Here is a 57671-nt window from a genome sequence, read left to right as displayed (position 1 = left end):
AGTGGAAGCGATTTTACTCATGACTTCCACCCACTTTAGCAACGAACTGATCAAATAATTCATTATGAACATCTGCATCAATTTCTTTTTCAATCATTTTTTCAGCTGAAGATACCGCTAATTCAACGATATCTGAACGAATTTTCGAATATACTGCTTTACGTTCCTGTTCAATATCAGCAGCTGCCTTAGATAATTTTTGTTGAGCTTCTTTACGAGCATTTGACACAATTTCATCATGCATGTGTTGTGCCTGTTTTTTAGAGTTTTCAACAATTTCACGCGCTTCTTCACGTGCAACTTGCACCTGAGCCTCAGCTGATTTCTTTAAGGCAATCGCATCTGATTTTAGCATTTCTGCACGGTTGATCTCTTGAGAAACTAATTCTTGACGTTTACGTAAGAATTCCTTCATAGGAGCCCATGCAAAATATTTAATCACCAGGAATAAAAGTAACGTTGATACTATTTGCAACGTAAAATTGACTAAGTCTGGCATGATATAGATTTGCAAGTCGGTTGCCCCCTTTCTTATCTATGTATAGTATACAATTCTATCAAATAGGTTTTAGGTGAATTATAACATATTAACAAGTGGATTAATGAATAATAAGATGATCGCTACAACGAATCCGTAAATTGCTGATGTTTCGGCAATCGCTTGACCTAAAATCATCATTTGCATTACATCACCTTTAGCTTCTGGTTGACGTCCAACTGCTGCAGCCGCTTGTCCCGCTGCATTACCTTGTCCAATACCTGTCCCGATCCCTGAACATACTGCTAATCCAGCACCTACTGCTGACATACCTAATACAAACGCCTCATTTGAAATTGAAGATGCAACTGTTTCTAAAAACATAATTAAATTCCTCCTAATTTAACTTTTTTGTTTTTTTATTATTAACTATTCCATTGCTCCTTGTGACCAAATCATAGTTAACATGATGAAGATTAATGTTTGAATCACACCCGAGAATACATCAAAGTATCCATGTAACGCAGGTGCAATTAATGGCGAGAACCATCCAAGTGCCTGATAAATAAGCGACATAATGATACCACCACTCAAGATATTTCCGAATAAACGGAATGATAATGAAATTGGTTTTGCGAGCTCACCAGTAATGTTCAAAGGTAATAAAAATGGAAAATCTCCAAGGTATGTATCGTATAGATATCCTCCAATTCCCTTTGCCTTAATTCCTGACCCTATCATAACAACAATCGTGATAACGGCTAACGCCAATGTCACATTGTAATCAGATGTAGGTGCACTAAGCCCCAACAATCCTAATAGGTTGGCACAAACAAGATAGGCTGCCAATGTTCCTATAAATGGAGCAAAATTTAGATGTTTTAACCCCATCGTTTGTTCCACTAGACCCTCAATACCTGTTACTAATAATTCTAGTAACAATACGATACCTTTAGAAGGCTTAGTCGGATCGGCCTTTTTCACTGCATTTCCGCAAATGATAAAGAATACCGATAAAACTAATACTAAAACAACCGAATTGAATACGGTCGGATTTACAATGGACTTCATTTCTGTTCCCGGATTGAATATTTTAAACAACCCCGTCCCATCACTTTCTCCAATTGCAATCTTCATTAGTAGTGGATTCATTCTTACCCTCCTTTCGCGAGAAATATTTTTTAAGAAGGTGATTCCATCTTCTAATCTGGCCGATATGAACTATCGGGGGTTAATATAATCCATAATGTAGGACTACACTAACTATATATTCAACAATGATTACTTTCCGTTTTTTCCATAACCAAACGTAAAGAAACCATCAGTTTGAATCGCAAATCTTACCATAGAAACTCCAATAATTCCTGCAATAAATGCTTCAGTACCTAGTAATAGGACAATACTTACGAGAGTTCCAGCGTAAATAATTAAACGAACTAGCAAGTTCATTTGCATTGTTTTTCTTACACCACTTTCCTGTTGGTCTAAGGCATTTTTAGCGCCAACAACAATTAGTCTAAAATTAATTAAGTTAGCTATTACGCCCACCCAATAACCAATTAATACATTAATCATCGGCATATTGAATATCATTGAAACAACAGCGATTAAAAATGTAAACAAAAATGCTAATTGAATTACGCGTTTAGGTATAACTCGGATTGGATCATTTTGTAACTGACTCAAGTTTTATCCCTCTTATCCATTTTAATTATTAACAAGTAGACACTTTTAATTCCACTAAATACGCCAACAAATACTAATACGAGTAAGAATAATGGAGATGTCCCCAACCATTTATCTAGATATTTTCCAATAAATAGTCCTACAAAAATATTAGCAATCATTGTAATACCTACTTGAGATAGAAGTGACATCCACTTCATAGCTCTAACAACCTTAGATGGCTGACTCATTATTTAGTCCCAAAAATACGGTCGCCAGCATCTCCAAGACCTGGAACAATATATCCCTTATCATTTAGTTTCTCATCTAAAGAAGCCAAATAAATCGTTACATCTGGATGTGCTTCATTTACCGCTTTAACTCCTTCTGGAGCCCCAACTAAACATACTAATTTAATATTTTTAGCCCCTCGTTGCTTAATAGAGTTAATAGCAGCAATTGCTGAACCTCCTGTAGCTAACATTGGGTCGACAATAAAGATATCACGTTGATCTAACTCATCCGGAAACTTAGCAAAATACTCTACCGGTTGCAACGTTTCTTCATCACGAAAAATCCCGATGTGTCCAATACGCGCTGAAGGAATCATTTTTAAAATTCCGTCCACCATTCCTAAACCAGCTCGTAGAATAGGAACAACAACCATTTTCTTACCAGCAATGACATTGGCCTTTGTTGTAGCTACAGGTGTTTCAATTTCAACTTGCTCCAATGGCAAATCACGCGTAATTTCATACACCATTAACCCACCAATCTCGTTAATCATTTGACGAAATTGAGTTGTCGGTGTATCTTTCTGGCGAATTTGAGTTAATTTGTGTTGAATTAATGGGTGATCTAAAATATTAACTTTAATCACACGGTTCACCTCTCATTTTTCATATTTCAATAATAAGTAATTCTACAACTTTTTTAATCCGTTTTCAACAGATTATTCCAAGAGATACCTCAAGCAATTCAAGGAAATAACGTTTATATTTCTTCATCATAAATAAACTAGGATAGTCTACCCTAAAGTATTAAAAAAGAAATATAAAAAAGAAATCCTTAGTACAGGATTTCTTAGACGTTTTCGTAATCAGAGATTTTTTTAAGACGTGCTGTATGATGTGCACCCATAAAATCAGTTGTTAACCAAACCGATACAATCTCTCTCGCTAATCCTGGACCAATCACGCGGCCTCCCATGGCTAGTACATTTGAATCATTGTGTTCTCTTGTCGCCTTAGCCGAAAATAAATCATGGACTAATGCACAACGAATCCCTTTGACCTTATTAGCTGCAATACTAATTCCAATACCGGTCCCACAGATTAAAATTCCGCGATCAAACTGTCCGGCTGCTACGGCTTCCGATACTTTAAAGGCATAATCTGGATAATCCACAGCACATTCATCATAGCAACCAAAATCTTCAAATTCAACATTCATTCCCTTTAATAATTCTAAGATGTCTTGCTTTAAATTAAATCCACCGTGATCACATGCAATAGCTACCTTCATAAGTAATGCTCCTTTTATTCTGTAAAATAATTCTATATTCTCAATTATATCATATTTTTAAAAATAAGGTTAAGTTTTATTAAAAATTTATCCCGCCACCGAATTAACAAAAAAAATAAGAAGGGACTTTTTTTGTTCCTTCTTATACATCTTTTTATCGTATTATTCAAATTTTATAGTCATCAATTTCACATCATCAGACTCCGGAATTCCAGGTATCTTTAAGGGAGCCGTTCTTTTCATCTCACCAAATCCTAACAATGAAAATAATTGAGTAGCGTAAGGATGAGAAGCAATAGCTACCAATTGATTTACATTTTTATCTTTAGCTGAATGATATAATTCAAAAAACATATTAACTAACAGATCTGGAATAACTTGTTGATTATAAATGAAATAGCGAATAATTCCAATGTTGTTAAAATCCTCGAATGAAACCATTCCCCAAACCTTATTATCATCTTTAATTAAAATGGACTGTTCAAGAATATGTGAATTAACCTCTTCTAAATCTGTTACTTCTTTAATAAAATCTATTACTTGATTGTAGTCTGTTTGTTCATAACGTTTTATTATTGTGTTAGTTACCATAAAAAAATCCCCCTTTACTAAACATCCTATGCTTAATAAAGAGGGAATATGCTTATATAGGTGTATTTATATGATTTAAAGGTAGGACGGTTTTAATTATGAATCACTAAAAATTAATACTCGTCCTCGTATAAATACCAATTTTCCTTTTTTGTATCTTCCGCCGAAACATAACTTTCAGTTTCTTTATCACCAAAGAAATTATCAAAAACCTCAGAAATATACGATTTGAATTTTTTTTCTTGGAACGCTTCTTGCGTCGTTTCCATTGCATTATATTGATTATTCCAATTACTTTGATCTTCTGATTCATTCGATACTGCATTTGGACCTAAACATAAATCCGGATTCATAAAGCACCACCAGTTATTACCTCGACCTTCTCCGATAGTAATAACTAAACTTTCATAGTATCCTTGTTCATAAGTTTCACCGTTATATTGCTTTTCAGGAAATAAATGCGCACCATAACTAACTTCAAACCCATTCTCATAGTTAATCGTATCTAATACATGAGAAACTGTCGCTTCTATTTGTCCAATATTACTTGTAATAAATTCACGTGTTGATTCTACTGTTTCAAATGACGCCTTATTTGATGCTAAATACTCGTCCATTGCATAACGAACCATTTTTTTAGCCTGTTGATCCTCATATCTATTTGAATTAGGAATAATACGGATACGAATAGCTGTATCATTTACGACTACCTGTGCATTATTTCCTTGAGGTTCAGCCTTACCAATCTGATATACTGTTACCATCATAATTAATGTTAATACCACAATAATTGTTGTTTTTTGATTCATATTAAACACCGTCCCTTTCACTGATAACTCATTATGGACGATATTTTAAAAATTATACGTGTAATTTCATATTTTTTTATTTTTTATTTAAAAATTTATAAATATCTTCTGCCGGAATAGCTCCCTCTCTCAATATTTTATATTCGGAGGTGGTGCAATCTAAAATGGTCGAAGGGACCCCCGCCTCTGTCTCACCTATATCAAAAACATAAGGAACCTGATTCATAATAGGATTACTTTTTTCAACCTTTGTAGGACTAGGTTCACCTGATACGTTAGCACTGGTTGTCGCCAAAGGACCTAATTGGTTTAATAACTGTATTGATACCGGATGGTTGGGAATTCTAACGCCTATCGTCTGTTTCCCGCGAGTAATTTCTTTACATAATGGCTTACAACAATTTAAAACTAGCGTCAACGCCCCCGGTAAAAACCTATCAACTAATCCTTCAATATCACTTGATAGAGGACCTACAATTTCCTCCAATTGTTTTTTATTCGCGCATAAGACAATTAACGATTTATCCGTTGGACGTTGTTTTATTTCAAAAATTTCTTGAATGGCTTGGGGAGAATAGATACTGGCCCCTATTCCATAGACTGTATCGGTTGGAAAAACAATAATATCTTCTTGCGTCACACGAGCTAACGCATCACTAAGTTCATGATAATGATAAATCATACTAGAAAGGACTCCTTATATTATAATTTGTTCTACCTTAGAATTTTTAAAAAAAGACCCCCTAATAAATAGGAGCCTTTCTTATAATCTTCTTAATTTAGTTATTAATAATAATCGTCATTCGATCTTTCCCATTCAAATCCTTTAAAGTTTCAAATTTAGAATGTGGAAAGTGCTCTTTAATTAATTGAGCCATAGCTTCTTTATGATTATATGCATGTTCAAAAGCAATAATATTTTTCTCATTAACCACCTTATGGGCATCCCTTAAAATTTGACGATAAAACTTTAAACCGTCTTCTCCGCCGAATAATGCTAAATGTGGTTCATTATCTTTTACAAAAGGATCAACCTCTTCAGTTAATGGAATATATGGCGGATTAGAAACCAAAATATCAAATTTTAATCCACGTTCAATCAATGGCTGTAACATATCTCCTTGGTAAAAAGTAACATTCGCCCCTAATTGGTTGGCATTTTGTTTAGCAACCTCTAAAGCGGCTTCCGACAACTCAGTCACGGTCACTTCCATATTAGGCTCTTCAACAGCTAGTGTTACCCCAATCGCACCACTTCCTGTTCCTACATCTACCACTTTAACCTTTGATCCATTAAAAACATCATCATACGTAGATAGTACATTTGCAACTAATTCCTCTGTTTCAAAACGTGGAATTAAAACGTCGTCATTTACAATAAATTTATGACCAAAGAAAGTCTCATATCCCATAATATGTTGAACTGGGATATTATCATCTACATATAGATGCACATCATGTTCAAATTTTTCAACTTGTTCCTGTGGAACAACCATATTCATATCTGCTAAAATTTCATAACTTTCCTTTTGCGTAGCATCCATTAATAGCAATTTAACTGCTGAGTCTTCTTTTCCATTTTCAAGGGCGAATTTTTCTCCCCAGTTTAAAAGTTCACGCATTGTTTTCATATTATCACCGTCTTCTTAAAATCAACCTCATTTTACTCTAAAATAATATAACATGCAAATAAAAATTATCTTTATTACTAAAATTCTCTACCAATCCAGGAATTTTATTATGGTACTAATCTGTTTTAAACTATTAAACTCCTGTCACACCTTATCAATTTCTACATATATTAATGTTAGATGGAGCAAGATAACAAGCTAACTCTTTATATAAAATGATACTAAAATCAAATTTCATATAAATATTTAATTTTTTTTAAAAAAGGTGTTTAAGAATCTCAATAGCTGTTCATAATATTATTGTCCGTAAGACGAGAAACTTACGGGCATACTCTTCCCCCCATATAAAACTTTATTTCATTACTCATTTCTCTCCCCAATTTTTAAAGTTTTATTTTTCATACTCTCTCCTTATAATTCTCTCCCAAAGTATTTTAATACTTTATTTTCTCCCCAGTATGGCAAAGACTTTTTCGGAGCCTACTCTCATCCCCCCCTTGAGAGACTCGGGAGAAAGATAATCATATAATTCCCCCATTATATGATTATCCTCCTTTTAACTATAAAAGTCCCCCCTTTTATAGTTAGATTAAATTTAAAAAGCGCCCCTCCCCCGGGCGCTTTTTTTTCTGCACGTTTAAACTGAGTATTAGTTCCATCCCACACTTATCTCCCCACGCACAACAATAAACTATCCCTTCTAAATTTAAAAGCGAGGTCGACATCAATGATGTAAACCTCGCCTTTATTATCATTCAAAAAAGTTAAGTTAGCCACGGTTTATTCCCATGGTTTTAATTAATCTTGTGCAGCTAATTTACGCTTTTGTTCTTCGGTAATTAATGCTTCAATAACAGGCTCTAACTTTCCTTCCATTACTCGATCAAGCTGTTGGATTGTAAATCCAATGCGGTGATCTGTGACACGATTTTGTGGATAGTTATATGTTCTAATTTTTTCCGAACGTTCACCTGTACCAATTTTAGAACGACGTTCTTCACCCTCGGCCTCAAGGCGCTCCTGTAAAATAGAATCATAAATACGTGCTTTTAAAACTTTTAAGGCATTTGCCTTATTTTCATGTTGAGATTTTCCATCCTGACATGAAACAACAATTCCAGTAGGCACGTGAGTTAATCGTACAGCCGATTTTGTCGTATTTACAGATTGCCCACCAGGTCCTGATGAACAGAATGTATCTACACGAATATCATTCATACTTACCTCGATATCCACATCCTCAGCTTCTGGCATAACTAAAACAGTTGCTGTTGAGGTATGAATTCTTCCTTGAGATTCTGTTGCAGGAACACGTTGAACACGATGAGCACCTGATTCATATTTCATATGAGAGTAGACACTTTCACCCGAAATCATAAATTCAACTTGCGACATTCCTCCAGATTCTGAATAATCAACATTCATCACCTGGATTTTCCAACCTTTTAACTCTGAATATTTTGTATACATACGATATAAGTCTGCCGCGAAGATATTAGCCTCATCTCCTCCAGCAGCTCCTCGAATTTCTACAATTACGTTCTTTTCATCATTTGGATCTTTAGGAATTAATAAAATTTCTAAACGTTCCTCTAATGCAGGAATTTTTGGTTTTAATTCTTCTAATTCTAACTCAGCCATTTCACTAATTTCAGGGTCTGAATCTTTAACCATTTCTTTTAAATCTTCAATTGAAGCTGCAATTTCTTTATATTCAGTATATACATTAACTGTCTCTTCAAGTCCACGTTGTTCTTTTGATAACTCAGTTAACTTCTTAATATCAGTAACGATTGCAGGATCAGCCATCATCTCGTTAATTTTTTCATAACGCTCTAAGATTGCCTCTAAACGTTCAAACATAGTCAAATCCTCCTCTAATTATTCATTCCTAATTATAATATAAGTACCACCTGTCGTCAAAATGTGTTTTATATAAAGATACGATATATGGGTATTAAAACTCTAAACATTAGGAATATTTGGTGAATCTGGAACATTAACTAGATTTTCAAAACGACTTATTTCTTTTCTAAAGGCTAGTTTCACAGTTCCCACAGCACCACTACGGTGTTTAGCAAAGATAACCTCTACGATATTATCATTCAACTCAGGATCTTTCTTATAATAATCCTCACGATATAGGAAAGTAACAATATCTGCATCCTGCTCGATACTTCCAGATTCCCTTAAGTCTGACATCATTGGTCTTTTATCTTCCCTATTTTCGACCTGACGTGATAATTGGGATAAAGCAATGACAGGAATCTTGAGTTCACGAGCCATTTCCTTTAACATACGTGAAATTTCTGAGACTTCCTGTTGTCGATTACCTCCGCTTGACTTACTTCCTGATAAAAGCTGTAAATAATCAATCATAACTAGGCCAAGTCCTCTTTGTTGATGTAATTGACGGCATTTAGCACGTAACTCACCCACACGTATACCTGGTGTATCATCAATATAAATTCCTAAATTACTTAATACATCCGTTGCGATTTTCAAAGATCGCCAATCGGCCCCCTCTAAATTACCCGTTTTTAAACGGTGAGCCTCAATTCTACCCTCAGCACTTACTAAACGGGAAACTAATTGATCGGCTCCCATCTCCAGACTAAAAATAGCAACATTAATATGATTTAATTTTGCGACGTTTTGAGCAATATTCAAGGCAAACGCCGTTTTTCCCATCGCTGGACGAGCAGCAACAATAATTAAGTCATTATTTTGTAACCCGGACGTCATATGATCTAAAGCTGTAAACCCCGTTGTTAACCCAGTAACTTCCCCAGTAGATTGGGATAAACGTTCTACATTCTTAATAAAGTCAATAATAACATTATCGATTTGCTTGAAATCTGATCCTTGATTTAAACGTGCAAGTCCGGAAAATTGTTGTTCGGCTGTATCAATTAAATCCTGAGTTGAAGTTTCAGGGTCATATCCCTGTTCAATTAATCCCTGAGCACGATTAATAATTAATCTCGAAATTGATTTTTCTAAAACCATTTCAACATAATGCTCAGTGTGGGCAGTAGTCGCGACACTTTCATAAATCGTTAAAAGGTATTCCACACCACCTATTTCTGAAATCCTCTTATGATCTTGCAAATATGCAGCTACTGTCGTCACGTCTACACCTATATTTTGCTCAAGTAATGTGAGCATCGCCTCGTAAATAATACGATGGCGATGATGATAAAAATCATCTGGTTGTAATTTTAGCTTTACATCCTCACACACTTTTTCATCCAATAACATAGCGCCAAGTATTGCTTGCTCTGCATCAGTACTATGGGGCATTTGACGATTTGACGATTCTATCACAACATAACCAACTTTCTATCTAGATAATACAATTATATTTGATTTCTTTACTTCTCCTTAATTTGAACAGAAATTGTAGCAACAACCTCTGGATGTAAATGAATAGGAACACGTGCCATCCCAAGACCGCGAATTGGTTCTTCTAGCTCCATCTTACGTTTATCTAATTTAATCCCAAATTGTTTTTGAAATTCTTCTGCAATCGCCTTTGTGCTAACTGATCCAAAGACACGACCATGATCTCCAGCTTTCACTTTCACAATAACAGTCTTTTGTTCTAATTCCACTTTTAACTTTTTAGCTTCTTCTAATCGTAGCTCAGCTTGTTTCTCTTCCTCCGCCTGTTGAAGCTTTAACTTATTCATATTAGCTGGAGTTGCGTCCATGGCTTTATTTTGTTTAATTAAAAAGTTCGCAAATCCATTCGGGAAATCTTTTACTTCTCCTTTTTTACCTTTACCTTTTACATCTTCTAACATAATTACTTTCATTGAGATTCACCGCTTTCTTCTATTTCTTTTACAATAACTTCTTTTAATAATAAAACTGCATCTTGTGTACTACTACTTCGAATTTGGGTTGCTGCATTATTTAAATGCCCACCACCACCTAATTGCTCCATTAAAACTTGAACATTGACATCTCCTAACGATCGTGCACTTATACCGATATGTTGCTCGTCAATACGTGAAATAACAAATGAAGCTTTAATATTTTGAACATTTAATAATTCATCTGCTGTCTGCGCTATTTGAACCTTTTCAAGTACCAATTCATCATCCGCCGACGCAATAATAAATTCATCCTTAAATATTTCTGCTCTTTCGATTAAATGAGCCTTACTATAATAATTTTCTAACGGGGTTCTTAACAACTGCTGCACTAACTTCTCTTCCGCACCTTTTTGTTTTAATATAGCGGCGGTTTCATATGTTCGTCGCCCGGTATGATAAGAAAATCTTCGCGTATCCACAATAATTCCCGCTAGCATAATGGATGCTTCTAATGGAGTCATTTTAATTTTTTGTGAATAGTAATCAAACATATCCACAACTAATTCAACGGTTGAAGAAGCATATGGTTCTGCAAATGATAATACCGAATCAATAACATTTACACCTCGTCGATGATGATCAAATACCGCGATTTTCTTTGCTTTTGGCAGTAAAGCTGGCTCTATAACCATTTTAGGATCCTGCGTATCTGCTACAACGAGTAATGTATTTTTCGTCATTAATTCAATTGCCATCTCACTTGAAATAAAATACTTCTTAAGATTTTCATCTTTAAATATTTCATCCACAAAGTTTTTAGCTGTCTTATCTAACTCCTCTAATTTTAAAACGATATAAGCTTCTTTTTTTGATGCAATTCCCATGCGTAACAATCCAATACTTGCCCCGATTGCGTCAACATCTGGATACCTGTGCCCCATAATAATTACACGGTCACTATCTCGAACCAAACGTTCATACGCCTGTGCGTTAACCCGAGCACGGACACGGTTTCTTTTTTCTACTGGATTCGTCTTTCCACCATAGAATAAGAACTTATCATCGGTCGCAATCTTAATCGCTACTTGGTCTCCACCCCGACTTAAAGCTAAATCTAGCATATAATTAGCTTGTTGACCTAATTCCGAAAAACTATCGTAACCCGTTGCCAATCCAATACTAATCGTCAACATTACATCCTTCTCTTTAGCAGCTTCACGTACTTTATCAATAATTGTAAATTTCGTTTCACGCAATTGCTGCAAAACAACCGATGGCATCATTAATATAAATCGATCTGTTGCCGTTGCTCGAATATATATTTTATGTTTATCGGCCCACTGCATAATGATAGAAACTATCTTTCCGTGAAACTCACTCTTTTCTTGCTCATTCAAATTATGAAAAACCTCATCATAATTATCCATAACCAACATTCCTATAACAGGATGTTCATTTTGATATTTTTGCGAAAGCGTCGTATACTCAGTATCATTCGTAAAGTACATTAACCTCTCATTTTTCATATGTAACACGCGATATGTTTCCTGATTGATAGTTACACTAAATTTTTCGTCGTCACTAAGAGCACGATTATATAACTGTTCACTCAGATGCGTTAATCCCTTATCGTGCAAATCCTGATTGAAAATCTGTTTTAAATAGGTATTAAACCATACAACTTCATAGGCATCATCATATAGAAGAATTCCAACTGGTAATTGATTAAATGCAGTTTCTCCGGCATGTTTCACTCGATATGAAATAGACTCAATCCTTTTCAGCACATTTTCCTTATAGTGAAAATATGCGTTCAATCGATAAATTATATCCCCTACAAAGTATAGGAAAATAATAAGCGAAATGACATCTGATCGATAGTAGGCATATCCCCCACTCAATATTAAAAACACAGTAGAAATCGCCATGTATCCCAGATGATCTTGATACTCATCTAGCCACTTCCTCAATTTCTTCACCATATCACCTCATTTCAATAACTAATTCTCTAAAACCAATTTATCACGATAGTTGAAAAAGGCATCCATTATTCCTAACATCTCAATAAATATGGAAAACCCTAATAGTAGCATTAGAATAACTGTGAGAATACCTAGTCCAATTTTAGAGCGAGACTTAAAATATAATAGAATAACAATAATTCCTTGCAAAACGTATAACATATTAATTATGGCCATAACATTAATCAAAATATAATCTACTGTTGGGATAGATAAAACAGTTTTTATAAGTTGACCAATGACTAAAACTATAATTAATGTAGGTCCTACCTGAATATTATGTATATTCTGTTTCTTAAATTTCAAAGGGGAAATACCCAGTTTTTTTAAAATCAAAATGGCAACCGTATCACTCAAAAAAACGGACATCGTCCCCATTAAAATTACAATCGTCGGAAATAGTGTCGCCATCAAATCTATAGAACGTTGTAACTCCCCTATAATAGCCGTATAGTCACTAGGTAACGTATTAGCTATAGATTGAATCATAACCTCTATTTCTCCTGTCATCTGCGTGACGGATTCTTTAACATTTAAGCCACTAACAAAATAAATCGTAATTGGGAATGAAAGAACCGAAATAATTACCGCATTCAAGATACGTTGCCAATACGGCCAACTTTTAACCATACCAATACCAATAATGGTCCCCATTACCCCGTAATTTAATGTCGTTATTACACCATAAATTGAACCAAATAAAAAAGTCCCACAAAAACATCCAATACATAATAACAATATATCCCGAATACGGCCTACAGTTACGGAGTAGATAATAATAGGGATAGGTAATAGAATTGACATGATCGTTGGAAAAACTCCCATATTGTATAAAACAAATAAAAGCATATACATAGAGAGCATAACCGCGGCATTAGTGAGTGACCTTATCTTCATCTAAAAACTCCCTTCATAAATGCCAATTACCTCCTCTATTATACCACAATTTAGGATAATTACTATTCTCTTCTCAAATCATTAAATTTTGTAAAAATTGTCTAAACCATTATATTTTACTTATTCAAAAAATACGCGCTTGAATAATATATTATTGAAATGAGGGTTCTTAAAAGACTTCATTTCAACAAATTCAATAACATCCATTTCACCATTATATACATTACTAAAAAAATATTTCATATAAAAATTTAATCAAACGATATAAAAAATTTATTAATTAAATAATATATCCTCCTACTCTAATCTATAGTTTATTTACTACAACTTCTAAATTATACATCATCAATTTAACAATCCTCCATTCAAACCTACTAGATAACATTTAACACCCAATCGTTTGATTAAATAAATAGAATATTTAATGACTAACATACTCTAATTATTATAGCCTACTATCAATGACAATAAACATTTAAAAATTATAATAAACTACACATAAAGCTACCTATCCAACATACCCTAACCACTACATTCTCTCTATCCACAACACAAATCCTACACCCATTCATCCCAATCCCTTTCACTACACTCTGACCACTCTCTAACCATCATTCCCTCTCTATCCACAACACAAATCCTACACCCATTCATCCCAATCTCTTTACTACCATCTGACCACTCTCTAACTATCATTCCCTCTATCCACATCATAAAACTTACATCCATTCATCCCAATCCCTTTACCAAACTCTAACCACTCTCTAACTATCATTCCCTCTATCCACACCATAAATCCTACATTCATTTACTCTAAGACATTTACTATAATCTAACCACTCTCTAACTATCAATCCCCCTATTCACACCATAAATCCTACATTCATTTACTCTAAGACATTTACCAAATTCTAACCACTCTCTAACTATCATTCTCTCTATCCACACCATAAATCCTACATTCATTTACTCTAAGACATTTACTATAATCTAACCACTCTCTAACTATCAATCCCCCTATTCACACCATAAATCCTACATTCATTTACTCTAAGACATTTACTATAATCTGACCACTCTCTAACTATCATTCCCCCTATTCACACCATAAATCCTACATTCATTTACTCTAAGACATTTACTATAATCTGACCACTCTCTAACTATCATTCCCTCTATCCACATCATAAATCCTACATTCATTTACTCTAAGACATTTACTATAATCTAACCACTCTCTAACTATCAATCCCCCTATTCACACCATAAATCCTACATTCATTTACTCTAAGACATTTACTATAATCTGACCACTCTCTAACTATCAATCCCCCTATTCACACCATAAATCCTACATTCATTTACTCTAAGACATTTACTATAATCTAACCACTCTCTAACTATCATTCTCTCTATCCACACCATAAAACTTACATCCATTCATCCAATCCCTTTACCAAATTCTAACCACTCTCTAACTATCATTCTCTCTATCCACACCATAAATCCTACATTCATTTACTCTAAGACATTTACTATAATCTAACCACTCTCTAACTATCATTCCCTCTATCCACATCATAAAACTTACATCCATTCATCCCAATCCCTTTACCAAACTCTAACCACTCTCTAACTATCATTCTCTCTATCCACATCATAAAACTTACATCCATTCATCCCAATCCCTTTACCAAACTCTAACCACTCTCTAACTATCATTCCCCCTATACACACCATAAAATTTACATCCATATGATAGAAAAGCACAAAAGATTTATAGAAAAAACTCTGTATAAGCCTATCACAATTTTAAGTGTGTGAATTAAATATTCTAATAAACTAACCTTTAAAAATATCATCAACACCATTTAAATAAAAAAGATGATTTCAGTAAAATTCTAAAATCATCTTTTTTATTTATATTAACCATAAATGTTCCTTCTGGGTATCTAACACCATCTCACGAAATTCATCATAAATTAAATCTTCAAATCAACTCATCATCACATGCACACAAGTCAGCAATTAATGCCTATAGCAAGGATATAAAACAAGAAAGATATGTGTATTTAACTGAAGATAAACTATTTTTTATTTTTATGGAGAATAGCTTATTTTTTTATCTTTTTAGGTATATAATAAATATCGTAATTTATTATATATATCCTATTATAGGGGGGAACTAGCTATGGAAAATAAAAATTCATATAATCCATTCCGACTATTGAGTGATGTACATTTAACAGAAGATATGAGTTGCTGTACGGACACTTACTTACTAGATCGATCTACAATGAAATGTGAAGAACAAAGTAAGCAGATGTCTGTTAGTCAGTCAGAAGAAAACGAAAAATAAAACTATACCGTCACCTATTAAATTATAAAAAGCCACTTCCTAACGGAAGCGGCTTTTTACTTCAATCTCTTTTAATAATTGGGCCCTAATGTAAATATCTCAAAATGAGACTTGCTAGAAGAAATATATATTTCTTTTACATTATCTAGCAATTAATAAAGATTAGCTGGTTAGTATGTGATAAAAAAGGGCGCGATGCCGCGCCAATTTGTAAACAATGTGTTATTACTATTCAGCAGAGAATGGTAATAATGCCATGTGACGAGCACGTTTAATAGCAACTGTTAATTCACGTTGGTATTTAGCGCTTGTTCCTGTTACACGACGAGGTAAGATTTTTCCACGATCAGATACAAAACGTTTTAATAAATCTACATCTTTATAGTCGATTTTCGTAATTTTGTTTGTAGTGAAATAGCAAACTTTACGACGACGACGTCCTCCACGACGGAATTGAGCCATGATAGTTCCTCCTAACATCTTTTAAAGTAATAGTTAATAATTTATTTTAAAATGGTAAATCATCATCTGAAATATTAATTGTTGAGCTAAAATCCGGCTCACTATTAAAATTTGATCCTGGATTAGCAAAACCTTGATCTACACTTTGAGTGGCTCCAAATGGATTTCCTCCACCATAATTATTAGGTGTTGGTGCTTGTTGTGGGAATGATGGTGTTCCACCATATCCACCTCCAAATGGATTTCCTCCACTAAAATCGTGAGATGGTTGAGTTCCAAAGTTTCCACGATCAGCAGTTGCCGAACGAGGTTCTAAGAATTGAACGCTATCACACACAACATCTGTTGTGTACCGCATAGATCCATCCTGAGCTTGATAGCTACCTGTTTCTATACGTCCTTCAACACCAATTAAAGAACCTTTACGTAAAAACTTCGCCATATTCTCAGCTTGGCTTCGCCATGCTACACAATTAATGAAGTCTGCTTGACGTTCTCCATTTTGACTAGTGAAAGTACGATTAACCGCAATACTAAATCGCAAATTAGCGATTCCATTAGTCGTATACTTTAGTTCTGGATCACGTGTTAATCGCCCTACTAAAACAACGCGATTAATCATTTATATCACCCTCACTTAGTACTTTATAATCTTAAGCTTCTTCTTTGATTGCGATGTAACGAATAACATCTTCGCTAATTCCAGCTAAACGATCAAATTCGTTTTTCGCTTCGATTGAAGAATTAACTGTCATTACAACGTAGTAACCTTTTGTGAAATCTTCGATAGCATATGCTAAATCACGCATACCCCACTCTTTTGTTTCAACGATTTCCGCACCCATATTAGTGAACATGTTTTGGAAGTTTGTGATTACTGCTTTGCGCCCTTCCTCTTCTAAGTTTGGACGAACGATATACATAATTTCGTATTTTCTCATTATATTGCACCTCCTCTTGGTCTAGACGGCCCATTATCGGGCAAGGAGTAATAGTCATATTACTCACAGTCATAAATTATAACACTAGTTTAAACTAATTGCAATACAAATTATTTTATTATACGGCAATATATTTATAAAACTAGTTTTATACGTATCAATATCAAAAAAATAAGCACAACTCTAAAGCAGTGCCTATTTTACAAAGCCCATCATTAAATTCATGTTGTTTTATCGTAGATGCTATTTAATGATGAACTATTAATAGTATGAGATATTTATTTCTCTTTTATACACGAATATAAACAAAATATTTTTAAACGTTAAAACGGAATAACATAACGTCACCATCTTGAACAATATACTGTTTTCCTTCTAATCGATATCGTCCTGCCTCACGTGCCGCTTGCTCTGAACCGTATTTTACTAAATCATCATATGAAACTGTTTCAGCTCGAATGAATCCACGTTCAAAATCACTATGAATAACCCCTGCACATTGAGGAGCAGTCATTCCTTTAATAAACGTCCATGCACGAACTTCCTGCACACCCGCAGTAAAATAAGTAGCTAATCCTAACAAATCATAGGCGGCTCTAATTAACTGGTCCAAACCACTTTCTTTTATTCCTAATTCTTCTAAAAATGCTGACTTTTCATCATCATCTAATTGTGAAATCTCTTCCTCAATACGCGCACAAACTTTGATGACTTTAGCCCCTTCACGTGCGGCATACTCTTGTAATGCCTTTACATGCTCGTTATCCTCATCACTCATTAAATCTTCTTCACCTACATTCGCAACATAAAGAATTGGTTTTAACGTTAGCAATTGTAAATGTTTAATTGTTTGGATATCATCGGCATCTAACTCTAACGCACGTGCCGGTAACTCTTGATCAAATCCAGCTTTAACCTTTTCTAATACCGCTTGTTCGGCCTTAGCTGCCTTATCACCTGATTTAGCCTGTTTCGCTAAGCGACCTAAACGACGGTCAACCTGTTCCATATCGGCTAAAATTAACTCTAGGTTAATTACCTCTACGTCACGAATTGGGTCTACTGATCCCTCAACATGAATAATATTCCCGTCCTCGAAACAACGAACGACTTGTGTAATAGCATCCACTTCTCGGATATTAGCTAAAAATTTATTTCCTAACCCTTCCCCATTACTAGCTCCACGGACTAATCCAGCAATATCGGTAAATTCAAATGTAGTTGGAACTGTTTTTTTAGGACTCACTAATTCAGTAAGTTTATTTAAACGCTCATCTGGGACCTCAACCACACCCACATTCGGGTCAATTGTCGCAAATGGGTAATTAGCTGCTTCAATTCCTGCCTGAGTTATTGCATTAAATAAAGTTGATTTCCCAACATTAGGTAAACCAACGATTCCAGCTGTTAATGCCAATTTTTCCACATCCTTTTATATTAATCGTATTCATATCGTTATTATTTTACACTATTTTAATCAGTTTAGCAAAATGATCTCATATTATGACATCTTTTTATTATAGAAAACATATACTGAGTTAACATTTACTGAAAGGTTGTGGATATATGGCGCAAATTCACTTTTCTGTTAAAGGATTAATTATTAAAGATAAAAAATTTTTAGTTCTTCATAAAGTTAGTCCACGGTGTGAGTACTTTGATTTACCAGGCGGAAAAATGAAAAATAACGAAAGTGCAGAAGAAACTCTTCAACGTGAAATATTAGAGGAAACATCCCTTTTAATTAAACCAATAAGCGTATTACACCAATGGGACTTTGTTAACCAGGACTATTTAATAATGGGGATTATTTATTTATGCCAGCCTCTTACAGAAGAAATACAGTTATCAGAAGAACATGATTATTATGAATGGATTCCCTTAAATGAAGAATCTATTCAGTCCTTAACCCCCTCATTAGCAAATGCAATGTCACATTTAAATTTGGATAATGTTAAAACCATCAATTAATGCTGATGGTTTTTTAATAAAATAATTTTATGTAAACTTCTAAAAATGTTTCTCCCTGAAATAAACAAAAATATGCCGAAGCAGCAATAAAGGGACCAAACGTTAAGGGAGTACGATTATTGCCTCGTCGAAATATACAGCAATAAATTAGTGCGAGTATCGTAGATAATAATAATGATATAAATGTACACCTGATTCCTAAAACTAAACCAACTAACCCATATAACTTAATATCTCCACCTCCTAGTGCCTCCTTTTTAAATAGGAATTTTCCAACTATACTAATTACATAAAAAATTAAAAAAGTCCCTCCCCCCTCTATTAATCTATAAAAAATATTACAACTTGAAAAAAAAGAATATCCGGCTACGAGTAGAATGAAGAAAAAAATCAAAACCTTATCTAAAATTAATTGAAAATAACAATCAGACACCGTAATTACTATTAATAAAGATAAAAATATCCATGCTATATAAATTTCTCCTGAAAAAAATCCTAAACTTCCATAATGATGTAGTGGTAACAAAAATAATAATCCAGATAATATTTCTATAATAAGATGAAAAAAAGGAATAGATTGTTGACAGTGTCTACACCTTCCACGTAAAAAAATGTAGGATACTACCGGAACGAGATCAAACCCGGTCAAAGAAGTGTGACAATGTTGACAAAAGGAACGTGAATTCATCCAATTTAATTGCAGTGGCATTCTATATCCAACAACATGGTAAAAAGAACCTAAAATCGTTCCGATGATAAACGTTAAAACATAGATATTATAATTCATAAAACACCTCCTATATTAAATTACGTCAACAGAACGTAATTTCCTTTTTTAACTTAAAAAAACATTAATGTATATTTATTCCTATTTATGTAAATATTTTTATTTAGGATGGACAAAATAAAATGGAGGTGAGTTTATGAAATTATCAAAAAAAATATCTGCATTCTTTAAGTCAAAATATACTCAGGTTACCGCAGTCATCTGCCTAGAATTAATTGCAATTATGTGTCTAACCGTATACCAATACTTCAAATACCTCCCCGCACCGGACATTAACGTTAATACAACCATTACATTCTACGATTCAAAAGGAGAAGTTTTCTTAGAGAAGACATATCCCAAAGATCAACATTGGGTTAGTCTCGATGAAATTTCACCTTATGTTATTAATGGTTTTATAGCAACGGAGGACCGAAACTTTTACGATCACTTTGGGTTTGACCCTCTTCGTATGGCAAAAGCAGTAATCACTAACCTTACCACAGGAACGCGAGCGCAGGGCGCCTCAACCATTACTCAACAATATGCACGAAACTTATACTTAAGCTTTGAAAAAACATGGTCAAGAAAAATTAAAGAGGCCTTTTATACCATTCGTCTTGAACTCGGATATGATAAGGACACTATACTCGAAGGATACTTAAATACTATTAACTTTGGGCATGGAAATTACGGTATAGAAGATGCATCACTCTATTACTTCGGTAAACATGCAAATGAATTATCACTTGCCGAAGCCTCGATATTAGTTGGTATTCCAAAGGGACCCACCTATTATTCACCCATTAAAAACCCCGAAAACTCTTCGAACCGCCAAAAGATTGTTTTAAAGTCTATGTTAGATGAAAACTATATTAGCGTGGAAGATTATGAACATGCCCTAAAAAGTGATCCCGTTGTAATTGGTGAAATCCCTGGGGATGTTGACTATGAGGCCCCTTATTACGTCGACGCTGTTCTAGCCGAGGTCGATCACTTATTAGATGGCCAAACGAGTTCCTACCGAAACTTAAATATTTATACTACACTGGATCAGGAAATACAAAGTCAAGTAAATAAATCTATTGTTCAAAATGTAAAAGATTTAGACGTTCAGACAGCCGTTATTGTTATGGAACCTTCTACCGGATACGTTAAGGCTTTATCTGGAGGAAATAATTATGAGGAATCACAATATAATCGTGCACTCTATAGTGAGCGTCAGATAGGATCATTAATGAAACCTTTTCTATATTATGCCGCCCTAGAGTATGGATTTAACCCGTCGACAACATTTATGAACGAACCCACAACATTTACCTACAACGGAGGAAAAGATTCCTATACACCAAATAACTATAATAGTTCATATGCTTATAAAAGTATTCCAATGGCGAATGCTCTCGCTGTTTCAGATAATATTTATGCCGTAAAAACTCATACGTTTCTTGGATTAGATGTGCTTCCAAAAACGACTAAACGATTTGGAATTTCAGCTAATATTCCTAGTATTCCTTCTGCAGCTCTTGGTGTTGAACCTGTAAATATTATGGAGATGGCTGAAGCCTACAGTATATTCGCTAATAATGGAAAATCCGTAAATAGAAAATTTATTACCTCTATCACGGATGACCGTGGATTTCTCGTCTATTCTGATACTAAGACAGAACAAAAGCAAATCCTGGATAAAACTAAAACTTATATTATGAATGAAATGATGACCGGAATGTTTAATTTACAACAAAATAATCATTTATCTATAACCGGTCTATCTATTATTCAAAACTTAACTCATCAATATGCAGGTAAAAGTGGATCGACAAATACTGATTCCTGGATGATTGGATACACTCCCGAACTTTTAACAACAGTATGGACGGGATATGATCAGGGTAGAACGTTGGATGGAGTTGAAGTTAACCACTATGCTAAAAATATATGGTCTGAGGTAATGGAAAACTCGTTAAAAAACACTCAAACAGAATGGTTTGAAAAACCTAAAAACGTGGTTGCTGTCAAAATCGATCCTACAACGGGTTATCTAGCGTCGGAAGAATGCAAAAATAAAGTAACACTTTATTATGAAAAGAATAATGTCCCGTCTATTTCATGTGAGGACCATTATCATAAAAGTTCACTTACAGTTAGTCAGTAGTATTTATCGTACGAAAAGCATTTAGGAAAAATTAAATACCCAGAGAAGTACATTAAAAGGACTAAATACGTTGGAAATCGTGTTTAGTCCTTTTAATCTTTGTTATTCTATTGCTAATAAAAAGAAAATTCACTCATCATTGTATGTATTAACGATAGTAGGCCTCAATTAGAATATAACAAGTACTAATACATCCCCCTTGATTGCCTCCCCTCTGCTTTAACAGATTTATTGAGGTAAAATTTAATGACATAATACCTTTATTCCGTATAATAAGGAGAGTTGGGATGAATCATTTTTAACTATATAATAAAAGTACCTTCATCATAGACTTTAAGACATTTCTATCATCATCGATAGTATTGCTTCTCTTCTTTTGTCTACAATGAAGGTACTCTATCAGTTTTAATTCCCTATTATTTCAAACACTAGACAAAAGGGAATAACCGATTTAATGTCAGAGGTCACAAGAGTATTGATTTATGAAGACACCTTATCTTTATCGGCTGGTGCAACAGTTGCCGATAAAGTCGTAGTTTTTCCATCTTGAATAACCGTTAATTCTAGTTTGTCTCCCTCTCTCATAAGGTATAATTTTTTTCTAAAGGCCATCGTATCCTCTACTTCCTCGCCATTAATAGCCGTAACAATATCACCTGCTTTTAATCCCATTTTCTCAGCAATTCCACCTTCAAAAACTTCATAAATAAAAACTCCGGTTTTTTGATCTGTTGGAATTTTAAGCATTTCTTTTAGACGATCAGGAATCATTCCCATCTCTTGAATATATACCCCTAATTGTGGACGACGAACCTCTCCGTAATTTTCTAAATCTGTAATGATAGGAATCGCAACATATGTAGGAATTGAAAATGACATCCCTTCAACAGAACTTGTCGCAATCTTCATTGAATTAATCCCTACTATTTTTCCATCTAAGTTAATGAGCGCCCCACCACTATTACCTGGATTAATTGCAGTATCTGTTTGTAAAACTGTCATTTCCCAGTCGTCAACCTTATCATTATTTAAATCCACGGCAATGACACGATCCTGTCCTGAAACAATCCCTGATGTGGCAGATCCTGCAAAATCTAATCCTAGTGGATTACCAATTGCAATAACAGTTTGACCTACCTTTAAATCCTCAGTATTGCCAAACTCGGCGACTGTATCAACCTTAGCATCACTTACCTTTAATACTGCCAAATCCGTATAAATATCTCCCCCAATTAGAGTAGCTTCTGCATGTTCCCCATTCGAAAAAACAACCTCAAAATAGTCTCCCTTATCTATAACGTGTTGATTAGTTACAATATAGGCATCTTTTCCATCCTTTTTGTAAATAATTCCTGATCCCTCACCTTGAGTCGCATTATTAGCGAAATTTACAACCCCTACAATAGCAGGAGAAACCTTATTGATTGCCTCAATACGTGCCTCCTCCTGTGTAACAACCTGACGTTCAACGACGTTTTGAACAACTTGAGAATTTCCATTTGACTCTGTTAAATTATCAAGCGCAGCGGTACTTCCATTCTTCAGCGACTTTTCCTGATAATAATTATTTATAAAGAAGACACTCCATGCAGTAATTAACCCCGTTATTAATATTACTGCACAGGTATATGAAACTTTTCCAACATTAATTTTTTTCATTCTATATCCACCTTTCAAATTTAAACAATATTAAATAGTTGGCATGCATTAAAGGTTGTTTGTTTCGCGACCTTCTCATACGATATATTTTTAAGCTCTGCTATCTTTTTGGCAACCATCGAGACATATGCAGGCTCATTCCGTGTTCCCCTATATGGATGCGGAGTTAAATAGGGAGCATCCGTTTCGATTAATAAATCTTCTAGTGGAATATGGGTAGCAACTTCTTGTGCCCTTCTACCATTTGTAAAAGTGACAGGACCACCTAAAGATATTTTAAAATTTAGATTAATAAAGCTCCGTGCCATTTCAATACTACCACTATAACAGTGCATGACACCCCCTATTACATCAACACTATTCTCTTTCAAAATATCATAAGTATCCTGTATTGAATCACGAGTATGAATAATTAGGGGTTTATTTATCTCTTTAGCTAATTGAATTTGCTTCACAAACACCTCTTTCTGTATATCTACAGGAGAAGTATCCCAATGATAATCAAGACCACATTCACCCACAGCAACTACTTTAGAGTGATTTAGCTGCTCCTTTAATTGGTCAAATAATTCATCCGTTAAATAAATTGCATCAACTGGATGCCATCCCACTGCAGCATAAATAAATTCATACTTTTCTGCTAGCTCAATAGCACGTTGGTTCGAAACTTGATCATATCCAACAACCAACATATACTTTACCCCTTCATTTTTGGCCCTATCAATTACCTCCACTAAATCATCCATATATTTTTTATCATTTAAATGTACATGAGTATCAAAAAGCACAGTATCACCTATTTCTTCCTAAATCACAATTTATATTTTCTACACTACTCTATCATAGGATAAAGTTTCGGACATTCTATGATACGTATTTATAAATACTGTAGAAAATACGTTCTCTTTTTATTATACCAAAACTTAATTTTTTTATTAGAAAATAAAGATAAAAATACATATAAGTTCCAGTTATTTTGTATTCCATAAAATTTCTGCCTCAGGAGCACTTAAGATATTTTCCAAAAATAATAAAAATAAGGCCAACTTATATCTTTATTCTTGATAAATAAAAAAAACATCCCGAAGGATGTTGATTGGCTATTTGGAGCGGGTGAAGAGAATCGAACTCTCACAGTCAGCTTGGAAGGCTGAAGTTCTACCATTAAACTACACCCGCATTTTTTTATGGCCTAGCGACGTCCTACTCTCGCACTTGCGTACTACCCTCGGCGCTAAGGAGCTTAACTTCTGTGTTCGGTATGGGAACAGGTGTGCCCTCCTTGCCCTTATCACTAGACCTTCTGTCAGATCTTATCAATCTCACAAAACTAGATATCTTCTGCTTACTTCCTTATTAGTTAAGTCCTCGATCGATTAGTATCAGTCCGCTTCATCTGTCACCAAACTTCCACTCCTGACCTATCTACCTCGTCGTCTTCAAGGGATCTTACTTCTTTCGAATGGGAAATCTCATCTTGAGGGGGGCTTCACGCTTAGATGCTTTCAGCGTTTATCCCTTCCACACGTAGCTACCCAGCTATGCTCCTGGCAGAACAACTGGTACACCAGCGGTGTGTCCATCCCGGTCCTCTCGTACTAAGGACAGCTCCTCTCAAATTTCCTACGCCCACGACGGATAGGGACCGAACTGTCTCACGACGTTCTGAACCCAGCTCGCGTACCGCTTTAATGGGCGAACAGCCCAACCCTTGGGACCGACTACAGCCCCAGGATGCGATGAGCCGACATCGAGGTGCCAAACCTCCCCGTCGATGTGAACTCTTGGGGGAGATCAGCCTGTTATCCCCGGGGTAGCTTTTATCCGTTGAGCGACGGCCCTTCCATTCGGTACCGCCGGATCACTAAGCCCGACTTTCGTCCCTGCTCGACTTGTTGGTCTCGCAGTCAAGCTCCCTTCTGCCTTTACACTCTTCGAATGATTTCCAACCATTCTGAGGGAACCTTTGGGCGCCTCCGTTACTCTTTGGGAGGCGACCGCCCCAGTCAAACTGCCCACCTGACACTGTCCCCTGACCAGCTCATGGCCACGGGTTAGAACCCCAGTAACACAAGGGTAGTATCCCAACAGCGACTCCTCCAAGACTGGCGTCCTGGTCTCTTCGTCTCCTACCTATCCTGTACATGTGTCACCAGTGCTCAATATCAAGCTACAGTAAAGCTCCACGGGGTCTTTCCGTCCTGTCGCGGGTAACCTGCATCTTCACAGGTACTATGATTTCACCGAGTCTCTTGTTGAGACAGCGCCCAGATCGTTACGCCTTTCGTGCGGGTCGGAACTTACCCGACAAGGAATTTCGCTACCTTAGGACCGTTATAGTTACGGCCGCCGTTTACTGGGGCTTCAATTCAAAGCTTCGCTTGCGCTAACCTCTCCTCTTAACCTTCCAGCACCGGGCAGGCGTCAGCCCCTATACATCACCTTGCGGTTTAGCAGAGACCTGTGTTTTTGATAAACAGTCGCCTGGGCCTTTTCACTGCGGCTTGCTTTCACAAGCACCCCTTCTCCCGAAGTTACGGGGTCATTTTGCCGAGTTCCTTAACAAGAGTTCTCTCGCTCATCTTAGGATTCTCTCCTCGCCTACCTGTGTCGGTTATCGGTACGGGCACCTAATAAATTATCCCTAGAAGCTTTTCTTGGAAGCGTGACATCAGCTGACTTCACCCTTTCGGGCTTTCGGCATCACAGCTCAATGTTTCGCCATGCGGATTTGCCTACATGACCACCTCACTGCTTACACGTGAATCCATTCACACGCTCAACTTAGCCTTCTCCGTCACTCCTTCAGTTTATTAAGTGGTACAGGAATCTCTACCTGTTGTCCATCGGCTACGCCTTTCGGCCTCACCTTAGGTCCCGACTTACCCAGGGCGGACGAGCCTTCCCCTGGAAACCTTAGGCTTTCGATGGATAGGATTCTCACCTATCTTTCGCTACTCACACCGGCATTCTCACTTCTAACCGCTCCACAGCTCCTTCCGGTACTGCTTCTGTGCTGTTAGAACGCTCTCCTACCACTGACACTTCGTGTCAATCCGCAGCTTCGGCGGTCCGTTTAGCCCCGGTACATTTTCGGCGCAGAGTCACTCGACTAGTGAGCTATTACGCACTCTTTAAAGGATGGCTGCTTCTAAGCCAACCTCCTAGTTGTCTGTGCATCTCCACATCCTTTTCCACTTAACGGACACTTGGGGGCCTTAGCTGGCGGTCTGGGCTCTTTCCCTTTTGACCATGGACCTTATCACCCACAGTCTGACTCCCGATCATATCTATCTGGCATTCGGAGTTTGATTGAGATCAGTACCCCGAGGTGGGGCCATCACCCATTCAGTGCTCTACCTCCAGTAGACTCTTATCGAGGCTAGCCCTAAAGCTATTTCGGAGAGAACCAGCTATATCCGTGTTCGATTGGAATTTCACCCCTAGCCACAAGTCATCCAAGCACTTTTCAACGTGCCCTGGTTCGGCCCTCCAGTCAGTGTTACCTGACCTTCAGCCTGCTCATGGCTAGCTCACACGGTTTCGGGTCTACAACATCGTACTCCTCGCCCTATTCAGACTCGCTTTCGCTTCGGCTCCGTCTCTTCAACTTAACCTTGCACGATATCGTAACTCGCCGGTTCATTCTACAAAAGGCACGCCATCACCCTTTAACGGGCTCTGACTAGTTGTAGGCACACGGTTTCAGGTTCTCTTTCACTCCCCTTCCGGGGTTCTTTTCACCTTTCCCTCACGGTACTGGTTCACTATCGGTCACTAGGTAGTATTTAGCCTTACGAGATGGTCCTCGTTGCTTCCGACGGGATTTCTCGTGTCCCGCCGTACTCAGGATCCCTTCCCTGCTTCACACAATTTCACCTACGGGACTCTCACCCCCTCCGGTTGGCCTTCCCAGACCATTCGGCTATCATGTTCAGTCATTTCTGAAGGTCCTTCTACCCCGGATTACTCCGGTTTGGGCTCCTCCCTGTTCGCTCGCCGCTACTTGGGGAATCGATGTTTCTTTCTTTTCCTCCAGGTACTTAGATGTTTCAGTTCCCTGGGTCTGTCTCCTCTATGGCTATTGATTCACCATACGGTGCTAGCGTATGACCACTAGCGGGTTTCCCCATTCGGATATCCCCGGCTCTTTGCTTACTTACAGCTCCCCGAGGCGTTTCGCCGTTTGTCGCGTCCTTCTTCGACTCCTAGTGCCTAGGCATCCTCCGTGCGCCCTTTATTACTTAACTTTTCTTCTTCAGAAGATATCTAGTTTTCAAAGATCAATTCTAGGAAAATCGAAATTCTCCCAAAACTAAACAGAACGTCTCTTTCTCCATAGAAAGGAGGTGATCCATCCCCACCTTCCGGTAGGGATACCTTGTTACGACTTCACCCCAATCATCTACCCCACCTTAGGCAGCTCCCTCCTTGCGGTTAGGCCACTGACTTCGGGTGTTGTAAACTCTCGTGGTGTGACGGGCGGTGTGTACAAGACCCGGGAACGTATTCACCGCGACATTCTGATTCGCGATTACTAGCGATTCCAACTTCATGTAGGCGAGTTGCAGCCTACAATCCGAACTGAGATTGGCTTTATGAGGTTTGCTCCACGTCACCGCTTCGCTTCTCTTTGTACCAACCATTGTAGCACGTGTGTAGCCCAGGTCATAAGGGGCATGATGATTTGACGTCATCCCCACCTTCCTCCAGTTTGTCACTGGCAGTCTCGTTAGAGTCCCCATCTTACTGCTGGCAACTAACGACAGGGGTTGCGCTCGTTGCGGGACTTAACCCAACATCTCACGACACGAGCTGACGACAACCATGCACCACCTGTATCCATTGTCCCCGAAGGAAACCCTCTATCTCTAGAGGCGTCAATGGTATGTCAAGACCTGGTAAGGTTCTTCGCGTTGCTTCGAATTAAACCACATGCTCCACCGCTTGTGCGGGTCCCCGTCAATTCCTTTGAGTTTCAGTCTTGCGACCGTACTCCCCAGGCGGAGTGCTTAATGCGTTAACTTCAGCACTGAGGTTCGACCCCCAACACTTAGCACTCATCGTTTACGGCGTGGACTACCAGGGTATCTAATCCTGTTTGCTCCCCACGCTTTCGCGCCTCAGTGTCAGTTGCAGACCAGGAAGCCGCCTTCGCCACTGGTGTTCCTCCATATCTCTACGCATTTCACCGCTACACATGGAATTCCACTTCCCTCTTCTGCACTCAAGTCAACCAGTTTCCAATGACCCTCCACGGTTAAGCCGTGGGCTTTCACATCAGACTTAATTAACCACCTGCGCGCTCTTTACGCCCAATAATTCCGGATAACGCTTGCCACCTACGTATTACCGCGGCTGCTGGCACGTAGTTAGCCGTGGCTTTCTCATAAGGTACCGTCAATTGATAGTCATTTCCTCCTATCACCTTTCTTCCCTTATAACAGAATTTTACAACCCGAAGGCCTTCTTCATTCACGCGGCGTTGCTCGGTCAGGCTTTCGCCCATTGCCGAAGATTCCCTACTGCTGCCTCCCGTAGGAGTCTGGGCCGTGTCTCAGTCCCAGTGTGGCCGTTCACCCTCTCAGGTCGGCTACGCATCGTCGCCTTGGTAGGCCTTTACCCCACCAACTAGCTAATGCGCCGCAGGCTCATCCATCAGTGATGCCAGGAGCATCTTTAAACTTTCGTCCTATCCGGTATTAGCGATCGTTTCCAATCGTTGTCCCCGTCTGATGGGCAGATCACCTACGTGTTACTCACCCGTTCGCCGCTTCCCACCGAAGTGGTTCGCTCGACTTGCATGTATTAGGCACGCCGCCAGCGTTCATCCTGAGCCAGGATCAAACTCTCCATAATTGTTTGTTTCCTTAGCTTGCGAAATTTCTTTCGCTCATGATTCTTGACGTTCTGTTTAGTTTTCAAAGAACTTCTCTCGCCTTTTGGCGACTTCTTTATCTTACCGCATTCGACTTTTTCTGTCAAATGTTTTTTTATCTTTTTTTGTAAGATTTCTTGTCTACCTCTCTTGGCGACTTTTCTAGTTTATCATGTTCAACCGTTTCTGTCAAACACTTTTTAACTTTTTTTGTTTTCTTTTCCATCGCCCTTTTGGCGACTCATTTATAATACCACTCCAATACAATATTGTCAAATATTTTATATTAATTTTCTAAACTATTCGCCTAATCAGTATAGTTTTAAGAGTTGGCCCTCCCCATACTTATATTTCTTATATAAAAAAAGAATCTATACCTTAGGCACAGATTCTTTTTTCATTCCTATTTAACTAATGACCCGTTTGGTAATTCATCCATAATCGTAGGTAATGTTAATAACCCATCATTTGAAGCGGCTAAAACCATTCCCTCTGATAATTCACCACGAAGTTTTACAGGTTTTAGATTTGTTACAACCAATACCTTACGACCTACTAATTGTTCCGGTTTATAGTGTTCAGCAATTCCCGAAACGATTTGACGAACCTCTGTTCCTAAATCGATTTGTGAAACTAATAGACGATCAGCTTTAGGATGTTGTTTACATTCTTTAATTTGTCCGATTTTAATCTCAACTTTTGTAAAATCTTCAATACCAATTAGCGCCTTTTCTTCTTTAGGTTGTTCATTTTTTGTCTCTGCTGCTTTTTCAGTATTCGTCGCAACTGATTTTGACATCTGTTCTTTAATATATTCCACTTCTACTTCTACCTCCAAACGTGGGAAAATCGGTGTCCCTTTAGAAACAACTTTTGTTCCCTCTGACAATTTATTAAACTGCTTTAAACTATTCCAATTCATAACGTCTTGTTGATGAATTCCTAATTGTGCAAAAATTTGTGGAGTTGTACGCGGCATAAATGGTTCAATCATAATAGCAATCTGGCGTAAACTTTCCACTAAATGAAGCATCACAGAAGCTAATTTATCAGTATTAGCCTCTTCCTTTGCTAATACCCACGGGGCAGTTTCATCTATATATTTATTTGTACGTGCTACTAATGACCAGATATCAGATAATACCGCACTAAATTGCATTTCCTCAAAATTTTCTTCTACCTTTGTTACTGTAGTATTAACAAACTCTTCCAATGTCTGATCAAACTCAGTAACTTGTCCCTTGTACGTTGGAATAACCCCGTCAAAATACTTGTTTATCATCGAAACAGTACGATTTAATAAATTTCCTAAGTCGTTCGCTAAGTCAAAGTTAACACGCTCAACAAAAGATTCTGGTGAAAATACACCATCCTGACCAAATGGTAGTTCACGTAATAAGAAATAACGCACAGCATCTAAACCGTATCGTTCAATTAACATTTCTGGATAAACGACATTACCCTTTGATTTAGACATTTTTCCGTCTTTCATCATAATAAATCCATGAGCAAAGATTTTTTTCGGTAATGGCAGTCCTAACGCCATTAAAAAGATAGGCCAATAAATTGTATGGAAGCGAACAATATCTTTACCTACTACGTGAACATCGGCTGGCCAATATTTATTAAATAATTCTTCATTATCCGAACCATAACCCAGAGAAGTAATATAGTTTGATAGGGCATCCACCCAAACATATATTACATGCTTTGGATCGCCTGGAACTTTTACCCCCCAATCAAATGTAGTACGTGATACCGATAAATCTTGTAATCCCGGTTTAATAAAGTTATTAACCATTTCATTTTTACGCGATTCTGGTAAGATAAAGTCTGGATTTTCATTGTAATATTCCATTAAACGAGGAGCATATTTTTGCATATTAAAGAAATATGATTCCTCCTTAACAACTTTCACCTCACGTCCACAGTCTGGACACTTTCCATCTACAAGTTGTGTCGGTGTAAAGTAGGCCTCACATGGTGTACAATAAAGTCCCTCATAGTTTCCTTTATAGATATCACCATTTTCCATGAATATCGAAAAGATTTTCTCTACAATTTCTTCATGACGCTTTTCTGTCGTACGGATAAAATCATCATTTGTAATATCCATCATTTCCCATAATTTTTTAGCGGCATCAGCAATTTCATCTACATAAAGTTGTGGATCTTTCCCCGCTTCCATTGCTTTTTCTTGTATTTTTTGTCCGTGTTCATCCATTCCCGTTAAGAAACGCACGTCAAATCCACGGGCACGTTTATAGCGAGCCATTGCGTCAGAAGCCACAGTTGTATAGGCTGTCCCGATATGAAATCTCCCGCTTGGATAATAAATTGGTGTTGTAATATAAAATGTCGGCTTACTCACTAACTTCACCTCTTTAAATTTTTAATGCCTATATTATAGCATACTTCAAACATATTTAGACATTAAAGTGAAGGATAAGTAATATTCCCTATGAGATTAATTTTATATGCGTAAAAATAAATCCCCAATATTCGAGAAATCACTAGCATTTTTTGTAAATTTTCCATGAATTCCTCCTATACATTAACATATTATTTTAAGTATACATACGAAAAAATAGTTTTACTACACTTCGACATAAGTTATTTGGTACACTTTTTCTTGTTAGGGAGGAATTAATATGAAAAATGTAAAAGGACAACTTACCCAAAGAGATATTACCCTCATTGAATATTGTCTTGCACATTTGCCCATCAGCAGTGAGATTGCCGCTGCCCTTTTTTACCCCAATAAATATATTGCTCAGCGCCGACTAAATACAATTCACAACCTCAAACAACTTAAACGTACCGAAAGACTCGTCGTCAACCAGCCCTATATTTATTATTTTCATAAGAAGGATTTAAAAAACTATCCCTTCAGCCAACTTCTTTATGATATTCATTGTGAGGGTTATGAAATTGAAAATTATCACTTTGAAGATAATTTATTAACCGCTCATATCCATAAAGAAAATGCATCTTATAAAATTAATGCCACTCTGAATAATTTGCCACAAATCTATAAACGTTTATCACTAAAGTAAGATAACTATATGAAAAAAGAAAGATATCTAGATATGAAGTAGTACCTGTCAAGTAGACAGTTAATAAAAAGCGAATTTATGCGGTATGAAGTCTATATTCAACTGGACTCATACCGTATTTATTTTGAATACGTTTTGTATTATAATAGTGGATGTAGTTTGATAAGGATTGTTTAACTTCCTCTAAGGTTTGTGGTGAACTAAAGAATGGCATCTCTGCTTTGAGGTGGCGGAAGAAGTTTTCAATACAGGCATTATCCCAGCAGTTGCCTCTGCGGGACATTGACTGTATGAGTCCTATATCAGCTACTTTTTTTATGTACTATTAATGTGCAATTTTTAAGAAAAATTTTCCAAGGAATGAAAATACACTTACCCTATGCAATTTTCAACTCTTCAAAAATGGTTTTTAATTCCACACCTTTTTGAGCTTTATGATAAATTAATTTCACTAATTCTTGTTTTTGCTTTCGTTGACACTGGCGTAAACTGTCACCCAAACAACGATTATTTAACGTTATTCGTTTTAAATAAAGGTAAACGAATTGAATCATTAACATCAATCGTTTAATCCCTTGTAAAGTTCGAATTTGATAGTTCCCCATTCCGAAATTTTGCTTCACTTCTCGGAAGAAAATTTCAATAGGCCAACGTTTAGTATAGTGTTTAAGTAGTTGTTTGGCAGACATTTTCAAATCATGACTCATAAAACAACGTAAAGCTTTTTCTTCCAAAGGAGCCGTTTGGGGCCAACTTAAAATGATTTGGACGACATGTCCCCCTCTTATTCGTCCCTTATATAGATATGTATAATAACGCTCAGATCCGACGGTCACTAAGTCGAGATCATGAAGGGATAATGTTTTCGCAAATTGTTTCAGTTGAATTCCGTTGGGACGGTAACCTTTAGGAAGAATGATTCGATTCGTTTTAATCGCTCCTAAATAATGAAACCCGACTTGCTTAGCCGTTTGAAGGAGAGCTTCACACGTATACCAACTATCCGCTAAGACATAGCCTTTATAGGGAGGTTTGGGTAATTCCATCAGAGCTCTTCGAACGAGTTCGATTTTACTCTGTTTCTCTTTTTCATAGGGAATGATTTGATAAGGAAGAATTAAATCCTCACATTGAAGCATCAAGGCGACAAATTGATGACCATAAACGTGTTGATGATGAAGATGAGAAAAGTGCCAGCTACATCCTTGAATAGGATGTGTTGCCCGTGACGAAGGTTTAGTTTTAACACAAGTCGTATCATCAACCATCACGTAAATAGGTTGTTGAGTTTGATAAGAACGCTGATAGATACAGGATAAAACATAGGTTTGAATCTGGTGACTGATCGCCTCCTCATCCCAAGGACTATCCGTTAAAAATCGTCCAAAACTTGTCCGATGACAGTGTTTAACGGCAGAGATTTTCCCCTGATAATTTTCCTGAATCATCAAGTTTAGAAACTGGTTAACATGATTAAACTGAGGTTTAGATAAGAATAAATCTAAATCAAGTTGTTTTAAAAATTTGAAAATTGAATTTGAATCTGATATAATACTATCCATGAACATTAACTTAATTCCCCCTCGTTAATTGGTTGTAGGAGACTTAATTATACAGGGATTTAAGTTAATGTTTTTTCTTTTTTTACTGGTATTTTATAGCTGGAAATTAATTGGAAGTAGTTTTGCACATTAATAGTTATGTAATTTTTATTAGTAAACTGATAGCCTTGATCGGTATGAAGAATCGCGTTTTCTTCTAAAGGAAGTTGTTTCAACTGATCAAGTACTCGATAAACTTGCGCCATATTTTGAGATTCACAACTATCGTAAGCAACAATTTCCTGATTATACACATCTTTTACCGCACATAAATAGGCCCATTTAGGATAAGGGGCTTTAACTTTGATATAGGTAATGTCCATACATAACTTTTGAAGAGGTTTGGTGGCGTGAAATTCGCGATTTAAAACATTAGAAATATTCCCGTGAGGTTGCGGGCGACGTTTGAATTTAGGCTTAGGCAGAACACAAATTAAATGATATTTATGCATGATACGACGAATACATTTATGATTAACGATCCATCCGTATTGGTTAAGGAGTGCCTGTTTAATTCTTCTCACACCATAAGTACCATTCGATTCGTTAAACACCTCTAAAATTAGATGATAAAGCTCCTCATCACGATTAGTTTTAGACGTAGGGCAGCTTTTCTCCCACTTATAGTATCCGGCTCGTGAAACAGAAGTAAGTCTAAATAAGACAGACAAAGAAAACTCCTTTGAATACTCCTGAATGAATTCAAATTGTTGTTGCTTATTTAACACCCCCTTTTTTTCTCGATTGACTTTTTTAATAATAAATTTTGAGCACGTAAATATTCGACCTCTTCTTCGAGACTCATAAATTTTGTTTTAGGACGCCCCGTGGCTTTTTTACCACGCCCGTCAATAAAAGCTGCTTCTCCCTTTTCATGGAAATCTTTCGCCCAAACATAAATCCGTTTGGGATCTTGAATTTTCAATTGTTCACAAATAGAGGAACAAGATTGCCCCTTCAAATAGAGCTGCACCGCTTGAGATTTTAACTGTGCGGAATAAGTAAAATTACGATTAATACGTTTTGATTGCATAAGAAAAGTACCTCCTTAGTAGACCTTAAAGCGATTCTATCATAACTGATGATAGTGTCGCTTTTATTTTTTTGTCTACCATGAAGGTACTATACCAATACACTCAAAATATCCCCCTCTTTCATTAACTTATCCAAAAATAAAATAATTGGAATATGATCATTCATATAAAAACTGATATAGTTGTCTTTCTTTTAAACTCAAGCTCACTATTACATAAAAAAAAACTGACTTGTATGGATTCGTCATTCAAACAATCTAACAAGTCAGTTTTTTTATGGATAAATGAAATCCTTAATAACCCCTTCTAATCTACCTATTTCCCGTTTTTCATAAATTATCCCCCACTAAAATATACAATGATCAATGCTTTTATATTTCATGTAATGCCACTCTCGGATTAAACCGCCACAATATCCATCCTGAGTTTCAATCATAAAAGACAAAATTTTAAGACCATAAAAAAACTTTCTTCTATACTTCATTGTCTTTTGGTTGTGTATAGGGAACAGCTAATTTTTCGATAGATTCTATTCAAATCTCATTTTTTTTACGGCTATAATTTTACCATCCTTCTTATAAACTCGAGGAACGCGATCACTAATTAAACATAAGATTTCATAACTAATCGTTCCAATTTCTCGTGCGACACGCTCTACAGGCATTCCTTCACCAATTAGGGTGACAACTGTTCCCATTGGAATAGGATTCGGCAAACGAATCATCATCTGGTCCATACACACCCGACCAACTATTTCGCACTCAACTCCATTAACAATCACATTTCTTCCCTGATGTAGTCTAATCCATCCATCGGCATATCCAATAGGAACTACACCAATCCATTCGTCCTCAGAAGCCTCATAGGTCGCACCATAGCCTACCTTATCTCCCTTTTTAATTTTTTTTACTTGTACAACATTAGAAAATAATTTTAAGGCAGGTTTTAGGTCAAATGAAATTGGAATGAAGTCTTCATCCGGATTAATACCATAAAGCCCTAGACCCAAACGAATTCCGTGATCAAATTGAAATTCTTTTTGTAATAGTGTTGCAGTATTTTCTAAATGAACGTATTTGACACCCGTTAAATCTAATTCCTTGATGAGATGCCTAAACTGACGGATTTGGTAATCTAAATACTCGCTATCACAATCCGCTGTCGCCATATGCGTAAATATACCTTCAATCTCAACCATTGAAGCTCGACAAAGGTCCTCATAACATTCTTTAACTTGATCACTATCCATCAACCCTAGCCGATGCATCCCACTATCAACTTTTAAATGAACCTTAATCTTTTCCTTTAATGGCAATTGTACTAATTGGTTAATCCACATTTTATCATGAGCGGTCAATGAGATATTATGGCGGGCTGCCAATGGAACATCTTTTAGGCGAGTCATTCCCAGGACTAAGATTGGGACTTCAATTCCTGATTGACGTAGACGTAATGCCTCATCTAATCCACTAACTGCTAGACAATTTGCTCCTGCCTCTATTGCTACTTTAGACACTTCTACATCCCCGTGACCATATCCGTTTGCCTTTACAACAACAAAAAGTGATTTTGTCGGATGTATTCTTTTAATTTGTTTTACATTATAAGCGATAGCGTCTAAATCGATCTCCGCCCATGTATCACGATAAAACTCTTGCATACGCTTCACCTCTCCCCTAATCACTGTACTAATTTATATGAAATGTACGATAAACTTCATTTTTTGCTAGTTTACGTTCTTTAGCAACACGTTTAATACTTTCATTAGGACTATGGCCCTGTTCAATGTAGTAATTTACGTGCTCAATGATATCTAAATCTTGCCACCAGACAACCTCTTCTTTCTTCTCGGTCGTTCCTTCAACAATAACAACCATCTCGCCACGTAATTCATCCGCCACCTCAAGAATTTCTTGTATAGTTCCACGAATAAACTCCTCATACTGCTTAGTTAACTCTCGGGCAATCACAACACGTCGATTTCCAAGAATCTCTAACATAACTTGAAGAGTTTCCTTAATACGATGTGGCGATTCGTAATAGATTGTTGTAAAAGGTTGATATTTTAAATCCTCTAATTCCTTTTTCTTCTTTGATTTAACGCGGTTTAAAAACCCATAAAAAAGAAAGGGTTGGGGAACGAGACCCGAAGCAATTAGTGCGGACAAGGCTGCATTTGCACCAGGAATAGGAACAACAGCGTAACCTGCCTTAATCGCGTCTGCAACAATTTCATAACCTGGATCCGAAATACATGGCAATCCCGCATCACTCACCAGGGCTATATTTTTCCCCTCTTCGAGTAATGCGATTATTTGGTTGCCTTTCGAATCCTTATTATGTTCATGATAACTAGTTAAAGGAGTCTCAATTTCAAAAGCATGACATAATTTTTTAGTATGTCTCGTATCTTCTGCCGCAATTAAATCTACAGATTTTAATGTTTCAATACAACGAGGGGTCATATCTCCTAAGTTTCCAATAGGGGTCGCTACTAAGTATAAACTCGCACCCTCTTGTTTAAAGCTTTTTTGAATCTCCATATAAGTCACTCCATCTATTAATTAATACTTTCTATTATACTAAATTTTACTCCTTTTTGGATAATCAGTCACGAGTAATTTATTAAATTCAAAGTGTGTTATCACATATTGCATCACTGATAAAGCAAGTACCACCATATCTTCGAAATCTTGCGATACACTCCTTATTAACGGAACCTCATTCATACCACGAGTTAACTCAGAAACATAGTACTGAATCTCTTGAACATCCTTGAAAGGAATAGCTTTTACGGGATCCATTTTTTGAAATTTAATTTTGGCATATCGGTGTAATTTAACTTCGTATTTTATATGTTTTGCTAATGAATGATGTTCATATAAATAGTCGTTTGCATGGTAAACACACGCGTAATCACAGAAAAAGTGAATAATGACCCCCAAATGTTCAGAAAAATGTTTCACACTAACCGGATGTGTCAGTAAATGATTGAGCATGGAAAAAATAATTTCCCTATTATCCCGATAATAATGGCTCATCCTTAAGTATTTCTGACTAATATCAGGTTTAATATTTCCATAAATGAACCATTCTTTATGAATATGATTTTGATTAGTAGGAGATAACTGATTATACAGAAATTCTCCAATTAATCGATGGGTATTTGCTATCATTTAAACCTCATCCTTTCTACATAACTGCGGAAAACAACTGCGCTAAAGATTGTAACGTCCGATCTTTAATCGATCTATTTTTCCAATCCTGATAAATTATTTCAGTTGATCGAGAAAAGTCAATATTAAAATCATTCAATAGAGATTGAATAGATTGCGTTTCATATAGCATCACATTCACCTCGAAATTTAAATAAAAACTTCTAATATCTAAATTAGCCGTTCCAACCGTTGCTATTTTCCCATCTACAATGACGACTTTAGCATGACAAAATACACCATCATAAGTATAAATACGAACCCCTACAGCTAACAATGCTTCAAAGTAAGATTGTGTAGCATAATAGACAAATTTCTTATCCGGTCTTCCAGGAACAATAATTCTGACATCAATCCCCGATAAGGCAGCATTTTTTAAAGCCATAATGACATCAAAGTCAGGAATTAAATAGGGAGTAATCATATAGATACTTTGATTAGCATCCATAATCATCCGAAAAATAGTTTGCTTTATGGGTGCGATGGCTGATGTTGGACCAGAATCCACGACCTGGACGCCGCCATCCTCCTCACATTTAGTAAAATAAAAATAACGTTCATCTTCTAGGCGTTCCCCTGTTGCAAAGAACCAATCACCTGCAAATAAAACAGAAAAATCATGCACTGCTTCTCCCTCTATTAAAATGGATGTATCTCTCCAAAATCCAAACTTAACCGAACGGTGGATATATTCATCCCCAATGTTAATTCCGCCAGTAATTGCCACCTTTCCATCAACTACTAATATTTTTCGATGATTCCGGTGATTTATTTTATTCGATAAAATTGGGATCCACACAGGATCAAATTCTGCAAATTTAATTCCAGACCGTCTCATTAACGAGATGGTTGACTGCGACATTCTCTTTGAAGAACCCATAGCATCAATTAAAACTCTCACCTCTACCCCGGCCTGAGCTCTATCAATTAGTGCATTAACAACACGCATTCCCATCTCATCGCTATGAAAAATATAATATTCTAAGAAAATAAACTGTTGGGCATTTTTAATCGCCTCTAATAAAACGGGAAATTTTTGCTCTCCATTTGTAAGAATACGTGTTTTAGAACGAAAGGAAATATCATTTATAGCAGTCATTTTATTTAGTTTAACAAGTCTGCAAGCTTCATCGCTCAACACCGTTTTAACTTGTGAATGGTCAAAATCACAAACCGGACTAAGGTAGTCATCCCCCAATTGTTTCATTCGTCGATGGTACCTATAAGTCTCTCTAAATCCATTTCCGACCATTATATATAGAATTAAACCTAACACGGGAAATAACGCGATTACAAATAACCACGGAAGTTTGTTTTTTGAATCAGAATAAATAAAGATAATTAACCAGACTAATATAGAGAGTACAGAAAGCCCTATATAAACCAGGCTCCCCGTGGCAATCGCAACGCTATCCACAACGGATGAATAGTAAAAGCTTAAACAGTAAACGAGAAATGTTATTATGGCTAAAGTTATTAATGCAATTGATCGTTTCACATTCTATCACCTACTGATAGTTTATCCATCTATTAAGAGTTTATAACTAATTTTTTACCATAAAAAAGAAGCGCCCTTTATTGAGACGCCTCTTCTTTCTTACCCAACATAAATAAATCTAAAATTTCTTGACTGTAATTAACACTTGTTTCATTTTCATAAACGAATAAAGGATTTTCAATTCGAAGGTTTCCGGCCTTTCCCCCTTTAATTCCCTCGATTAAAAGTACGTTTGCTTCCCGATGAATACGCGGATATACTAATCTCATTCGTTTGGGTTCAATTTTATATTTTCTAAATGTTTCTATAATATCAATCAATCTATCTGGGCGATGAACCATTGCAAATCTCCCCCCTTGTTTAAGCAACAATGAGGCCTCCTTCACTACATCATCGAGTGTGGCTAATACCTCATGACGGGCAATAGTTAAGTAATCATTTTTATTCAAATTACTATCGGGATTGACCTTAAAATAAGGAGGATTACACGTTACAACATCATAAGAAAATCTTCCGATTTTCTCATTAATCCCTTTTAAATCACCTTTTATAATTTCAATTTGATTCTCTAAACCGTTAACGGCCACATTACGACTAGCTAAATCGTGGGAAACATCCTGAATTTCAACCCCTATAATTTTAATGTTTGAATTACGAAGGGATAAAAATAAAGGAATCGGGGCATTACCTGTGCACAAATCAACAACCTTATGAGCATTTTTATTTAATGTGGCATAATTTCCTAAAAGGGTCGAATCTAATGAAAAATTAAACATTTCAGGATGTTGGATAATCTTTAAACCATCGTACCCTAATAAATCATTTAAAACTTCATTTTCTTTTAACAAGTACTCTTTACCTGACATCTTAAATACCCTCCAACATATTTATTATACTTATAAAGGGAAATTCTCTATTCTATAGAAGAATTTCCCCCTCGATAAGCCCTTCATCTAAATCTTTTTCTTACATTACATAGCCAACTTAATCCATTAACTGTTTTAATTCTGGATCAATTTTATGATCATCTTTCTTTACTTTGCGATCTAATATTTTTAATATTTCTGATGCATCATGCTTTCTAATTGTATCTTTATATTCCACAATAACAGTTTCGGCAATCATATTAATAGAACGTACTCGTCCCTCGCCTAGCTCCGTTAAAACTCTATTTCCTACATCAGGTAATCTTTTCATTAATTCAACATAAGTTTCATTCTCATACTTTAGGCAACATAGAAGTTTTCCGCAGATACCTGAAATCTTAGATGGATTAAGCGATAACTGTTGATTTTTAGCCATTTTGATAGTCACCGTCGCAAATTCACCTAAAAAGGATGTACAACATAAAACACGACCACAAGGTCCTAGTCCTCCAATCATTTTCGCGGCATCACGCACACCAATTTGACGAAGTTCAATCCGCAAACGAAATGTATAGGCCAAATCCTTCACTAATTGTCTAAAGTCGACTCTTCCCTCAGCTGTAAAATAAAAAATTAACTTTGTGCGATCAAACGTATACTCGCACCCTAAGAGTTGCATTTCTAGCTTATTCTTTGTAATCAATTGATTACAAACCTCCATCGCATAAGATTCATCCGCCTTATTCTGTTTATGTTTTTGAATATCCTCTTCGGTTGCAATTCGTAATACAGGTTTTAAAGGTAAAAATACATCCTCTTCATCAACCAGCCTTGGTTCAATCACCACTGTTCCAAATTCCATTCCGCGGATAGTCTCAACCAATACGTAATCCCCTTTTTGTGGAGAGAATCCATTAGGATCAAAAAAATATTTCTTTCCTACTTGTTTAAACTGTACTCCTACTACGGCATATTGCATCCTTCAATTCCTCCCTTCATTCTCAAAAATAATTGATCAAAGCAAAGCACTACATTCGCATTTGCTCTTAATCGTTTCTCTGTATCTAAAATAATCTGTATCTTTCTTAAACAGTCGCTTATCGTGTTTACCTCGGAACTCTCACATAAGGATGTCTTATAGGCTTCAAATGATAAGTCATCATTCTTGCCTAGCTTGATTTTTAATACATCCTTATAATAAATGATTAAAAGATTTAAATATAGTAATTGAAATTCTCTATTCTTAAATATCTCTGGATTTTGAATCAATATAATCGAGGGATCCATCTTCATCTTTAAAAGGCACTCTTCAGTTTTTAGAACAAGACTAACGACAGAACTGAATTGTTCAGATTCGGACCATCTAATCCCTTCATTCAAACTTTGAGTTAACGAGGCCAAAATAGATGCGTATTGGTGAATTCCGACAGATTTATACTGTTCAATCAATTTTTCGCGCGACATTGGCGTAAATGTTAAAACGACGGCTCTCGAACGTATAGTCGGTAAGAGCATCTCCTTATTCTCCGTTAATAAAAGCGCATAAGTGTTTTTCATCGGCTCCTCTAAAAACTTCAATAAACTATTCGCGGCACTAACGGACATTTTTTCAGCATCTTCAATAATATATACCTTAGGAGCATTTTCCGCAGCCTTCTTCGAAAACTCAGCTTGTAAAGCCTGTATTTGTTCCTTCTTTATACTATTTCCCTCAGGACGAATCATGTAAACATTCACATGTTTTTCGCTTTCAATCAATTGGCAGCTTCTACAACTACCACAAATTCTATCATCTGATTCACATAATAACATTTTAGCAAAATTTTTAGCGAACGACAACTTTCCTATCCCTTTTGCCCCTTCTAAAATGTATGCATGTACCAGACGATTTTTTAGATAACTATTAACAATAAAACGCGTTATCTTTGATTGATCCTCTAAAAATCTTTCCCATCCATGCACAGAGACCATCCCTTTTCATGTGAATTTATCTAATCTTTCAGCTGTCCAATAATTAAATTAAATACCTCATTGGATACTTCATCAACTGACTGCGTAGCATCTATTGATACGATACGATTCGAATCCATTACCGCCCGTTTTTTATACCCATTATAAACTAGTCGGTGAAACGATAAGTCTTCTAAATCCAAACGATTAACCTCTCTTTGATGGTTTCTAGCAATACGTTTTAGTCCTTCTTCTGGCTCAATATCAAAGAATATAGTTAAATTAGGCATAAACCCTTCAATTGCAAACTCATTCATTTTAAGTACTTCTTCCATACCTATTCCACGTGCATACCCCTGATATACAATAGAACTATCCACAAAACGATCGCATAATACAACATATCCATTTTCCATTGCCGGTTTAACCTTTTCTACCAGATGTTGACGACGCGCAGCAGCGTAAAGTAAAGCCTCTGTACGACAATCCATCTCCGTATGATTAGGATCTAAAATAATCTCACGAATTTTTTCAGCAATTTTAATTCCCCCAGGCTCGCGTGTATAAATAGCCTTGATTCCAACCGAAGATAATTTTTCAATTACTGAATATGCAACTGTAGTCTTTCCGGCACCTTCCCCGCCTTCTAACGTAATAAATAATCCGCTCATCGTCTATGCTCCTTTTCTAAATGAATAAATATCAATCAACATTATCTCATAGATGACTATAATTTTAAAGAAATTTGTCTCTTTCTTAAAATGAACGCTTTTTATTAAAAAATTAATGAACCATCTAATATTCGTCGTAACCGCTTTATTTTCCTTTTCATTTAATCCTACTTTTTACAGTCCTAAATCCCCTTTTGAATAAACATTCGCGTCTTCCTCTCTTCTTTTACTCCCCTATAATGATAAAAAAAAAGAGTCATGTAACCTATGAACTCCTTTTTTATCTTTAGAATAGTTAGCGAATAAGGATAACCACTAACTATTCTTCTGAAATTTTAACATCTAAAATTTGATTAAATACTACCCGTTTTAATGTAGAGTCCGTAATAACCAAGAGTTGTTCGTAATGCTCATCATAATGAGAAATCGTTCCTGCAACTTCAAATGAATCACCATTATCATCAGCTACTGTCAATTGAACAGGTAATTTTTCCTCAAATGCTCTTCTTAACCCCTTGTATCCTGTCGTCTCTTTATTTGTAATGACTTGCATATATTTCGATAAATCCTCTAGATTTAAAGCATCGTTCGGTTGAATCATGCTTTGAGTCGGATGATTTTGCCGACTAAATAATTTATTTATGAATTTTAGTGCCATATTTGCCTCCTGTATAATTCAACAAATAACTCGTTGCTCCCCTTTTCTCACCCTATCTACTATAAATTATAACATAAACTCTTTGATAAACAAACAAAGACCTAATATTTATGTTTTCATTTTACCCTATTTATCGACATCTCATACATTTTTCTACTTAGATAATTTTTATTCTATTTTTTTCGACGGAACAACTAAAACCTCCTCCGGATACTCAACACGGTGTAAATAAAGTCCCTGTGGCTTTGCCGTATGACCAGCTAAACGACGATCCTTCATGCTTAGGATATGTTTTATATCGTTTGGAAGTTTACGTCCCTCACCAACTTGAATCATTGTCCCAACCATAATACGAATCATATAGCGTAAAAAACCATTACCAACAAAGATAAAGGTTAGCTCACCCTCATCATCTAATAGCTCTGCTTTATAAATTGTTCGCTCTTTATTTACCTCGTCCAAATTTCCACAAAAAGAAGTAAAATCATGTGTTCCCAATAAATATCCCATGGCCTCTCTCATTCTCTCCACATCTAGTGGACGGCGATGATAATAGACATAATGACGGTTTAACGGATTATATTCGTTTAAAGACATCTTATATCTATACTCCTTTACCTTACCGTGGTAACGAGAATGGAAATCTGGATGAACCTCCTGACTATCTAATACATAAATATCTTCAGGTAAAATCGAGTTCAACGCTTTAGCGTAACGCCCCCCATCCATGCTAAGATCACTATCAAAATGAAAAACTTGTCCATAAGCATGAACCCCTGCATCGGTTCTTCCGGAACTATGAATTGTTACTGATTGTTTACAGATCTTATTAAGAGCTGATTCAATCTCACCTTGTACCGTCCTTTGTCCTGGTTGTCTCTGATAACCATTAAATAACGTACCATCATAAGATACTGTGCATTTAATTCTCTTCATAAAATTCCACCTTAAAAAATAATTGCTCCTAAAAATAAACCAATAGAAATTAAAATTAATATTGTATCCGGTATCCTCCATCTTAATTGATTAATGCTCGTACGTGGACGACCCGGAACATACCCTCTCACTTCCATAGCATTTGCCAATTCATCAGCTCGTTTAAACGATAAGATAAATAAGGGTACCAATAAAGAAATTAATTGTATTACTTTATCTTTAAAGTTTCCTTCACTAATATCTACACCTCGTGATGCCTGTGCTTTTAATATCTTTTGTGTCTCCTCAAATAAAGTAGGGATAAACCTTAAAGCAATCGAAATCATTAATGCAATTTCGGCTACGGGAATTCCAATCCTTCCTAACGGCTTAAATAATGATTCTAAGGCTAAGGTTAAATCAGACGGTCGCGTAGTTAAAGTTAAAAGAGTTGAAATAATTACTACAATTATTAATCTTATACTCATATAAAGACCTAGATTCAACCCTTTATCATAAATCTTAAGCGGCCCTAATGAAAATATAACATTTCCTTGATGATTAAAAAATACTTGTAAAAAAAATGTCAATACAATAAAGAAAATAATTGGTTTTAAACTTTTAATAAAGTAATTTATTGGTATTTTTGTTAACCTCATGACCAATAACTCTAAACCACACAATAAAATCATAAATAACCAGTTATCTGTAAAAAAACATGAAAGGACGAAAAATGAAGTAGCTAAAATTTTAGAACGAGCATCTAGTCTATGCCACAATGAATATCCGGGGAAATACCTCCCTATCACAATACTATTCAACAACTATTCCCCCCCACCTAATAAGCTTTCAACTTGTCCAATAAACTCTTCTTCAGTTAATGGTAAATTATCTACATCTACATTCAAGCGCTCTAATAATTTATAATAATTTTGGGATGGAATAGGTAACGTTATTCCACACGTTCTTAATAAATCCACTTGTTTAAAAACATTTTTTGGAGTACCTTTTATCGTTAGTACCCCCTTATTCATAACGATTACATCTTCCGCATATTTTGCAACCAAATCCATATCATGGGTAACTAATACAATTGTTTTCCCATATTCTTTGTTCAATTTATAAAACATCTCCATTATCTCAAATTGCCCTCGTGGATCAAGCCCAGCAGTAGGTTCATCTAGAACTAGGATATCTGGATCCATGGCAAGTATTCCAGCAATGGCCACTCGCCGCATTTGTCCGCCACTCAAATTAAACGGCGACCTCCCTAACATCTCTATATCTAGTCCAACCATCTGTATAACATCATGAGCACGTCGTATAGCTTCTTCCTCAGATACCCCATAGTTCATCGGACCAAATATAATATCCCGTTCAATTGTTTCTTCAAATAACTGATACTCTGGAAACTGAAAAACCAAACCTACATGCTGCCTTATTTCCCTTAAGTCTCTATTCTTGTCATCAGATTTAATAACTTTATCCCCGACCTTGATGTTTCCACTGCTAGGTTTTAATAACCCATTCATGTGTTGAATAAGTGTCGATTTTCCTGATCCTGTATGTCCAATAATAGCTAAAAATTGTCCCTTAGGTACATCAAATTCAATATTATATAACGCTCTACGCTCCATAGGAGTATTTGCATTGTATATATGATTTACAGATTCAAATTTAATTTGCATAACTCATTCATCAACTCCTCATCACTTGTAACAATCTCGCTCAAAACTCCCCTTTTTGTTAACTCATAAGATACCTTTACTGCAAACGGAACGTCTAACTTAACCGACTCTAATAGTTCCTTTTCCTTAAATACGTCCTTAGGTTTCCCTTCTAAAATTATTTTTCCTTCATTCATGACAATGATCCGATCGCTATGAATAGCCTCGTCTAAATAGTGAGTAATCATAATTATCGTCTTATCACGATTCTTTACTAATTCGTGAATCAATTTCATCATATCCTCACGTCCTTGAGGATCTAACATTGCTGTCGCTTCATCTAAAATAATAATTTTAGCCCCTAATGCTAAAACCCCTGCAATAGCTACCCTCTGTTTTTCCCCCCCGCTCAAATAATGCGGTTCAAAATTTAAAAAGTCCCCCATACCTACCTCTTGAGCATATTTGTTAACCAAATTGTCCATTTCCTCATAGGGTACACATTTATTTTCTAACCCAAATGCGATATCATCACGGACCGTACAACCAACAAATTGATTATCTGGGTTTTGAAAAACAATCCCAACCTTTTGACGAATATCAAAAACACTACTTTCCGTTAAGGGCTGTCCATCAATTATTATTTTCCCCCCTTGAATCTCATGTAATCCTACCAATAATTTAGATAGTGTCGATTTACCTGATCCATTATGGCCTAAAATAGTAACAAACTCCCCCTCATTAATAGTTAAATTAAAATTCTTTAATACTTCATTGCCGTCCTCATAACCAAAACATACATTTTCTAATTTGACAACATTGTTCACCTAATACACCGCCCTTTATTCATGTTAAGATATATGTCCCTAAATCGAAATTCCATCTAAATCTGCATCGCTACTCCCTACAATCTCTATTACTAATTGATGCGGTGCACAGATAATACTTTGACCCGAACGATGAATAAAACCAATTTCTACACAATCATGATCAGGACAGTCAGCCTCTTCAATACGAACTCCATTATCATCTAGAATGACCTTATTATATCCCAATTCTGTTTCAATATCTAAAACAGTGTGTTTGCCATCTAGCTTAAAACGACCATATTCTTCTCCCTTTACGGAAATGATCACTTCCTGATTATCCTCTGATTGTAATGTAAATTGTATAAACAAAAAACTGGTAATTGCAACAACTGCAATAATTAAATATATATCCAAACGTTTCACAAATTCATCCTCCGAAATAAAATAATTACACCTAACATTATAACAAGATTAAGTATCAATTGTTATAAAAATAAAAATTAAATTATCGTAATTATATATTATGTTACGATTCTCTTTATCAACTCTAAACTTAAACACACTAACGTATAACAAGAAAATTTAGTCATCTTATTCATTATATATTAATTTTCAAAATAAAGGCTCTTTGTCAAATCGTGTGGGTGAATAAAATCTATACATGTAATCAAGAGGAATTAGGCCATTCTTTAGACGGCTTGGTTCCTCTTCTTTTTTTGTTCAAAAGTGTATTTATGAATAATCAAAATTCTTGCTTTGAAATGGTAGAAACTACGGTATCCGAAGGCAATACGTTTAATGACTTTAATGTTATTGTTAATTCCTTCGAGTACTCCATTTGTATAAGGAGTTTCGATAGTATTTTTGACATAATCTTGATAATGAGTGAGTGTTTTTAAAGCTGTTTTCATTTCGTGTGAAAGCAGGTCAGAGGGGTGTTGAATGGCATGATGAAATATTTCAAGGTTACGAAGTTTAATAGCCTGTTGGACAGTTTGGTAGAAATCATAAGTCTCCTTTAGTTCAGGGTCTAGGGCTAATAAAAAGTCAATAATTTCTTGTTGAGAGATCATCTTTTTGAAGCAGTTGGAATAGAAGTAATGAGTGGCATTAAGATCTTCTTGGGCTTTTAAGAGAAGTCGCCAATAATATTTGAATTTATTATAAAACTCTTTATTTTGATTCATGAAACGAATGCGTGTTTTATTAAGAGCACGAGAGACTAGTTGAACGATATGAAATTTATCTAAAACAATCTTAGCCTTAGGGAATACCTCTTTAATGAGTGTCATATAAGGGGCGTACATGTCAATGACGACGTGGGTTACACCTTCACGAGCTGCTTTAGAAAATCGCATAAAATAAGTCCTTAGTGTACTTAAGCGACGGTCTTCAACGATATCAATTAGCTTTCCATTGGACGCATCACAAAAAATGAAGGACATTGCTCCCTCGGCCGATTTAACCGACTTAAACTCGTCAAAACAAAGAACTTTTGGGAGAGAATTAAAGGGAAGCGGCTGTTCTTCATAGGAAGAATGAATGACGCGGTTAACGGTTGAATGAGAAACGTTAAGCTCACGTGCAATATCTGTTTCGGATTTCTTATGACTAGCTTCTAAAAAGATGGCTTGTTTTACGGGAGTGGAAATAAAACAATTAGGGTTAACAAGAGATGTTTCTAGGGTAAATGTTCGGTCGCAATGACGGCATTTATAACGTTGTTTTTTTAAGTCTAGATAAGCATCAAATCCGGAAATTTTGACTAGCTTAATACGTGAAGTTTTGAAGCCGTGTTTAATGATATTTGAGTCAAAAGAATGACCACAGTGGTAGCAACGAGTCGGTTGAAAAGAAAGAGTTCCCAAAATAAGTTTAGAACGAACATTCTTAATCTGAGTTTCTTGGATACAATTTTTTGAAAAAGTAATATTTTTATCTTTTAAATCAAGTAAAGTTGAGATACAATTAGTGTGAGACATAAACCCAATCCTTTCGTGTTTTTTTGGTCGATTACATTGTATAGAATTTGGGACGTTATGTCTCTTTTTTTGTACTTATTTTTTAATTCCAATAAAAGAGGTGTGGGCATCACCCACACCAAATATTATAGAACCAAAATAAAAAGAGAGCATAATGCTCTCTTTTTATTTTGAAATTATATCTTATAATTTACCTACTAAGTCTAAGCTTGGAGTTAATGTTTCTGCACCTGGTTGCCATTTTGCAGGACATACTTGATCACCATGTTCAGCAACGAATTGAGCAGCTTGAACTTTACGTAATAACTCTTCCGCGTTACGTCCAATTCCATTGTCATGGATTTCATACGCTTTGATTACACCTTCTGGATTTACTACAAAGCTTCCACGTAATGCTAATCCTTCTTCTTCGATCATAACTTCAAAGTTACGAGTTAAAGTTCCTGTTGGGTCAGCTAACATAGGGTATTTAATTTTACCGATTGTTTCTGTAGCATCTGCCCATGCTTTATGTACGAAATGAGTATCTGTTGATACTGAATAAATTTCACATCCGATTTCTTGGAATTTAGCATAGCTATCTGCTAAATCTCCTAATTCAGTTGGACATACAAATGTAAAGTCTGCTGGATAGAAGAAAAATACTGACCATTTTCCTTTAATTGATTCAGAAGTTACCTCTTTGAATTCCCCATTATGATATGCTTGTACTGCAAATTCTTTAACTTGAGTATTGATTAAAGACATTCTTATTTCCTCCTTTATTATCAGTAATAATTACTAATATCATTATATAGTTAAAATAAAAGAAAGTCAATACAAATAATATTAAATTTTAAGTTAATCAAAGTAATATAATAAATTTTATCATAACAATGTGATGAAAAAAGAAATCCTACATATTATTACTTAAATGTATATATTATATACTACTTTTCATGACTAGCATCATACTCGCCTCAATTAATTAAATAAAAATTAACCCTTATTTTTGAGAGGACTTACAAGAAGAAAAAAGCTTTGCATTCTAATACGCGTGATTTAATCAAAGACATTATTCCGAAACAGAACTGTATCTTCATATAATCCTGACCCCCTAGACGATATAAATCAATTCTGATCTTTTGGGTTATACACTGGTATAGGATTAGAAAAGACTTTTACAATAATCTAACTTTTATTGAGTGTTTTAAAAACTTATCTTTTTTAGGTTCTATAATTTTTGGTGTGGGTGGGATTACTCACACCTTTTTGATTGCCATAAATATTGAGACAAAAAAAAGAGACATAGTCCCCAAAATCCTATACAATGTAATCGGCTAAAACAACACGAAAGGATTGGTTTTATGTCTCATACTAATTGTATCTCAACTTTACTTGATTTAAAAGATAAAAATATTACTTTTTCAGAAAATTGTATCCAGGAAACTCAGATTAAGAATGTTCGTTCTAAACTTATTTTAGGGACTCTTTCTTTTCAACCGACTCATTGCTACCACTGTGGTCATTCTTTTGACTCAAATATCATTAAACACGGCTTCAAAACTTCACGTATTAAGCTAGTCAAAATTTCCGGATTTGATGCTTATCTAGACTTAAAAAAACAACGTTATAAATGCCGTCATTGTGACCGAACATTTACCCTAGAAACATCTCTTGTTAACCCTAATTGTTTTATTTCCACTCCCGTAAAACAAGCCATCTTTTTAGAAGCTAGTCATAAGAAATCCGAAACAGATATTGCACGTGAGCTTAACGTTTCTCATTCAACCGTTAACCGCGTCATTCATTCTTCCTATGAAGAACAGCCGCTTCCCTTTAATTCTCTCCCAAAAGTTCTTTGTTTTGACGAGTTTAAGTCGGTTAAATCGGCCGAGGGTCACCTGCCATGCGAAGCATGTATCCTCCATTGGTAGGGAACGGAGCAATGTCCTTCATTTTTTGTGATGCGTCCAATGGAAAGCTAATTGATATCGTTGAAGACCGTCGCTTAAGTACACTAAGGACTTATTTTATGCGATTTTCTAAAGCAGCTCGTGAAGGTGTAACCCACGTCGTCATTGACATGTACGCCCCTTATATGACACTCATTAAAGAGGTATTCCCTAAGGCTAAGATTGTTTTAGATAAATTTCATATCGTTCAACTAGTCTCTCGTGCTCTTAATAAAACACGCATTCGTTTCATGAATCAAAATAAAGAGTTTTATAATAAATTCAAACATTATTGGCGACTTCTCTTAAAAGCCCAAGAAGATCTTAATGCCACTCATTACTTCTATTCCAACTGCTTCAAAAAGATGATCTCTCAACAAGAAATTATTGACTTTTTATTAGCCCTAGACCCTGAACTAAAGGAGACTTATGATTTCTACCAAACTGTCCAACAGGCTATTAAACTTCGTAACCTTGAAATATTTCATCATGCCATTCAACACCCCTCTGATCTGCTTTCACACGAAATGAAAACAGCTTTAAAAACACTCACTCATTATCAAGACTATGTCAAAAATACAATTGAAACTCCTTATACCAATGGAGTACTCGAAGGAATTAACAACAATATCAAAGTCATTAAGCGAATCGCTTTTGGATACCGTAGTTTCTACCATTTCAAAGCAAGAATTTTGATTATTCATAAATACACTTTTGAACAAAAAAAGAAGAGGAATCAAACCATCTAAAGAATAGCCTAATTCCTCCCGATTATATGTATAGATTTTATTCACCCACACTATTTGACAAAGAACCCTTTTTTATATAAGGCAGCCTCCTTTATTCACAGTATAGATTGTGATTTCTATTTACTAGAGTTAAACCATGATGATATATACTAAAAAAGCATATAAAAAAAACTGGTTTATAACCAGTTTCTTTTATATGCAATGGTATTTATTCTCTAAAATAAAAAAAGATAATACTATAATAAAGATTACCTTATTTTACTATAATGGTGCGGGTGACAGGAGTTGAACCTGCACACCAAAGGTACTAGAGCCTAAATCTAGCGCGTCTGCCAATTCCGCCACACCCGCATTATGAATGGTGTCCTGCAGAGGACTCGAACCTCTGACCCTCTGATTAAAAGTCAGATGCTCTACCAACTGAGCTAGCAGGACTTTTATGGTGGAGGATGACGGGCTCGAACCGCCGACCCTCTGCTTGTAAGGCAGATGCTCTCCCAGCTGAGCTAATCCTCCATCATGGTGGCTTGGGACGGAATCGAACCGCCGACACAAGGATTTTCAGTCCTTTGCTCTACCGACTGAGCTACCAAGCCTTTTATTTATTATTTAAATGGCGGTCCAGACGGGAATCGAACCCGCGATCTCCTGCGTGACAGGCAGGCATGTTAACCGCTACACCACTGGACCTTTTGGTTGCGGGGACAGGACTTGAACCTGCGACCTTCGGGTTATGAGCCCGACGAGCTACCAACTGCTCCACCCCGCGATGTTTATTTATTTTAATATGGCGGAGGAAGAGGGATTCGAACCCCCGCGACGCTTTCACGCCCTGTCGGTTTTCAAGACCGATCCCTTCAGCCTGACTTGGGTATTCCTCCGAATAATGTATGAAAAGTGGTGGACCCTGTAGGACTCGAACCTACGACCGATCGGTTATGAGCCGATAGCTCTAACCAACTGAGCTAAGGGTCCGGTCCTATTTTTGGTAGCGGAGGAGGGACTCGAACCCCCAACCTCACGGGTATGAACCGTACGCTCTAGCCAGTTGAGCTACTCCGCCATGATACTAACATGATACTTATTTAATTGGTGGAGACTAGGGGGATCGAACCCCTGACCTCCTGCGTGCAAGGCAGGCGCTCTCCCAGCTGAGCTAAGTCCCCATTCTCTTTTTCTTTTTTAATGGTCGGGAAGACAGGATTCGAACCTGCGACCCCCTGGTCCCAAACCAGGTGCTCTACCAAGCTGAGCCACTTCCCGTTTTTTATGGCGCGCCCAAGAGGAGTCGAACCCCTAACCTTTTGATCCGTAGTCAAACGCTCTATCCAATTGAGCTATGGGCGCTATTTAGTTGGTGCCTAGGGCCGGAATCGAACCGGCACGGGTGTCACCACCCGCAGGATTTTAAGTCCTGTGCGTCTACCAGTTCCGCCACCCAGGCATATCGTTATTTCAGGCACGCGCCTTTTTCAAAATGGTGTCCTGCAGAGGACTCGAACCTCTGACCCTCTGATTAAAAGTCAGATGCTCTACCAACTGAGCTAGCAGGACATCATTGGCTGGGCTAGCTGGATTCGAACCAGCGCATGACGGAGTCAAAGTCCGTTGCCTTACCGCTTGGCTATAGCCCATTCTTAAGTGGTGGTGGGGGACGGATTCGAACCGCCGAACTCTCAGAGAGCGGATTTACAGTCCGCCGCGTTTAGCCACTTCGCTACCCCACCGTATTCTTTTGTTATATGGTGCCGGAAGCAGGACTTGAACCCGCAACCTACTGATTACAAGTCAGTTGCTCTACCAATTGAGCTATTCCGGCTCTTTATGGTGGAGGATGACGGGCTCGAACCGCCGACCCTCTGCTTGTAAGGCAGATGCTCTCCCAGCTGAGCTAATCCTCCACTTTTATTTTTAATGGTGACCCGTACGGGATTCGAACCCGTGTATGCATGCGTGAAAGGCATGTGTGTTAAACCGCTTCACCAACGGGCCATTTTTTAATGGCGCCCCAACTAGGACTCGAACCTAGGACCCCTTGATTAACAGTCAAGTGCTCTAACCAACTGAGCTATTGAGGCTTTTTATTTATGGCCTAGCGACGTCCTACTCTCGCACTTGCGTACTACCCTCGGCGCTAAGGAGCTTAACTTCTGTGTTCGGTATGGGAACAGGTGTGCCCTCCTTGCCCTTATCACTAGACCTTCTGTCAGATCTTATCAATCTCACAAAACTAGATATCTTCTGCTTACTTCTTCTTGTCCGGCAACTCTCGCATCACAGTGGTAAAGTTCAATAACTGTTCATCACCTTCGTGATTCCTCAGTTCTTTTCACTTTCTGCCTGTGATAATCGCTCGTTTTTGCCTTTCCTATTTAGTTAAGTCCTCGATCGATTAGTATCAGTCCGCTTCATCTGTCACCAAACTTCCACTCCTGACCTATCTACCTCGTCGTCTTCAAGGGATCTTACTTCTTTCGAATGGGAAATCTCATCTTGAGGGGGGCTTCACGCTTAGATGCTTTCAGCGTTTATCCCTTCCACACGTAGCTACCCAGCTATGCTCCTGGCAGAACAACTGGTACACCAGCGGTGTGTCCATCCCGGTCCTCTCGTACTAAGGACAGCTCCTCTCAAATTTCCTACGCCCACGACGGATAGGGACCGAACTGTCTCACGACGTTCTGAACCCAGCTCGCGTACCGCTTTAATGGGCGAACAGCCCAACCCTTGGGACCGACTACAGCCCCAGGATGCGATGAGCCGACATCGAGGTGCCAAACCTCCCCGTCGATGTGAACTCTTGGGGGAGATCAGCCTGTTATCCCCGGGGTAGCTTTTATCCGTTGAGCGACGGCCCTTCCATTCGGTACCGCCGGATCACTAAGCCCGACTTTCGTCCCTGCTCGACTTGTTGGTCTCGCAGTCAAGCTCCCTTCTGCCTTTACACTCTTCGAATGATTTCCAACCATTCTGAGGGAACCTTTGGGCGCCTCCGTTACTCTTTGGGAGGCGACCGCCCCAGTCAAACTGCCCACCTGACACTGTCCCCTGACCAGCTCATGGCCACGGGTTAGAACCCCAGTAACACAAGGGTAGTATCCCAACAGCGACTCCTCCAAGACTGGCGTCCTGGTCTCTTCGTCTCCTACCTATCCTGTACATGTGTCACCAGTGCTCAATATCAAGCTACAGTAAAGCTCCACGGGGTCTTTCCGTCCTGTCGCGGGTAACCTGCATCTTCACAGGTACTATGATTTCACCGAGTCTCTTGTTGAGACAGCGCCCAGATCGTTACGCCTTTCGTGCGGGTCGGAACTTACCCGACAAGGAATTTCGCTACCTTAGGACCGTTATAGTTACGGCCGCCGTTTACTGGGGCTTCAATTCAAAGCTTCGCTTGCGCTAACCTCTCCTCTTAACCTTCCAGCACCGGGCAGGCGTCAGCCCCTATACATCACCTTGCGGTTTAGCAGAGACCTGTGTTTTTGATAAACAGTCGCCTGGGCCTTTTCACTGCGGCTTGCTTTCACAAGCACCCCTTCTCCCGAAGTTACGGGGTCATTTTGCCGAGTTCCTTAACAAGAGTTCTCTCGCTCATCTTAGGATTCTCTCCTCGCCTACCTGTGTCGGTTATCGGTACGGGCACCTAATAAATTATCCCTAGAAGCTTTTCTTGGAAGCGTGACATCAGCTGACTTCACCCTTTCGGGCTTTCGGCATCACAGCTCAATGTTTCGCCATGCGGATTTGCCTACATGACCACCTCACTGCTTACACGTGAATCCATTCACACGCTCAACTTAGCCTTCTCCGTCACTCCTTCAGTTTATTAAGTGGTACAGGAATCTCTACCTGTTGTCCATCGGCTACGCCTTTCGGCCTCACCTTAGGTCCCGACTTACCCAGGGCGGACGAGCCTTCCCCTGGAAACCTTAGGCTTTCGATGGATAGGATTCTCACCTATCTTTCGCTACTCACACCGGCATTCTCACTTCTAACCGCTCCACAGCTCCTTCCGGTACTGCTTCTCCGCTGTTAGAACGCTCTCCTACCACTGACACTTCGTGTCAATCCGCAGCTTCGGCGGTCCGTTTAGCCCCGGTACATTTTCGGCGCAGAGTCACTCGACTAGTGAGCTATTACGCACTCTTTAAAGGATGGCTGCTTCTAAGCCAACCTCCTAGTTGTCTGTGCATCTCCACATCCTTTTCCACTTAACGGACACTTGGGGGCCTTAGCTGGCGGTCTGGGCTCTTTCCCTTTTGACCATGGACCTTATCACCCACAGTCTGACTCCCGATCATATCTATCTGGCATTCGGAGTTTGATTGAGATCAGTACCCCGAGGTGGGGCCATCACCCATTCAGTGCTCTACCTCCAGTAGACTCTTATCGAGGCTAGCCCTAAAGCTATTTCGGAGAGAACCAGCTATATCCGTGTTCGATTGGAATTTCACCCCTAGCCACAAGTCATCCAAGCACTTTTCAACGTGCCCTGGTTCGGCCCTCCAGTCAGTGTTACCTGACCTTCAGCCTGCTCATGGCTAGCTCACACGGTTTCGGGTCTACAACATCGTACTCCTCGCCCTATTCAGACTCGCTTTCGCTTCGGCTCCGTCTCTTCAACTTAACCTTGCACGATATCGTAACTCGCCGGTTCATTCTACAAAAGGCACGCCATCACCCTTTAACGGGCTCTGACTAGTTGTAGGCACACGGTTTCAGGTTCTCTTTCACTCCCCTTCCGGGGTTCTTTTCACCTTTCCCTCACGGTACTGGTTCACTATCGGTCACTAGGTAGTATTTAGCCTTACGAGATGGTCCTCGTTGCTTCCGACGGGATTTCTCGTGTCCCGCCGTACTCAGGATCCCTTCCCTGCTTCACACAATTTCACCTACGGGACTCTCACCCCCTCCGGTTGGCCTTCCCAGACCATTCGGCTATCATGTTCAGTCATTTCTGAAGGTCCTTCTACCCCGGATTACTCCGGTTTGGGCTCCTCCCTGTTCGCTCGCCGCTACTTGGGGAATCGATGTTTCTTTCTTTTCCTCCAGGTACTTAGATGTTTCAGTTCCCTGGGTCTGTCTCCTCTATGGCTATTGATTCACCATACGGTGCTAGCGTATGACCACTAGCGGGTTTCCCCATTCGGATATCCCCGGCTCTTTGCTTACTTACAGCTCCCCGAGGCGTTTCGCCGTTTGTCGCGTCCTTCTTCGACTCCTAGTGCCTAGGCATCCTCCGTGCGCCCTTTATTACTTAACTTTTCTTCTTCAGAAGATATCTAGTTTTCAAAGATCAATTCTAGGAAAATCGAAATTCTCCCAAAACTAAACAGAACGTCTCTTTCTCCATAGAAAGGAGGTGATCCATCCCCACCTTCCGGTAGGGATACCTTGTTACGACTTCACCCCAATCATCTACCCCACCTTAGGCA

At 37.3% G+C, this 57671-nt stretch carries 51 protein-coding genes, 21 tRNA genes and 6 rRNA genes (2 of these 78 cut by a window edge); 6 read left to right on the top strand and 72 right to left on the bottom strand.

All coding sequences use genetic code 11. From position 1 onward, the window contains the following. The 17 genes from VXM77_RS01880 to VXM77_RS01800 all read right to left on the bottom strand — a co-directional run. Positions 1 to 21, bottom strand: partial view of a F0F1 ATP synthase subunit delta gene (locus tag VXM77_RS01880; RefSeq protein WP_161832439.1) — the 5' end (the start) only. It extends 522 nt beyond the left edge of the window; only the first 21 of its 543 coding nucleotides appear in the window; the start codon lies at positions 19 to 21; its stop codon lies off the left edge, out of view. Next, positions 14 to 514, bottom strand: coding sequence for a F0F1 ATP synthase subunit B (atpF, locus tag VXM77_RS01875; RefSeq protein ID WP_161832440.1), 501 nt, complete (start codon positions 512 to 514; stop codon positions 14 to 16). The genes VXM77_RS01880 and atpF overlap by 8 nt, the downstream gene beginning before the upstream one ends. A 63-nt stretch (positions 515 to 577) precedes the next feature. Continuing rightward, positions 578 to 862 (bottom strand): ATP synthase F0 subunit C, encoded by a 285-nt coding sequence (atpE, locus tag VXM77_RS01870; RefSeq protein WP_161832441.1) that lies wholly within the window; start codon positions 860 to 862, stop codon positions 578 to 580. A gap of 45 nt (positions 863 to 907) precedes the next feature. Then, positions 908 to 1630 (bottom strand): F0F1 ATP synthase subunit A, encoded by a 723-nt coding sequence (gene atpB / locus VXM77_RS01865; RefSeq protein WP_161832442.1) that lies wholly within the window; start codon positions 1628 to 1630, stop codon positions 908 to 910. A gap of 129 nt (positions 1631 to 1759) precedes the next feature. Next, positions 1760 to 2164, bottom strand: coding sequence for a hypothetical protein (locus tag VXM77_RS01860; RefSeq protein WP_161832443.1), 405 nt, complete (start codon positions 2162 to 2164; stop codon positions 1760 to 1762). Then, positions 2161 to 2364, bottom strand: a complete 204-nt coding sequence (locus VXM77_RS01855) for an AtpZ/AtpI family protein (protein WP_237658963.1) — start codon at positions 2362 to 2364, stop codon at positions 2161 to 2163. Before VXM77_RS01855 ends, VXM77_RS01860 begins: the two co-directional genes overlap by 4 nt. A 29-nt stretch (positions 2365 to 2393) precedes the next feature. Beyond that, on the bottom strand, positions 2394 to 3023 hold the full coding sequence (gene upp, locus VXM77_RS01850; RefSeq protein WP_161832445.1) for a uracil phosphoribosyltransferase: 630 nt from the start codon (positions 3021 to 3023) through the stop codon (positions 2394 to 2396). 203 nt (positions 3024 to 3226) lie between these two features. Continuing rightward, entirely contained in the window at positions 3227 to 3667 is a 441-nt protein-coding gene (gene rpiB, locus VXM77_RS01845) for a ribose 5-phosphate isomerase B (protein ID WP_161832446.1), read from the bottom strand. A gap of 162 nt (positions 3668 to 3829) precedes the next feature. Beyond that, entirely contained in the window at positions 3830 to 4258 is a 429-nt protein-coding gene (locus tag VXM77_RS01840; protein WP_161832447.1) for a hypothetical protein, read from the bottom strand. Positions 4259 to 4371: 113 nt separating this feature from the next. Continuing rightward, positions 4372 to 5067: a stage II sporulation protein R gene (locus VXM77_RS01835; protein WP_161832448.1), complete on the bottom strand. Its 696-nt coding sequence runs from the start codon at positions 5065 to 5067 to the stop codon at positions 4372 to 4374. A gap of 76 nt (positions 5068 to 5143) precedes the next feature. Beyond that, on the bottom strand, positions 5144 to 5749 hold the full coding sequence (locus VXM77_RS01830) for an L-threonylcarbamoyladenylate synthase (RefSeq protein WP_161832449.1): 606 nt from the start codon (positions 5747 to 5749) through the stop codon (positions 5144 to 5146). A gap of 97 nt (positions 5750 to 5846) precedes the next feature. Beyond that, the gene (gene prmC / locus VXM77_RS01825; protein ID WP_338506767.1) at positions 5847 to 6698 is read right to left on the bottom strand and encodes a peptide chain release factor N(5)-glutamine methyltransferase; all 852 of its coding nucleotides are present in this window, start codon (positions 6696 to 6698) and stop codon (positions 5847 to 5849) included. Positions 6699 to 7496: 798 nt separating this feature from the next. Next, positions 7497 to 8561, bottom strand: a complete 1065-nt coding sequence (gene prfA / locus VXM77_RS01820; RefSeq protein WP_161832451.1) for a peptide chain release factor 1 — start codon at positions 8559 to 8561, stop codon at positions 7497 to 7499. 102 nt (positions 8562 to 8663) lie between these two features. Then, complete coding sequence (dnaB, locus tag VXM77_RS01815) at positions 8664 to 10025, bottom strand: replicative DNA helicase (RefSeq protein WP_161832452.1); 1362 nt, start codon at positions 10023 to 10025, stop codon at positions 8664 to 8666. Between the two features lie 47 nt (positions 10026 to 10072). After that, entirely contained in the window at positions 10073 to 10516 is a 444-nt protein-coding gene (rplI, locus tag VXM77_RS01810; protein WP_161832453.1) for a 50S ribosomal protein L9, read from the bottom strand. Then, entirely contained in the window at positions 10513 to 12498 is a 1986-nt protein-coding gene (locus tag VXM77_RS01805) for a DHH family phosphoesterase (RefSeq protein WP_161832454.1), read from the bottom strand. Before VXM77_RS01805 ends, rplI begins: the two co-directional genes overlap by 4 nt. A 21-nt stretch (positions 12499 to 12519) precedes the next feature. Beyond that, positions 12520 to 13437, bottom strand: a complete 918-nt coding sequence (locus VXM77_RS01800) for a DUF2232 domain-containing protein (protein WP_338506763.1) — start codon at positions 13435 to 13437, stop codon at positions 12520 to 12522. A 2191-nt stretch (positions 13438 to 15628) separates the two neighbouring features. Between VXM77_RS01800 and VXM77_RS01795 the strand changes: the two genes are divergently transcribed. Beyond that, entirely contained in the window at positions 15629 to 15796 is a 168-nt protein-coding gene (locus VXM77_RS01795) for a hypothetical protein (protein ID WP_202618810.1), read from the top strand. Between the two features lie 228 nt (positions 15797 to 16024). On the opposite strand, the gene rpsR is transcribed toward VXM77_RS01795, so the two are convergent. The 4 genes from rpsR to ychF all read right to left on the bottom strand — a co-directional run bounded on the left by rpsR (position 16025) and on the right by ychF (position 18616). After that, entirely contained in the window at positions 16025 to 16258 is a 234-nt protein-coding gene (gene rpsR, locus VXM77_RS01790) for a 30S ribosomal protein S18 (protein WP_006784586.1), read from the bottom strand. A 46-nt stretch (positions 16259 to 16304) separates the two neighbouring features. Next, positions 16305 to 16880, bottom strand: a complete 576-nt coding sequence (ssb, locus tag VXM77_RS01785) for a single-stranded DNA-binding protein (RefSeq protein ID WP_161832856.1) — start codon at positions 16878 to 16880, stop codon at positions 16305 to 16307. Positions 16881 to 16911: 31 nt separating this feature from the next. Further along, positions 16912 to 17199 (bottom strand): 30S ribosomal protein S6, encoded by a 288-nt coding sequence (rpsF, locus tag VXM77_RS01780; protein ID WP_161832855.1) that lies wholly within the window; start codon positions 17197 to 17199, stop codon positions 16912 to 16914. A 316-nt stretch (positions 17200 to 17515) separates the two neighbouring features. Next, entirely contained in the window at positions 17516 to 18616 is a 1101-nt protein-coding gene (gene ychF, locus VXM77_RS01775; protein ID WP_161832854.1) for a redox-regulated ATPase YchF, read from the bottom strand. A gap of 149 nt (positions 18617 to 18765) precedes the next feature. On the opposite strand from ychF, the gene VXM77_RS01770 reads away from it, so the two are divergent. Continuing rightward, complete coding sequence (locus VXM77_RS01770) at positions 18766 to 19170, top strand: NUDIX domain-containing protein (RefSeq protein WP_161832853.1); 405 nt, start codon at positions 18766 to 18768, stop codon at positions 19168 to 19170. Positions 19171 to 19183: 13 nt separating this feature from the next. On the opposite strand, the gene VXM77_RS01765 is transcribed toward VXM77_RS01770, so the two are convergent. After that, a complete protein-coding gene (locus tag VXM77_RS01765; protein WP_262951223.1) occupies positions 19184 to 19957 on the bottom strand; it encodes an A24 family peptidase in 774 nt (257 codons plus the stop codon). Positions 19958 to 20093: 136 nt separating this feature from the next. Between VXM77_RS01765 and VXM77_RS01760 the strand changes: the two genes are divergently transcribed. Then, positions 20094 to 22091, top strand: a complete 1998-nt coding sequence (locus tag VXM77_RS01760) for a PBP1A family penicillin-binding protein (RefSeq protein ID WP_161832851.1) — start codon at positions 20094 to 20096, stop codon at positions 22089 to 22091. Positions 22092 to 22571: 480 nt separating this feature from the next. Here VXM77_RS01760 and VXM77_RS01755 read toward each other — a convergent pair whose 3' ends face one another. The 7 genes from VXM77_RS01755 to metG form a co-directional block, all read right to left on the bottom strand. Then, complete coding sequence (locus VXM77_RS01755; RefSeq protein WP_161832850.1) at positions 22572 to 23750, bottom strand: trypsin-like peptidase domain-containing protein; 1179 nt, start codon at positions 23748 to 23750, stop codon at positions 22572 to 22574. Positions 23751 to 23770: 20 nt separating this feature from the next. After that, positions 23771 to 24538 carry a TatD family hydrolase gene (locus tag VXM77_RS01750; RefSeq protein WP_161832849.1) on the bottom strand — a complete coding sequence of 256 codons (768 nt, stop codon included), beginning with the start codon at positions 24536 to 24538 and terminating at the stop codon, positions 23771 to 23773. Positions 24539 to 24855: 317 nt separating this feature from the next. Next, positions 24856 to 24929 (bottom strand) — tRNA-Gly (locus VXM77_RS01745). Positions 24930 to 24940: 11 nt separating this feature from the next. Then, positions 24941 to 25049 (bottom strand): 5S ribosomal RNA (gene rrf / locus VXM77_RS01740). Positions 25050 to 25106: 57 nt separating this feature from the next. After that, positions 25107 to 28000 (bottom strand): 23S ribosomal RNA (locus VXM77_RS01735). Positions 28001 to 28092: 92 nt separating this feature from the next. Further along, positions 28093 to 29609 (bottom strand): 16S ribosomal RNA (locus tag VXM77_RS01730). The 16S, 23S and 5S rRNA genes sit together here with 1 tRNA gene alongside, the layout of an rRNA operon. A 422-nt stretch (positions 29610 to 30031) precedes the next feature. Then, the gene (metG, locus tag VXM77_RS01725; RefSeq protein WP_161832679.1) at positions 30032 to 31999 is read right to left on the bottom strand and encodes a methionine--tRNA ligase; all 1968 of its coding nucleotides are present in this window, start codon (positions 31997 to 31999) and stop codon (positions 30032 to 30034) included. Positions 32000 to 32279: 280 nt separating this feature from the next. Between metG and VXM77_RS01720 the strand changes: the two genes are divergently transcribed. Next, positions 32280 to 32684 carry a hypothetical protein gene (locus VXM77_RS01720; RefSeq protein ID WP_161832678.1) on the top strand — a complete coding sequence of 135 codons (405 nt, stop codon included), beginning with the start codon at positions 32280 to 32282 and terminating at the stop codon, positions 32682 to 32684. Between the two features lie 76 nt (positions 32685 to 32760). Here VXM77_RS01720 and VXM77_RS01715 read toward each other — a convergent pair whose 3' ends face one another. From VXM77_RS01715 to ahpC, 20 genes are all read right to left on the bottom strand, one after another. Then, positions 32761 to 32967, bottom strand: a complete 207-nt coding sequence (locus tag VXM77_RS01715; RefSeq protein WP_338506754.1) for an IS3 family transposase — start codon at positions 32965 to 32967, stop codon at positions 32761 to 32763. Between the two features lie 94 nt (positions 32968 to 33061). Continuing rightward, a complete protein-coding gene (locus VXM77_RS01710) occupies positions 33062 to 34252 on the bottom strand; it encodes a transposase (protein WP_161832744.1) in 1191 nt (396 codons plus the stop codon). Positions 34253 to 34305: 53 nt separating this feature from the next. After that, a complete protein-coding gene (locus tag VXM77_RS01705) occupies positions 34306 to 35013 on the bottom strand; it encodes an IS3 family transposase (protein WP_338506752.1) in 708 nt (235 codons plus the stop codon). Beyond that, the gene (locus tag VXM77_RS01700) at positions 35007 to 35318 is read right to left on the bottom strand and encodes a helix-turn-helix domain-containing protein (protein WP_262953588.1); all 312 of its coding nucleotides are present in this window, start codon (positions 35316 to 35318) and stop codon (positions 35007 to 35009) included. Before VXM77_RS01700 ends, VXM77_RS01705 begins: the two co-directional genes overlap by 7 nt. A gap of 530 nt (positions 35319 to 35848) precedes the next feature. Continuing rightward, positions 35849 to 36979 carry an alanine racemase gene (gene alr, locus VXM77_RS01695; protein ID WP_161832677.1) on the bottom strand — a complete coding sequence of 377 codons (1131 nt, stop codon included), beginning with the start codon at positions 36977 to 36979 and terminating at the stop codon, positions 35849 to 35851. Positions 36980 to 37007: 28 nt separating this feature from the next. Continuing rightward, a complete protein-coding gene (rsmI, locus tag VXM77_RS01690; RefSeq protein ID WP_161832676.1) occupies positions 37008 to 37862 on the bottom strand; it encodes a 16S rRNA (cytidine(1402)-2'-O)-methyltransferase in 855 nt (284 codons plus the stop codon). Between the two features lie 39 nt (positions 37863 to 37901). After that, positions 37902 to 38495 carry a zinc dependent phospholipase C family protein gene (locus VXM77_RS01685; RefSeq protein WP_338506749.1) on the bottom strand — a complete coding sequence of 198 codons (594 nt, stop codon included), beginning with the start codon at positions 38493 to 38495 and terminating at the stop codon, positions 37902 to 37904. A 16-nt stretch (positions 38496 to 38511) separates the two neighbouring features. Next, the gene (gene cls / locus VXM77_RS01680) at positions 38512 to 40032 is read right to left on the bottom strand and encodes a cardiolipin synthase (RefSeq protein ID WP_262951088.1); all 1521 of its coding nucleotides are present in this window, start codon (positions 40030 to 40032) and stop codon (positions 38512 to 38514) included. A 77-nt stretch (positions 40033 to 40109) separates the two neighbouring features. After that, positions 40110 to 40898 carry a tRNA1(Val) (adenine(37)-N6)-methyltransferase gene (locus tag VXM77_RS01675; RefSeq protein WP_161832673.1) on the bottom strand — a complete coding sequence of 263 codons (789 nt, stop codon included), beginning with the start codon at positions 40896 to 40898 and terminating at the stop codon, positions 40110 to 40112. 118 nt (positions 40899 to 41016) lie between these two features. Further along, positions 41017 to 41877, bottom strand: coding sequence for a stage 0 sporulation family protein (locus VXM77_RS01670; protein ID WP_161832672.1), 861 nt, complete (start codon positions 41875 to 41877; stop codon positions 41017 to 41019). Continuing rightward, positions 41862 to 42860, bottom strand: a complete 999-nt coding sequence (gene holB, locus VXM77_RS01665; protein WP_161832671.1) for a DNA polymerase III subunit delta' — start codon at positions 42858 to 42860, stop codon at positions 41862 to 41864. The genes VXM77_RS01670 and holB overlap by 16 nt, the downstream gene beginning before the upstream one ends. Before the next feature lie 29 nt (positions 42861 to 42889). Continuing rightward, entirely contained in the window at positions 42890 to 43519 is a 630-nt protein-coding gene (gene tmk / locus VXM77_RS01660) for a dTMP kinase (protein ID WP_161832670.1), read from the bottom strand. 319 nt (positions 43520 to 43838) lie between these two features. Then, positions 43839 to 44177, bottom strand: coding sequence for a YolD-like family protein (locus VXM77_RS01655; protein ID WP_161832669.1), 339 nt, complete (start codon positions 44175 to 44177; stop codon positions 43839 to 43841). 168 nt (positions 44178 to 44345) lie between these two features. Continuing rightward, the gene (truA, locus tag VXM77_RS01650) at positions 44346 to 45113 is read right to left on the bottom strand and encodes a tRNA pseudouridine(38-40) synthase TruA (RefSeq protein ID WP_161832668.1); all 768 of its coding nucleotides are present in this window, start codon (positions 45111 to 45113) and stop codon (positions 44346 to 44348) included. A gap of 11 nt (positions 45114 to 45124) precedes the next feature. Further along, positions 45125 to 45913, bottom strand: a complete 789-nt coding sequence (locus VXM77_RS01645) for an energy-coupling factor transporter transmembrane component T (protein WP_161832667.1) — start codon at positions 45911 to 45913, stop codon at positions 45125 to 45127. Between the two features lie 3 nt (positions 45914 to 45916). Then, positions 45917 to 46780, bottom strand: a complete 864-nt coding sequence (locus VXM77_RS01640; protein ID WP_338506743.1) for an energy-coupling factor ABC transporter ATP-binding protein — start codon at positions 46778 to 46780, stop codon at positions 45917 to 45919. After that, positions 46756 to 47586, bottom strand: a complete 831-nt coding sequence (locus VXM77_RS01635) for an energy-coupling factor transporter ATPase (protein WP_161832665.1) — start codon at positions 47584 to 47586, stop codon at positions 46756 to 46758. The genes VXM77_RS01640 and VXM77_RS01635 overlap by 25 nt, the downstream gene beginning before the upstream one ends. A gap of 39 nt (positions 47587 to 47625) precedes the next feature. Then, positions 47626 to 47991, bottom strand: coding sequence for a NusG domain II-containing protein (locus VXM77_RS01630; protein ID WP_161832664.1), 366 nt, complete (start codon positions 47989 to 47991; stop codon positions 47626 to 47628). 266 nt (positions 47992 to 48257) lie between these two features. Continuing rightward, a complete protein-coding gene (locus VXM77_RS01625; protein ID WP_338506149.1) occupies positions 48258 to 49550 on the bottom strand; it encodes an ISL3 family transposase in 1293 nt (430 codons plus the stop codon). Positions 49551 to 49733: 183 nt separating this feature from the next. Continuing rightward, positions 49734 to 50297 (bottom strand): alkyl hydroperoxide reductase subunit C, encoded by a 564-nt coding sequence (gene ahpC / locus VXM77_RS01620; protein WP_161832663.1) that lies wholly within the window; start codon positions 50295 to 50297, stop codon positions 49734 to 49736. A gap of 599 nt (positions 50298 to 50896) precedes the next feature. On the opposite strand from ahpC, the gene VXM77_RS01615 reads away from it, so the two are divergent. Together VXM77_RS01615 and VXM77_RS01610 are read left to right on the top strand one after the other, a co-directional pair. Then, positions 50897 to 51466, top strand: a complete 570-nt coding sequence (locus VXM77_RS01615; RefSeq protein ID WP_338506340.1) for a transposase family protein — start codon at positions 50897 to 50899, stop codon at positions 51464 to 51466. After that, the gene (locus tag VXM77_RS01610; RefSeq protein ID WP_338506342.1) at positions 51439 to 52233 is read left to right on the top strand and encodes an ISL3 family transposase; all 795 of its coding nucleotides are present in this window, start codon (positions 51439 to 51441) and stop codon (positions 52231 to 52233) included. The genes VXM77_RS01615 and VXM77_RS01610 overlap by 28 nt, the downstream gene beginning before the upstream one ends. 267 nt (positions 52234 to 52500) lie before the next feature. Here VXM77_RS01610 and VXM77_RS01605 read toward each other — a convergent pair. The 23 genes from VXM77_RS01605 to VXM77_RS01495 form a co-directional block, all read right to left on the bottom strand. Beyond that, positions 52501 to 52584: transfer RNA gene (locus VXM77_RS01605), tRNA-Leu, on the bottom strand. Between the two features lie 8 nt (positions 52585 to 52592). Then, a tRNA-Lys gene (locus VXM77_RS01600) sits at positions 52593 to 52668 on the bottom strand. A gap of 5 nt (positions 52669 to 52673) precedes the next feature. Beyond that, a tRNA-Val gene (locus VXM77_RS01595) sits at positions 52674 to 52749 on the bottom strand. Between the two features lie 4 nt (positions 52750 to 52753). Continuing rightward, a tRNA-Phe gene (locus tag VXM77_RS01590) sits at positions 52754 to 52829 on the bottom strand. 18 nt (positions 52830 to 52847) lie between these two features. Next, positions 52848 to 52923, bottom strand: a tRNA-Asp gene (locus VXM77_RS01585). Between the two features lie 3 nt (positions 52924 to 52926). Then, a tRNA-Met gene (locus VXM77_RS01580) sits at positions 52927 to 53002 on the bottom strand. 19 nt (positions 53003 to 53021) lie between these two features. Further along, positions 53022 to 53114 (bottom strand) — tRNA-Ser (locus tag VXM77_RS01575). Between the two features lie 17 nt (positions 53115 to 53131). Further along, positions 53132 to 53208 (bottom strand) — tRNA-Ile (locus tag VXM77_RS01570). Between the two features lie 11 nt (positions 53209 to 53219). Beyond that, positions 53220 to 53296, bottom strand: a tRNA-Met gene (locus tag VXM77_RS01565). 27 nt (positions 53297 to 53323) lie between these two features. Further along, positions 53324 to 53399: transfer RNA gene (locus VXM77_RS01560), tRNA-Ala, on the bottom strand. Between the two features lie 20 nt (positions 53400 to 53419). Further along, positions 53420 to 53496: transfer RNA gene (locus tag VXM77_RS01555), tRNA-Pro, on the bottom strand. A 7-nt stretch (positions 53497 to 53503) separates the two neighbouring features. Further along, positions 53504 to 53580 (bottom strand) — tRNA-Arg (locus VXM77_RS01550). Positions 53581 to 53588: 8 nt separating this feature from the next. After that, positions 53589 to 53677: transfer RNA gene (locus VXM77_RS01545), tRNA-Leu, on the bottom strand. Positions 53678 to 53711: 34 nt separating this feature from the next. Beyond that, positions 53712 to 53787 (bottom strand) — tRNA-Lys (locus VXM77_RS01540). Positions 53788 to 53792: 5 nt separating this feature from the next. Continuing rightward, a tRNA-Gln gene (locus tag VXM77_RS01535) sits at positions 53793 to 53867 on the bottom strand. An 8-nt stretch (positions 53868 to 53875) separates the two neighbouring features. Then, positions 53876 to 53960: transfer RNA gene (locus tag VXM77_RS01530), tRNA-Tyr, on the bottom strand. A 16-nt stretch (positions 53961 to 53976) separates the two neighbouring features. After that, positions 53977 to 54052: transfer RNA gene (locus VXM77_RS01525), tRNA-Thr, on the bottom strand. A gap of 6 nt (positions 54053 to 54058) precedes the next feature. Next, a tRNA-Val gene (locus VXM77_RS01520) sits at positions 54059 to 54134 on the bottom strand. Positions 54135 to 54148: 14 nt separating this feature from the next. Continuing rightward, positions 54149 to 54225, bottom strand: a tRNA-Glu gene (locus VXM77_RS01515). 9 nt (positions 54226 to 54234) lie between these two features. Then, positions 54235 to 54311: transfer RNA gene (locus VXM77_RS01510), tRNA-Asn, on the bottom strand. A 12-nt stretch (positions 54312 to 54323) separates the two neighbouring features. Then, positions 54324 to 54432, bottom strand: a 5S ribosomal RNA gene (gene rrf / locus VXM77_RS01505). 173 nt (positions 54433 to 54605) lie between these two features. After that, a 23S ribosomal RNA gene (locus tag VXM77_RS01500) occupies positions 54606 to 57499 on the bottom strand. A 92-nt stretch (positions 57500 to 57591) separates the two neighbouring features. Next, positions 57592 to 57671, bottom strand: a 16S ribosomal RNA gene (locus VXM77_RS01495); it runs 1437 nt beyond the window's last position.

Origin of the sequence: Turicibacter sp. KK003, assembly GCF_037014675.1 — a bacterium.
GTDB classification, from domain to species: Bacteria; Bacillota_I; Bacilli_A; order MOL361; family Turicibacteraceae; genus Turicibacter; species Turicibacter faecis.
Note: the sequence above shows the minus strand (reverse complement) of the source record. Positions and strands in the feature narration are given on the sequence as shown.

Bases quoted from the DNA above. Each gene is read 5' to 3' on its own strand.
- rpsF (WP_161832855.1), bottom strand. From the start codon at position 17,199: ATGAGAAAATACGAAATTATGTATATCGTTCGTCCAAACTTAGAAGAG.
- VXM77_RS01760 (WP_161832851.1), top strand. From the start codon at position 20,094: ATGAAATTATCAAAAAAAATATCTGCATTCTTTAAGTCAAAATATACT.
- rplI (WP_161832453.1), bottom strand. From the start codon at position 10,516: ATGAAAGTAATTATGTTAGAAGATGTAAAAGGTAAAGGTAAAAAAGGA.
- alr (WP_161832677.1), bottom strand. From the start codon at position 36,979: ATGCAAGAGTTTTATCGTGATACATGGGCGGAGATCGATTTAGACGCT.
- VXM77_RS01710 (WP_161832744.1), bottom strand. From the start codon at position 34,252: ATGTTCATGGATAGTATTATATCAGATTCAAATTCAATTTTCAAATTT.
- VXM77_RS01795 (WP_202618810.1), top strand. From the start codon at position 15,629: ATGGAAAATAAAAATTCATATAATCCATTCCGACTATTGAGTGATGTA.
- VXM77_RS01685 (WP_338506749.1), bottom strand. From the start codon at position 38,495: ATGATAGCAAATACCCATCGATTAATTGGAGAATTTCTGTATAATCAG.
- rpiB (WP_161832446.1), bottom strand. From the start codon at position 3,667: ATGAAGGTAGCTATTGCATGTGATCACGGTGGATTTAATTTAAAGCAA.
- VXM77_RS01670 (WP_161832672.1), bottom strand. From the start codon at position 41,877: ATGCAATATGCCGTAGTAGGAGTACAGTTTAAACAAGTAGGAAAGAAA.
- VXM77_RS01855 (WP_237658963.1), bottom strand. From the start codon at position 2,364: ATGAAGTGGATGTCACTTCTATCTCAAGTAGGTATTACAATGATTGCT.
- VXM77_RS01715 (WP_338506754.1), bottom strand. From the start codon at position 32,967: ATGTCCCGCAGAGGCAACTGCTGGGATAATGCCTGTATTGAAAACTTC.
- prmC (WP_338506767.1), bottom strand. From the start codon at position 6,698: ATGAAAACAATGCGTGAACTTTTAAACTGGGGAGAAAAATTCGCCCTT.
- VXM77_RS01765 (WP_262951223.1), bottom strand. From the start codon at position 19,957: ATGAATTATAATATCTATGTTTTAACGTTTATCATCGGAACGATTTTA.
- VXM77_RS01800 (WP_338506763.1), bottom strand. From the start codon at position 13,437: ATGAAGATAAGGTCACTCACTAATGCCGCGGTTATGCTCTCTATGTAT.
- VXM77_RS01770 (WP_161832853.1), top strand. From the start codon at position 18,766: ATGGCGCAAATTCACTTTTCTGTTAAAGGATTAATTATTAAAGATAAA.
- prfA (WP_161832451.1), bottom strand. From the start codon at position 8,561: ATGTTTGAACGTTTAGAGGCAATCTTAGAGCGTTATGAAAAAATTAAC.
- rpsR (WP_006784586.1), bottom strand. From the start codon at position 16,258: ATGGCTCAATTCCGTCGTGGAGGACGTCGTCGTCGTAAAGTTTGCTAT.
- VXM77_RS01840 (WP_161832447.1), bottom strand. From the start codon at position 4,258: ATGGTAACTAACACAATAATAAAACGTTATGAACAAACAGACTACAAT.
- VXM77_RS01720 (WP_161832678.1), top strand. From the start codon at position 32,280: ATGAAAAATGTAAAAGGACAACTTACCCAAAGAGATATTACCCTCATT.
- VXM77_RS01700 (WP_262953588.1), bottom strand. From the start codon at position 35,318: ATGCAATCAAAACGTATTAATCGTAATTTTACTTATTCCGCACAGTTA.
- truA (WP_161832668.1), bottom strand. From the start codon at position 45,113: ATGAAGAGAATTAAATGCACAGTATCTTATGATGGTACGTTATTTAAT.
- VXM77_RS01835 (WP_161832448.1), bottom strand. From the start codon at position 5,067: ATGAATCAAAAAACAACAATTATTGTGGTATTAACATTAATTATGATG.
- rsmI (WP_161832676.1), bottom strand. From the start codon at position 37,862: ATGGAGATTCAAAAAAGCTTTAAACAAGAGGGTGCGAGTTTATACTTA.
- VXM77_RS01675 (WP_161832673.1), bottom strand. From the start codon at position 40,898: ATGTCAGGTAAAGAGTACTTGTTAAAAGAAAATGAAGTTTTAAATGAT.
- VXM77_RS01615 (WP_338506340.1), top strand. From the start codon at position 50,897: ATGTCTCATACTAATTGTATCTCAACTTTACTTGATTTAAAAGATAAA.
- tmk (WP_161832670.1), bottom strand. From the start codon at position 43,519: ATGAGCGGATTATTTATTACGTTAGAAGGCGGGGAAGGTGCCGGAAAG.
- ahpC (WP_161832663.1), bottom strand. From the start codon at position 50,297: ATGTCTTTAATCAATACTCAAGTTAAAGAATTTGCAGTACAAGCATAT.
- ssb (WP_161832856.1), bottom strand. From the start codon at position 16,880: ATGATTAATCGCGTTGTTTTAGTAGGGCGATTAACACGTGATCCAGAA.
- VXM77_RS01640 (WP_338506743.1), bottom strand. From the start codon at position 46,780: ATGCAAATTAAATTTGAATCTGTAAATCATATATACAATGCAAATACT.
- VXM77_RS01625 (WP_338506149.1), bottom strand. From the start codon at position 49,550: ATGTCTCACACTAATTGTATCTCAACTTTACTTGATTTAAAAGATAAA.
- VXM77_RS01610 (WP_338506342.1), top strand. From the start codon at position 51,439: ATGCGAAGCATGTATCCTCCATTGGTAGGGAACGGAGCAATGTCCTTC.
- VXM77_RS01755 (WP_161832850.1), bottom strand. From the start codon at position 23,750: ATGAAAAAAATTAATGTTGGAAAAGTTTCATATACCTGTGCAGTAATA.
- VXM77_RS01830 (WP_161832449.1), bottom strand. From the start codon at position 5,749: ATGATTTATCATTATCATGAACTTAGTGATGCGTTAGCTCGTGTGACG.
- atpE (WP_161832441.1), bottom strand. From the start codon at position 862: ATGTTTTTAGAAACAGTTGCATCTTCAATTTCAAATGAGGCGTTTGTA.
- atpB (WP_161832442.1), bottom strand. From the start codon at position 1,630: ATGAATCCACTACTAATGAAGATTGCAATTGGAGAAAGTGATGGGACG.
- VXM77_RS01655 (WP_161832669.1), bottom strand. From the start codon at position 44,177: ATGGCACTAAAATTCATAAATAAATTATTTAGTCGGCAAAATCATCCG.